Origin of the sequence: Candidimonas humi (genome assembly GCF_019166065.1) — a bacterium.
Lineage (GTDB): Bacteria > Pseudomonadota > Gammaproteobacteria > Burkholderiales > Burkholderiaceae_B > Candidimonas > Candidimonas humi.
In genome coordinates, this window is the sequence record NZ_JAHTBN010000001.1 from 568,972 (window position 1) to 626,642 (window position 57,671).

At 65.8% G+C, this 57,671-nt stretch carries 46 protein-coding genes (2 of these 46 only partly in view); 15 read left to right on the plus strand and 31 right to left on the minus strand.

Going from position 1 to position 57,671, the window contains the following annotated elements; all coding sequences use genetic code 11:
- Positions 1–237 carry the final stretch of an alpha/beta fold hydrolase gene (locus KVP10_RS02520; protein WP_217962867.1) on the plus strand. Its footprint begins 492 nt before the window's first position, so the window shows 237 of its 729 coding nt (coding positions 493–729); its start codon lies beyond the left edge, outside the window; it ends in the stop codon at positions 235–237.
- 53 nt (positions 238–290) lie between these two features.
- On the opposite strand, the gene guaB is transcribed toward KVP10_RS02520, so the two are convergent.
- The 19 genes from guaB to KVP10_RS02615 all read right to left on the minus strand — a co-directional run bounded on the left by guaB (position 291) and on the right by KVP10_RS02615 (position 26,539).
- Positions 291–1,751 carry an IMP dehydrogenase gene (gene guaB / locus KVP10_RS02525; RefSeq protein ID WP_217962868.1) on the minus strand — a complete coding sequence of 487 codons (1,461 nt, stop codon included), beginning with the start codon at positions 1,749–1,751 and terminating at the stop codon, positions 291–293.
- Positions 1,752–1,846: 95 nt separating this feature from the next.
- Positions 1,847–5,908 (minus strand): phosphoribosylformylglycinamidine synthase, encoded by a 4,062-nt coding sequence (gene purL / locus KVP10_RS02530; RefSeq protein WP_217962869.1) that lies wholly within the window; start codon positions 5,906–5,908, stop codon positions 1,847–1,849.
- 165 nt (positions 5,909–6,073) lie between these two features.
- Complete coding sequence (greB, locus tag KVP10_RS02535) at positions 6,074–6,628, minus strand: transcription elongation factor GreB (protein WP_217962870.1); 555 nt, start codon at positions 6,626–6,628, stop codon at positions 6,074–6,076.
- 83 nt (positions 6,629–6,711) lie between these two features.
- Positions 6,712–7,560 (minus strand): 3',5'-nucleoside bisphosphate phosphatase, encoded by an 849-nt coding sequence (locus tag KVP10_RS02540; protein ID WP_217962871.1) that lies wholly within the window; start codon positions 7,558–7,560, stop codon positions 6,712–6,714.
- Between the two features lie 76 nt (positions 7,561–7,636).
- The gene (locus KVP10_RS02545; RefSeq protein WP_246600249.1) at positions 7,637–8,560 is read right to left on the minus strand and encodes an alpha/beta fold hydrolase; all 924 of its coding nucleotides are present in this window, start codon (positions 8,558–8,560) and stop codon (positions 7,637–7,639) included.
- 37 nt (positions 8,561–8,597) lie between these two features.
- On the minus strand, positions 8,598–10,040 hold the full coding sequence (locus KVP10_RS02550; RefSeq protein WP_217962872.1) for a dihydrolipoamide acetyltransferase family protein: 1,443 nt from the start codon (positions 10,038–10,040) through the stop codon (positions 8,598–8,600).
- Positions 10,041–10,044: 4 nt separating this feature from the next.
- Positions 10,045–11,085: an alpha-ketoacid dehydrogenase subunit beta gene (locus tag KVP10_RS02555; RefSeq protein WP_217962873.1), complete on the minus strand. Its 1,041-nt coding sequence runs from the start codon at positions 11,083–11,085 to the stop codon at positions 10,045–10,047.
- A 2-nt stretch (positions 11,086–11,087) separates the two neighbouring features.
- Positions 11,088–12,323, minus strand: coding sequence for a 3-methyl-2-oxobutanoate dehydrogenase (2-methylpropanoyl-transferring) subunit alpha (locus KVP10_RS02560; protein WP_217962874.1), 1,236 nt, complete (start codon positions 12,321–12,323; stop codon positions 11,088–11,090).
- A gap of 163 nt (positions 12,324–12,486) precedes the next feature.
- Positions 12,487–12,864 (minus strand): helix-turn-helix domain-containing protein, encoded by a 378-nt coding sequence (locus tag KVP10_RS02565; protein ID WP_217962875.1) that lies wholly within the window; start codon positions 12,862–12,864, stop codon positions 12,487–12,489.
- The gene (locus KVP10_RS02570) at positions 12,861–13,163 is read right to left on the minus strand and encodes a type II toxin-antitoxin system HigB family toxin (protein ID WP_217962876.1); all 303 of its coding nucleotides are present in this window, start codon (positions 13,161–13,163) and stop codon (positions 12,861–12,863) included. Before KVP10_RS02570 ends, KVP10_RS02565 begins: the two co-directional genes overlap by 4 nt.
- Before the next feature lie 80 nt (positions 13,164–13,243).
- Positions 13,244–15,745, minus strand: coding sequence for a DNA internalization-related competence protein ComEC/Rec2 (locus KVP10_RS02575; RefSeq protein ID WP_343218677.1), 2,502 nt, complete (start codon positions 15,743–15,745; stop codon positions 13,244–13,246).
- A 139-nt stretch (positions 15,746–15,884) separates the two neighbouring features.
- Complete coding sequence (locus tag KVP10_RS02580) at positions 15,885–18,149, minus strand: xanthine dehydrogenase family protein molybdopterin-binding subunit (protein WP_217962877.1); 2,265 nt, start codon at positions 18,147–18,149, stop codon at positions 15,885–15,887.
- Positions 18,146–18,667 (minus strand): (2Fe-2S)-binding protein, encoded by a 522-nt coding sequence (locus tag KVP10_RS02585; protein ID WP_217962878.1) that lies wholly within the window; start codon positions 18,665–18,667, stop codon positions 18,146–18,148. Before KVP10_RS02585 ends, KVP10_RS02580 begins: the two co-directional genes overlap by 4 nt.
- Positions 18,667–19,959, minus strand: a complete 1,293-nt coding sequence (locus tag KVP10_RS02590; protein ID WP_217962879.1) for a c-type cytochrome — start codon at positions 19,957–19,959, stop codon at positions 18,667–18,669. The genes KVP10_RS02585 and KVP10_RS02590 overlap by 1 nt, the downstream gene beginning before the upstream one ends.
- A 248-nt stretch (positions 19,960–20,207) precedes the next feature.
- Positions 20,208–21,566 carry a four-carbon acid sugar kinase family protein gene (locus tag KVP10_RS02595; RefSeq protein WP_217962880.1) on the minus strand — a complete coding sequence of 453 codons (1,359 nt, stop codon included), beginning with the start codon at positions 21,564–21,566 and terminating at the stop codon, positions 20,208–20,210.
- 151 nt (positions 21,567–21,717) lie between these two features.
- Positions 21,718–23,031 (minus strand): ribulose-bisphosphate carboxylase large subunit family protein, encoded by a 1,314-nt coding sequence (locus KVP10_RS02600; protein WP_343218678.1) that lies wholly within the window; start codon positions 23,029–23,031, stop codon positions 21,718–21,720.
- Entirely contained in the window at positions 23,028–23,567 is a 540-nt protein-coding gene (locus tag KVP10_RS02605) for a VOC family protein (protein WP_217962881.1), read from the minus strand. Before KVP10_RS02605 ends, KVP10_RS02600 begins: the two co-directional genes overlap by 4 nt.
- A gap of 58 nt (positions 23,568–23,625) precedes the next feature.
- A complete protein-coding gene (locus KVP10_RS02610; RefSeq protein ID WP_217962882.1) occupies positions 23,626–25,512 on the minus strand; it encodes a TRAP transporter large permease in 1,887 nt (628 codons plus the stop codon).
- Positions 25,513–25,519: 7 nt separating this feature from the next.
- Entirely contained in the window at positions 25,520–26,539 is a 1,020-nt protein-coding gene (locus tag KVP10_RS02615; RefSeq protein ID WP_217962883.1) for a TRAP transporter substrate-binding protein, read from the minus strand.
- Positions 26,540–26,667: 128 nt separating this feature from the next.
- On the opposite strand from KVP10_RS02615, the gene KVP10_RS02620 reads away from it, so the two are divergent.
- The gene (locus tag KVP10_RS02620; protein WP_217962884.1) at positions 26,668–27,729 is read left to right on the plus strand and encodes a LacI family DNA-binding transcriptional regulator; all 1,062 of its coding nucleotides are present in this window, start codon (positions 26,668–26,670) and stop codon (positions 27,727–27,729) included.
- Positions 27,730–27,789: 60 nt separating this feature from the next.
- On the opposite strand, the gene KVP10_RS02625 is transcribed toward KVP10_RS02620, so the two are convergent.
- Positions 27,790–28,287, minus strand: coding sequence for a MarR family winged helix-turn-helix transcriptional regulator (locus KVP10_RS02625; RefSeq protein WP_217962885.1), 498 nt, complete (start codon positions 28,285–28,287; stop codon positions 27,790–27,792).
- A 188-nt stretch (positions 28,288–28,475) separates the two neighbouring features.
- Between KVP10_RS02625 and KVP10_RS02630 the strand changes: the two genes are divergently transcribed.
- The 4 genes from KVP10_RS02630 to KVP10_RS02645 all read left to right on the plus strand — a co-directional run bounded on the left by KVP10_RS02630 (position 28,476) and on the right by KVP10_RS02645 (position 32,019).
- On the plus strand, positions 28,476–29,753 hold the full coding sequence (locus tag KVP10_RS02630) for a flavin-dependent oxidoreductase (RefSeq protein WP_217962886.1): 1,278 nt from the start codon (positions 28,476–28,478) through the stop codon (positions 29,751–29,753).
- On the plus strand, positions 29,750–30,223 hold the full coding sequence (locus KVP10_RS02635) for a DUF3237 domain-containing protein (protein WP_217962887.1): 474 nt from the start codon (positions 29,750–29,752) through the stop codon (positions 30,221–30,223). The genes KVP10_RS02630 and KVP10_RS02635 overlap by 4 nt, the downstream gene beginning before the upstream one ends.
- A 22-nt stretch (positions 30,224–30,245) precedes the next feature.
- Positions 30,246–31,214, plus strand: coding sequence for a Bug family tripartite tricarboxylate transporter substrate binding protein (locus KVP10_RS02640; RefSeq protein WP_217962888.1), 969 nt, complete (start codon positions 30,246–30,248; stop codon positions 31,212–31,214).
- A gap of 235 nt (positions 31,215–31,449) precedes the next feature.
- Positions 31,450–32,019 (plus strand): copper chaperone PCu(A)C, encoded by a 570-nt coding sequence (locus KVP10_RS02645; protein WP_217962889.1) that lies wholly within the window; start codon positions 31,450–31,452, stop codon positions 32,017–32,019.
- A gap of 98 nt (positions 32,020–32,117) precedes the next feature.
- Here KVP10_RS02645 and KVP10_RS02650 read toward each other — a convergent pair whose 3' ends face one another.
- Genes KVP10_RS02650 through KVP10_RS02660 form a run of 3 tightly spaced genes read right to left on the minus strand, consistent with a single transcriptional unit; the run spans position 32,118 to position 34,915 of the window.
- A complete protein-coding gene (locus KVP10_RS02650) occupies positions 32,118–32,942 on the minus strand; it encodes a TatD family hydrolase (RefSeq protein ID WP_217962890.1) in 825 nt (274 codons plus the stop codon).
- A 43-nt stretch (positions 32,943–32,985) separates the two neighbouring features.
- The gene (locus KVP10_RS02655; RefSeq protein WP_217962891.1) at positions 32,986–33,690 is read right to left on the minus strand and encodes an ABC transporter ATP-binding protein; all 705 of its coding nucleotides are present in this window, start codon (positions 33,688–33,690) and stop codon (positions 32,986–32,988) included.
- A complete protein-coding gene (locus KVP10_RS02660; protein ID WP_246600295.1) occupies positions 33,683–34,915 on the minus strand; it encodes a lipoprotein-releasing ABC transporter permease subunit in 1,233 nt (410 codons plus the stop codon). The genes KVP10_RS02655 and KVP10_RS02660 overlap by 8 nt, the downstream gene beginning before the upstream one ends.
- Positions 34,916–34,997: 82 nt before the next feature.
- Between KVP10_RS02660 and KVP10_RS02665 the strand changes: the two genes are divergently transcribed.
- Both KVP10_RS02665 and recJ read left to right on the plus strand, forming a co-directional pair.
- Complete coding sequence (locus KVP10_RS02665) at positions 34,998–35,936, plus strand: hypothetical protein (protein ID WP_217962892.1); 939 nt, start codon at positions 34,998–35,000, stop codon at positions 35,934–35,936.
- A complete protein-coding gene (gene recJ / locus KVP10_RS02670) occupies positions 35,918–37,624 on the plus strand; it encodes a single-stranded-DNA-specific exonuclease RecJ (protein ID WP_217962893.1) in 1,707 nt (568 codons plus the stop codon). The genes KVP10_RS02665 and recJ overlap by 19 nt, the downstream gene beginning before the upstream one ends.
- A 67-nt stretch (positions 37,625–37,691) precedes the next feature.
- On the opposite strand, the gene KVP10_RS02675 is transcribed toward recJ, so the two are convergent.
- Complete coding sequence (locus KVP10_RS02675) at positions 37,692–38,336, minus strand: DsbA family oxidoreductase (protein ID WP_217962894.1); 645 nt, start codon at positions 38,334–38,336, stop codon at positions 37,692–37,694.
- 166 nt (positions 38,337–38,502) lie between these two features.
- Complete coding sequence (locus KVP10_RS02680; RefSeq protein ID WP_217962895.1) at positions 38,503–40,986, minus strand: DUF3772 domain-containing protein; 2,484 nt, start codon at positions 40,984–40,986, stop codon at positions 38,503–38,505.
- A gap of 364 nt (positions 40,987–41,350) precedes the next feature.
- Between KVP10_RS02680 and KVP10_RS02685 the strand changes: the two genes are divergently transcribed.
- Entirely contained in the window at positions 41,351–42,553 is a 1,203-nt protein-coding gene (locus KVP10_RS02685) for an ammonium transporter (RefSeq protein ID WP_217962896.1), read from the plus strand.
- Between the two features lie 67 nt (positions 42,554–42,620).
- Here KVP10_RS02685 and KVP10_RS02690 read toward each other — a convergent pair whose 3' ends face one another.
- From KVP10_RS02690 to KVP10_RS02700, 3 genes are all read right to left on the minus strand, one after another.
- Positions 42,621–43,073, minus strand: coding sequence for a MaoC family dehydratase (locus tag KVP10_RS02690; protein WP_217962897.1), 453 nt, complete (start codon positions 43,071–43,073; stop codon positions 42,621–42,623).
- Between the two features lie 147 nt (positions 43,074–43,220).
- Positions 43,221–44,480: a CaiB/BaiF CoA transferase family protein gene (locus tag KVP10_RS02695; protein WP_246600251.1), complete on the minus strand. Its 1,260-nt coding sequence runs from the start codon at positions 44,478–44,480 to the stop codon at positions 43,221–43,223.
- A 9-nt stretch (positions 44,481–44,489) separates the two neighbouring features.
- Entirely contained in the window at positions 44,490–45,479 is a 990-nt protein-coding gene (locus KVP10_RS02700) for a tripartite tricarboxylate transporter substrate binding protein (protein WP_217962898.1), read from the minus strand.
- A 162-nt stretch (positions 45,480–45,641) separates the two neighbouring features.
- On the opposite strand from KVP10_RS02700, the gene KVP10_RS02705 reads away from it, so the two are divergent.
- Positions 45,642–46,598, plus strand: a complete 957-nt coding sequence (locus tag KVP10_RS02705; protein ID WP_217962899.1) for a LysR family transcriptional regulator — start codon at positions 45,642–45,644, stop codon at positions 46,596–46,598.
- Between the two features lie 9 nt (positions 46,599–46,607).
- On the opposite strand, the gene KVP10_RS02710 is transcribed toward KVP10_RS02705, so the two are convergent.
- Both KVP10_RS02710 and KVP10_RS02715 read right to left on the minus strand, forming a co-directional pair.
- Positions 46,608–47,837 (minus strand): tellurite resistance/C4-dicarboxylate transporter family protein, encoded by a 1,230-nt coding sequence (locus tag KVP10_RS02710; RefSeq protein WP_217962900.1) that lies wholly within the window; start codon positions 47,835–47,837, stop codon positions 46,608–46,610.
- 115 nt (positions 47,838–47,952) lie between these two features.
- Positions 47,953–48,870 carry a LysR substrate-binding domain-containing protein gene (locus KVP10_RS02715; RefSeq protein ID WP_217962901.1) on the minus strand — a complete coding sequence of 306 codons (918 nt, stop codon included), beginning with the start codon at positions 48,868–48,870 and terminating at the stop codon, positions 47,953–47,955.
- A 255-nt stretch (positions 48,871–49,125) separates the two neighbouring features.
- Here KVP10_RS02715 and KVP10_RS02720 point away from each other — a divergent pair, with 255 nt between their 5' ends.
- The 5 genes from KVP10_RS02720 (at position 49,126) to KVP10_RS02740 (ending at position 55,798) form a co-directional block, all read left to right on the plus strand.
- Entirely contained in the window at positions 49,126–50,655 is a 1,530-nt protein-coding gene (locus KVP10_RS02720; protein ID WP_217962902.1) for an acyl-CoA carboxylase subunit beta, read from the plus strand.
- Between the two features lie 85 nt (positions 50,656–50,740).
- On the plus strand, positions 50,741–53,032 hold the full coding sequence (locus KVP10_RS02725) for an acetate--CoA ligase family protein (protein ID WP_217962903.1): 2,292 nt from the start codon (positions 50,741–50,743) through the stop codon (positions 53,030–53,032).
- 57 nt (positions 53,033–53,089) lie between these two features.
- Positions 53,090–54,064 (plus strand): Bug family tripartite tricarboxylate transporter substrate binding protein, encoded by a 975-nt coding sequence (locus KVP10_RS02730; protein ID WP_217962904.1) that lies wholly within the window; start codon positions 53,090–53,092, stop codon positions 54,062–54,064.
- Positions 54,065–54,149: 85 nt separating this feature from the next.
- Complete coding sequence (locus KVP10_RS02735; protein ID WP_217962905.1) at positions 54,150–55,487, plus strand: acetyl-CoA carboxylase biotin carboxylase subunit; 1,338 nt, start codon at positions 54,150–54,152, stop codon at positions 55,485–55,487.
- An 83-nt stretch (positions 55,488–55,570) separates the two neighbouring features.
- Positions 55,571–55,798, plus strand: a complete 228-nt coding sequence (locus tag KVP10_RS02740) for an acyl-CoA carboxylase biotin carboxyl carrier protein subunit (RefSeq protein WP_217962906.1) — start codon at positions 55,571–55,573, stop codon at positions 55,796–55,798.
- Between the two features lie 26 nt (positions 55,799–55,824).
- On the opposite strand, the gene KVP10_RS02745 is transcribed toward KVP10_RS02740, so the two are convergent.
- Positions 55,825–57,671 carry the 3' portion of an AsmA family protein gene (locus tag KVP10_RS02745; RefSeq protein ID WP_217962907.1) on the minus strand. The gene runs 238 nt beyond the window's last position, so 1,847 of the gene's 2,085 nt are visible here — the last part of the coding sequence; the start codon falls outside the window, past its right edge; its stop codon occupies positions 55,825–55,827.

A 57,671-nucleotide genomic window follows, 5' to 3' on the forward strand; every position in this document is an offset into this window, starting at 1 on the left:
CGGCTCACGCCGCAACCCCTGGGGGTGTATGAATCCTCGCTGCGGCTGGACAAGCCCATAGGCAATGGCCTGCCCTGCGCCTACTGGCATTGCACGGCCCCGTCTTTCGCCGCACTGGAGGGCGCGCGGCAATGGGCCCGCGCCCAGGCCGACTGGGAATGGCGCGAACTGGCCACCGGCCACGACGCAATGGTCAGCGCTCCGGAACTGGTGGTCAAGCATCTGCTGGATATGTAGACGGGGCGGCGGCCCGCGCCGCCGCCCCGTTTTTTGCCGGCACGGCAAGAGCCTCAATCGGCACGGTAATTCGGCGCTTCCTTGGTGATCTGCACATCGTGCACATGCGACTCGCGCACGCCGGCCGAGGTGATCTCGACGAATTCGGCGCGGGTGCGCATGTCTTCGATGGAAGCGCAGCCGCAATAGCCCATGGAGGCGCGTATGCCGCCGACCAGTTGGTAGATGATGGCGATGACGCTGCCTTTGTAGGGCACGCGGCCTTCGATGCCTTCCGGCACGAGCTTGTCGGCGTTGTTGGCGGGGTCCTGGAAGTAGCGATCGGCCGAACCGTCGCTCATGGCGCCCACGCTGCCCATGCCGCGATACGACTTGTAGGACCGGCCCTGGAACAGCACGACTTCGCCGGGTGCTTCTTCGGTGCCGGCGAACATACCGCCCATCATGGCGGTGAAGGCGCCGGCGGCCAGCGCCTTGGCGACGTCGCCCGAATAGCGGATGCCGCCGTCGGCAATCAGCGGCACGCCTGTGCCTTGCAGGGCCTGCGCCACGTCGGATATGGCGGTGATCTGGGGCACGCCCACGCCGGCGACGATGCGGGTAGTGCAGATGGAACCGGGGCCTATGCCGACCTTGACGGCGTCCGCGCCGGCCTCGACCAGCGCCAGCGCCGCAGAGGCGGTGGCGATGTTGCCGCCGATGACCTGGATCTTGGGGTAATTCTTCTTGACCCAGCTTACGCGCTCGAGCACGCCAGCCGAATGGCCGTGCGCGGTGTCGACCACGATGACGTCGACGCCGGCGCCGGCCAGCTTGTCGACGCGTTCTTCGGTGCCCTCGCCCACGCCCACGGCGGCGCCCACGCGCAACTGGCCCTGGGAATCCTTGCAGGCGTTGGGATGCTCGGTGTTCTTGATGATGTCCTTGACGGTGGCCAGGCCGCGCAACTGGAACTTGTCGTTGACGATCAGCACGCGCTCGAGCCGGTGGCGATGCATCAGCGCCTGGGCTTCGTCGAGCGTGGACCCTTCGTTCATGGTGATGAGCCGTTCCTGCGGCGTCATGATGTCGCGCAGCGGCACGTCGAGCCGGTCTTCGAAACGCAGATCGCGGTTGGTGACGATGCCCACCAGCTTGCCGGCCTCGACCACCGGCAGCCCGGAGATGCCATGCTGGCGCTGCAACGCGATGGCATCGCGCACCTTCATGGTGGGAGTCACGGTGACGGGATCGATGACGATGCCGAATTCATGGCGCTTGACGCGTGCCACCTCGCGCGCCTGCTCGTCGGCGCTGAGGTTCTTGTGGATGATGCCGATGCCGCCTTCCTGCGCCATGGCGATGGCCAGGCGCGACTCGGTCACCGTGTCCATGGCGGCCGAAACCAGGGGGATGTTCAGGGTGATGTTGCGGGTGAGCTGCGTGGCAAGCTGGGTATCGCGCGGCAGGACCTCGGAATAGGCGGGAACCAACAACACATCGTCGAAGGTGAGCGCTTTCTTGATGAGACGCATGGAATAGCTCCGAGCAAAGCAAGATTATACGATCTCGCGCCCCCGGATGAAAAACCAGGCTGGCGAGGCCTGCCGGGCCCCGCCACGCCGCCCGATCAGCCCAGCCACACCCGCGCGTTGCGGAACATGCGCATCCAGGGGGTGTAGCCGCCCCCCGGGGTGTCGGCGCCGACACTGTCGCGCTCGCCCCAGCGCGGCGGCGTCCAGGACATCATGACGTTGCGCGTGACGCGCTCGGGGTGCGGCATCAGCACTGTGTAGCGGCCGTCCGGCGTGGTGACACCGGTCAGGCCCTGCGAGCTGCCGTTGGGATTGTAGGGATAGGCTTCGGTGCGCTCGCCCTGGTTGTCGATGAAGTTCAAGGCGTTGAGCACTTGTCCAGCATCGCCCTGCCGTGAAAAATCGGCATAGCCCTCGCCGTGCGCCACGGCCACCGGCACGCGCGTGCCCGCCATGCCTTGCATGAAGATGGAGGGCGACTCGGCGATCTCGACCATGGAAAGACGCGCCTCGTATTTTTCCGACACGTTGCGCGTAAAGTGCGGCCAATGCTGCGCGCCCGGGATCATGGGCGCCAGCGCCGCCATCATCTGGCAGCCGTTGCACACGCCCAGGCCGAAGGTGTCGGTACGCGCGAAATAGGCGGCGAACTGGTCGGCCAGCTGCGCGTTGTAGCGGATGGTGCGCGCCCAGCCCTCGCCCGCGCCAAGCACGTCGCCGTAGCTGAAGCCGCCCACGGCCACCAGCCCTTGCACGTCGGCCAGGCGCACCCGCCCGGACAGCAGGTCGGTCATGTGCACGTCCCAGGCCTCGAAGCCCGCCTTGTCGAAGGCCCAGGCCATTTCGACCTGGCTGTTGCAGCCCTGTTCGCGCAGGATGGCCACGCGCGGACGGGCGCCAGTCGCGATATAGGGCGCGGCGACGTCTTCCTGCGGATCGAAGGCCACGCGCGGCGTGAAGCCCGGATCGGCGGCGTTCTGCCAGGTCTCGAATTCGGCCCTGGCGCATTCGGGATTGTCGCGGCGCGCCATGATCTGGCGGCTGACCTCGCTCCATTGCTGGCCCAGGTCGTAGCGGCTGTGGCGGTAGATGCACTTGCCGTCGCGGTAGAACTGGATCTCGTCTTGTTCGTTCAGGCCGCCCAGCACGTGCGAGCAGGCCGACAGGCCGGCTTCGCGCAGCTTCTGCATGACCAGGTCGCGCTGCGCCAAGGGCACCTGGATGACCGCGCCGGCCTCTTCGGAAAACAAGGCCTTGAGCGTCAGTTCGTCGCGCTGCACGGACACCTGTTCGGCGCGTATCTTGTAGTCGCCCCAGTCGGAGGCGTAAGGGTCTATGGTCAGCATGTCGAGGTTGACCGAGACCCCCACCCTGCCCGCGAAGGACATTTCGCAGACGCTCGCCAGCAGACCGCCGTCGGAGCGGTCGTGATAGGCCAGTACGTGGCCTTCGCGGTAGAGCTGGCGTATGGTGCGGAAGAACGCCAACAGCGATTCGGGCTCGTCCATGTCCGGCACGGCCTTGCCCACCTGGCCGAAGGCCTGCGCCAGGATAGAGCCGCCCAGGCGGTTGCGGCCGCGCCCCAGGTCTATCAGGATCAGCACGGTTTCGCCGGCATCGGTGCGCAGTTGCGGGGTGAGCGTGGCGCGCACGTCGGTCACCGGCGCGAAGGCGCTGACGACGAGAGAGACCGGCGCCACGACTTCGCGCGCCTGCCCCTCGTCTTCCCACTTGGTGCGCATGGACAGCGAGTCCTTGCCCACGGGTATCGACAGGCCCAGTTGTCGGCACCAGGCGCTGACCGCGAACACCGTGTCGTACAGTGCCGCGTCCTGGCCTTCGACGCCGCAGGCGGCCATCCAGTTGGCCGACAGCTTGATGTCTTCGATCTCGCGCACGTCGGCGGCGACCAGGTTGGTAAGCGCCTCGGCCACCGCCATGCGGCCCGAGGCCGCCGCGTCGATTACCGCCAGCGGGCTGCGTTCGCCCATGGCCATGGCCTCGCCGCGCACGCTCTCGAAGTCGGCCAGGGTGACGGCGCAATCGGCCACCGGCACCTGCCAGGGCCCTACCATCTGGTCGCGACTGCTCAAGCCTCCCACCGTGCGGTCGCCGATGGTGATAAGGAAGCTCTTGTTGGCCACGGTAGGATGGCGCAGCACGCGCTGTATGGCCTCGTCCAGGGTGATATCGGTGAGATCCAGCGGCGCGAAGGCGCCTGGAGCGCGCCGCACGTTGCGCGTCATGCGCGGCGGCTTGCCCAGGATGACATCGATGGGCACATCGACGGGGCGGAATTCGGGACGGTCTGCTTCGGACTCGGGCTGCGAGAACCCTGCCAGGCCTTCGCCGCAGGTGACGCACAGTTGGCGCTCGTCGGTGGCCACGCCGACCACGGCGTAGGGGCAGCGCTCGCGGCGCGCAATGGCATCCAGGCGCGGCAGGTCTTTTTCCAGCACGGCCAGCACGTAGCGTTCCTGGGCCTCGTTGCTCCAGATCTCGGCCGGCGACAGGCCCGATTCTTCTACATGCACCTGGCGCAATTCGAACACGGCGCCGCGGCCGGCATCGTTGACCAGTTCGGGGAAGGCATTGGACAGGCCGCCCGCACCTACGTCGTGTATGGCCAATATGGGGTTGTGCTCGCCTTGCTGCCAGCAACGGTCTATGACTTCCTGGGCGCGACGCTGGATCTCGGGATTGCCGCGCTGCACGGAATCGAAATCCAGGTCGGCGCTGTTGGCGCCCGCGCTCATGCTGGAGGCCGCGCCGCCGCCCATGCCGATGCGCATGCCCGGCCCGCCCAACTGGATCAGCAGCGCCCCGGGCGGAATCGGATCTTTATGCGTCAGGCCCGCGTCTATGGCGCCCAGCCCGCCGGCGATCATGATGGGCTTGTGATAGCCCCAGCGCCGCCCGCCCGCGGTTTGCTCGTAGCTGCGGAAATAGCCCAGCAGGTTCGGGCGGCCGAATTCATTATTGAAGGCGGCCCCGCCGATGGGGCCTTCGATCATGATGTCCAGCGCGCTGGCGATGCGGCCCGGCAAGCCGTAGTCCTCGTCTTCCCAGGGCTCGATGCCATCGTCGAAACGCAAGTTGGACACAGTGAAGCCCGTCAGGCCGGCCTTGGGCTTGGAGCCGCGGCCGGTGGCGCCCTCGTCGCGGATCTCGCCTCCGGCGCCGGTCGCGGCCCCCGGGAAAGGGGCGATGGCCGTGGGATGATTGTGGGTCTCGACCTTCATCAGCGTATGCACGGTGGCCGCAAGGCTTTGATAGCGTGCCGCCGCGCCGTCGCCCGGTAGCGCCGCGTAGAAACGCTGCGCCTTGCCGCCTTCCATGACCGCCGCATTGTCGGAATACGCCACCACCGTGCCCTGCGGCTGGGCCGCATGCGTGGCGCGGATCATGCCGAACAGCGTGTGCGGCTGCTGCATGCCGTCTATCACCCACTGGGCATTGAAAATCTTGTGGCGGCAATGTTCGCTGTTGGCCTGCGCGAACATCATCAGTTCCACGTCGGTGGCGTTGCGTCCCAGGCCGGTGAAGGCCTCGAGCAGGTAGTCGATCTCGTCCTCGGACAGCGCCAGGCCCAGCTGGCGATCGGCCTGCACCAATGCGTCGCGCCCGCCCCCCAGGATGTCGATGGCCTGCATGGGCTTGCCCGGCAGCGAGGCGAACAGCGCCGCGCCGTCGAAATCGGCGTCCACCACGGTTTCGGTCATGCGGTCGTGCAGGCAGGCGGCAATTTGCGCCAGTTGCTGCTCGTCGATATTGCGCGTGCCCAGCAGGCCGCGGGCCGGCTGCAAGGTGTAGCGTATGCCGCGTTCGACGCGGCGCACCGCCGCCAGACCGCAGTTGTGGGCGATGTCGGTCGCCTTGCTGGCCCAGGGCGACACGGTGCCCAGGCGCGGGACTACGCGCAGCACCAGGGCATGCTTGTCCGCCCGTTCTTGGGGCGCCGGGCGGCCATCGTCCAGCAGGGCGCGCAGCCGCCGGCCCTCGGCCTCGTCCAGCGCCGGCTCGCACCATGCATAGTGCTCGTACTGCCCCTGGATATCGGCCACCGGCAGGCCCAGCTGCGTAAAACGTTTGAGCAGGCGTTCACGACGGAAATCGGACAGGGCCGAAGAACCCGGAAAATACAGAATGGAATTCACGATGGGGATACAGGCAGGAGGGTTGGCCAAAACAGCATTTTAACGGCTTATGCCGTTTCCCACCGGCTTGCCCTGCCCCTCGAAAGGTATATGCGAGGCATGCCTGCGAGCCATGGGCGGAGCCGTTCGCCGGGCCGACCACGGAAGCGCCGCCAGGCCCCGGTTTCAAGCCTCGGGATAGCCGACTTCCAGGATCTCGAGTTCGTCCACGCCGGCTGGCGTGCGCAGTGTCACGGTATCGCCCTCGCGGGCCTTGATCAGCGCGCGCGCCACGGGCGATATCCAGCTGATACGGCCTTGCAAGGGCTCGGCTTCGTCCACCCCTACTATGGTGACGCGGTGCTCCTGGCCGGCCTTGTCCATGTACAGCACCTCGGCGCCGAAAAAGACCTGGTCCTTGTTGGGCTGGACGGCCGGATCGACCACCTCGGCGATCTCCAGGCGCTTGGTCAGGAAACGCATGCGCCGGTCGATCTCGCGCAGGCGCTTCTTGCCGTAGAGATAGTCGCCGTTCTCGGAGCGGTCGCCGTTGGACGCAGCCCAGGACACCACCTGCACCACTGCCGGCCGCTCTTCGTTCATGAGGCGCGCGAGTTCGGCGCGCAGGCGCTGGTAGCCCTGCACCGTCATGTAGTTCTTGACGCCCGCGGGCAGGCTGGGCGCCTCGGGCCCTGCGTCCTCGTCGTTCTGGTCGGATTCCTTGACAAATGCCTTGTTCATAAGCTGCAACCGTTATGCAGGACGTACTCTAACATCCCTCTTCCATCCCTCTTCCACCCCTCTTGCACCCGGCGGCCCCGGGCTCAGGCCCAGTCGTGCCATACCGGCGTCAGGCCGGGCGGCAGCGGCGGCATGGAACCCAGGTCGCGGCGGCTTTCGGTGGGGCTGTGGAAGTCAGAACCGCAAGAAGCCAGGAAGCCGTAATGGCGCGCCACCTCGGCATACTTGCCGTACTGGTCGGGGCGATGGCTGCCCGTGACGACTTCGATGGCCTCGCCGCCGAGCTGCTTGAATTCGTCGAACAAGGCGTCGAATTGCAGGCGGTCGTAATGGTAGCGCCCGGGATGGGCGATGACGGCGCGCCCGCCCGCCGCCCGGATCCAGCCCACCGCCTCGGACAGGCTGGCCCACTCGCCCGGCGCGTAGGCGGGCTTGCCTTCGCCCAGGTAGCGGTCGAATGCGGCCTGCATATGCGTGCAGCGCCCCTGCTCGACCAGGAAGCGCGCGAAATGGGTGCGGCTCACCAGGCGGGGATTGCCGGCATAGGCCAGCGCGCCTTCGTAGCTGCCGGGAATGCCCAGCGCCTGCAAGGCGTCGGCCATGCGCCGCGCACGTTCCAGGCGGCCCGTGCGTATGCCCTCCAGGCCCGCGTTCAGCGCGGCATTGTGCGGATCGATATGCAGGCCGACGATATGCACCGTCTGCTTCGCCCAGGTGACCGATATTTCTATGCCGTCGATGAACGGCAGGCCCAGCTTGCTCGCCGCGGCACGCGCCTCGGCCAGCCCCGCGACTTCGTCGTGGTCGGTCAGCGCCCAGAGCTGCACGCCGTGGGCATGCGCGCGCGCCGCCAGTTCGTCGGGACGCAGCACGCCGTCCGAGCACACGGAATGGCAATGCAGATCGGCGTTCAAGGGCGTGGAAGAATTCATGGACGGCTCCGCCTACCACAATACCACGCCTGGCCCCCGGGCTGCGCAGGGCGAAAGCGCGGCGAGCGCCCCGGCCTCAGGGCGCCAGCAGGAAGTCTGCGATGGGCTCGATCTGTCCGGGCGAGAGCAAGGTGGGCGCATGCCCCACGCCGGGCACCTCGAACAGGCGCGCCCGCGGATTGCGCGCCAGCATGTCGGCCGCGGTCTCGCGCAGCAGCAGATCGGACTGCGCGCCGCGCACGATCAAGACGGGCTCGGACAGGCTGGCATAGGACGCCCACAACAGCGCCTCGGCTTCCTGCATGGCCTGCGGAGTCTGCAGCGCGAAAGCCTTGGATATCGCCAGGTCGTAATGCTTTACCCAGCGCCCGTCCTTGTGATTGAAGACATGCCGCGTCAATTGTTCCCATTGCGCGCGGCTGCGCGGGCCGAAACCTTCCGACACCGACTGGACATAATCCACGGCCTGGTCGTAGGAATCGAACACGCCCGGCCGGCCTACGTACTCGCCTATGCGGGCCAGGCCGCCGAGATTGAGTTGCGGGCCTATATCGTTCAAGACCATCTTGCCCAGGCGCAAAGTGCGCTCGGGCGGCAGCCCGAATTCGGCCCGGGCGGCGCGCGCCGGGGCGGACATCGCCAGCGCCCCGGCCAGGGCCAGGCCTATCAGCCCGCCCATGGAGGTGCCCAGCCAGTCGATGCGTTCCACGCCCAGCCGGGCGATCAGCGTGACCATGTCGGCCACGTATTGCGGCACGACATAGCCTGTGGGGTCCGCTAGCCAGTCGGAACGCCCGCGCCCCACCACATCGGGGCACACCACCCGGTAATGCGGGCTGAGCCGGGCCGCCAGCGTATCGAAGTCGCGGCCACTGCGGGTCAGGCCATGCACGCATACCAGCACTTTGTCGTTGGCTGGGTCGCCCCATTCCCAATAGGCCATGCGATGCAAGCCGGAGCGGCTGGCGCAGACGACATATTCGAGACGAGGTTCGGTCATGGGAAAGACTGCCGGAAATTACCAGGAAGCAAGGATCTTACTCTACGAACATGGTGGCGGGCGACTCCAGGTAGGCGCGTATGGCCTGTATGAATTCCGCCGCGTTCAGGCCGTCGACCACGCGATGATCGAACGACGAGGACAGGTTCATCATCTTGCGGGCCACCACCGCGCCGCCCAGGATGACCGGGCGCTCGACGATGCGGTTGACGCCGACGATGGCCACTTCGGGATAGTTGATGACGGGCGTGGAAACGATGCCGCCCAATGGGCCCAGGCTGGTCAGGGTGATGGTCGAGCCTGAAAGCTCGTCGCGCGCCGCGCGGCCGCTGCGCGCGGCCTCGGCCAGGCGCGCGATTTCGGTCGCATTGGCCCAGAGGCCGCGCGACTCGGCATGGCGCAGCACCGGCACCATCAGGCCGTGTTCCGTCTGCGTGGCTACGCCCAGGTGCACGGCCTCGTAGCGGGTGATCAGTTCGGCCTCGTCGTCGTAGCGTGCGTTCATCTGCGGGAACTCGGCCACGGCCAGGACCATGGCCCGCACCAGGAAGGGCAGCAAGGTCAGGCGCGGCCGCCGATCGCCCCACTTGGCGTTGAGCCTGGCGCGCAGGGCCTCGATCTCGGTGACGTCGACTTCCTCGACATACGAGAAGTGGGGGATGTGCCGCTTGGATTCCTGCATCTTCTGCGCGATCTTGCGGCGCAGGCCTACCACCGGAATCTCGCTGCGGCCGTCGCGCACCGCGTAGGCCGATGCCGCGGCGGCCGGTGCCGGCGCATCGTGATGGGCCTGCACATCTTCGTGGCGGATGCGGCCGCCGGGGCCGCTGCCGTGGACAGCATGCAGGTCCACGCCCAGCTCGCGGGCATGGCGGCGCACCGAAGGCGAGGCCAGCGGCTTTTCGCCGGCGTGGCGCGCGGGGCTGGAATCCGCCGCGGACCGCGCCGTGGACGGCGGCAAGGATGCTTGCGAACGAGCCGCCCCGCTCGCGCCGGCGACAAGCGCCGGTGCCGGTGCCGGTGCCGGTGCCGCAGGCATGGTCGCGGCAGAGGAACTTGCTGCAGCGGCGGCGACCGCTTCCCGGCCGGCGCCATGGCCGGAGGCGTCGGCTTGCGAGGTTGACGGCGACTCATGCCTGAGAGCCGCCGGAGGCTGTGTCTGAACTGGATCTTTATCCTGGGCCTGAGCCTGGGCCGCCGCGGCGTGGCCATGCGCGGCGCCCTGCCCGCCCTCGACTTCCAGCCGGATGAGTTCGGCGCCCACGGCCAGCACGTCGCCGACCTTGCCGCCCAGGGACACCACCTTGCCGACCACCGGCGAAGGGATCTCGACCGTGGCCTTGTCGGTCATGACTTCGGCCAGGACCTGGTCTTCGGCCACGCTGTCGCCCGGCTGCACGTGCCATTCGGCCAGTTCGACCTCGGCGATGCCTTCGCCGATATCGGGCATCTTGATGACATGGATACTGGTGGAGGCCATGGCTTCAGTCCTCCAGCGCGCGCTTGAAGGCCGCGCCGACTCGCGCCGGGCCTGGGAAGTAGTTCCATTCCTGCGCGTGGGGATATGGCGTGTCCCAGCCCGTGACCCGCTCTATCGGGCTTTCCAGGTGATAGAAGCAGTGTTCCTGCACCAGCGCCACCAGCTCGGCGCCGAAGCCGCTGGTGCGGGTGGCTTCGTGCACCACCACGCAGCGCCCGGTCTTCTTGACCGATTCCACGATGGTGTGCAGATCCAGCGGCCAGATGCTGCGCAGGTCGATGATCTCGGCGTCTATGCCGGTTTCGCGGGCCGCGGCCTCGCACACGAACACCATGGTGCCGTAGGTAAGCACGGTCAGCGCCGAACCCGGACGGAAGACTGAGGCCGATTCCAGGGGAACCGTGTAATAGCCTTCCGGGACTTCGCCCAGCGGATGCTTGGACCACGGCACCACGGGGTTTTCGTGATGGCCGTCGAACGGCCCGTTGTACAGGCGCTTGGGTTCGAGGAAGATCACCGGATCGTCGTTTTCGATAGAGGCGATCAGCAGCCCCTTGGCATCGTAGGGGTTGGACGGCATGACTGTGCGCAGCCCGCTGACGTGCGTGAACAGCGCCTCGGGGCTCTGGCTGTGGGTCTGGCCGCCGTAGATGCCGCCGCCGCAGGGCATGCGTATGGTCAGCGGCGCGATGAACTCGCCCACCGAACGGTAGCGCAGGCGCGCCGCCTCGGACACGATCTGGTCGGAGGCCGGATAGAAGTAGTCGGCGAACTGGATCTCGACCACGGGCCGCAGGCCATATGCACCCATGCCCACCGCCGCGCCGACGATGCCGCCTTCGGAAATCGGCGCGTCGAATACGCGCGAGCTGCCGTACTTGGCCTGCAGGCCTTCGGTGCAACGGAACACGCCGCCGAAATAGCCTACGTCCTGGCCGAACACGACCACGTTGCTGTCGCGCTCCAGCATGACGTCCATCGCCGAGCGCAGCGCCTGGATCATGGTCATGGAGCGCGTCGGCATGTTCTTGCTGTGCTGTTTCATGGTCATTCCTCCAGCAGTTGGCGGCGCTGCATGCGCAGATGTTCAGGCACGTCTTTGTAGACGTCCTCGAACATCATGGCCGCGCTGAAGGTATGGCCTGTGGCGAGCGAGCCGTAGCGCTCGGCTTCTTTCTGCGCCGCAATCACCTCGGCCTCGAGCTCTTTGCGGGTCGCTTCGTCTTCCTCTTCGGACCAGGAGCCGATGGCAATGAGATGCCGTTTCAGGCGCGGGATCGGATCGCCCAGCGGGAATTTCTTCCAGTCGTCGGCGGGACGGTATTTGGACGGATCGTCCGAAGTGGAGTGCGGGCCGCCGCGGTAGGTGACCCATTCGATGAGCGTAGGCCCGAGATTGTTGCGGGCCCGTTCGGCGGCCCACTGCGAGGCCGCGTAGACCGCCAGGAAATCATTGCCGTCGACCCGCAGCGAGGCGATGCCGCAGCCCACGCCGCGCGCCGCGAAGGTGGTGCTTTCGCCGCCGGCCAATGCCTGGAAGGTGGAGATTGCCCACTGGTTGTTGACCACATTCAATATGACCGGGGCGCGGTACACGTGGGCGAAAGTCAGCGCGGTATGGAAATCGGACTCGGCCGTGGCGCCGTCGCCGATCCAGCCCGAGGCGATGCGCGTGTCGCCCTTGATGGCCGAGGCCATGCCCCAGCCCACGGCCTGTATGAACTGCGTGGCCAGGTTGCCCGACACCGAGAAGAAGCCCGCCTTGCGCACCGAATACAGCACCGGCAACTGGCGGCCCTTGAGCGGATCGCGCTCGTTGGACAGCAACTGGCAGATCAGGTCGACCAGCGGCACGTCGCGCACCATCAGCAGGCTTTGCTGGCGGTACGAGGGAAAACACATGTCGCCGTCGGACAGCGCTAGGCCATGGGCCGTGCCTATGGCTTCCTCGCCCAGGCACTGCATATAGAAGGACATCTTCTTCTGGCGCTGCGCGATCAGCATGCGCGCATCGAAGATGCGGGTCTTCATCATGACCCGCATGCCTTTGCGCAGCAGTTCGGGATCGAGCTTGGGCGCCCAGGGCCCCAGCGCCCTGCTCTCGTCGTCCAGCACCCGTATCAGGGAATAAGCCAGGTCGCTGGTGTCGACGGGCAGCACGTCGACCGGCGGGCGGCGTACTTCGCCCGCAGGGGATAGATGTAGGTAGGAAAAATCGGTTTCGCGCCCGGGACGCCCGCTGGGTTCCGGCACGTGCAAGTGCAGATGTGGTGTTTGTCTCATTTTTGTTTCGCCGTAGAAAGAATCTTATGGATGCTTCCCCCGCCGAGCCGATCTTGTGGATACGTATCAATCATCGCGCATCCGATTGAAATTCGCAAGGCGCCCCCGTGGCCGAAGACCGCAGGCCGACGCGGAACCGGCGAACGAGCCCCGGCTCGCCGAGTCAAGTATTCACGACAGGCCGGATCAAGCATTCCGCCGGAATGCCAAGCCCGGTATGCAGGCGCCAGATCATGGGCAGTGTCAATGCTCGCTTGCGGTTAAGGACTTCATAAACGCGGTTGCGCCTGCCTATCATCGGCTCCAGATCCTTGGGAGTGAGGCCGCCCTGCTCCATGCGGAATTTGATGGCCTCGATCGGGTCCGGCAGATCAATGGACCAATGCCTGGCTTCGTATGCCTGGACCAAGGTGGCCAACACATCCAGGCGATCGCCATCCGGCGTGCCCAGTTCCGGATCCGATTCCATCAGCCTGGAGATTTCCTTGAGTGCAGCCCTGTAGTCGGACTCGGTGCGTACGGGATGGATATCCATGCTCATTCCTTTTCGACGGTTTCGGCGTCAATCTTGTCGTACTGTGCGTGCGTACCCACGAATTTGACATAAACAATGCCGAGCCGGAAAGCAAGCGCTACGATCAGCCGATAATCATTGCCCTTGATATTGAACACCACTCGCCGATTCTTGAGAATGCTGGCACTTCGATATTGGGCCTTGATGTCCGCCGGATGCCTCCATTTGGCCTTGCCGGCCTCGTCCAGCCATGCTTTAAGCGGCTGCTCCGCGTCCGGGTATATATCCCAGAAGTTGCGCAGGGCACTGACGGCTATGACGCGCACAAGTAGATCATAGTCCCAATTTGGGACTACTGCTAAATTGCCGCTCGGCCGCAAGCACAGACATGATCGACACCATAGCCTTAACGCCCCTGCCAATAGCGTGGGTGCTGCTGCCGCTCGGCCTGGGCCGACAGGCCCGCGGGGCGCGAGCGCAGGGTGATGGCGCCGTGCAGGTCGGTGCGCCAGAATTCGGCGCCGCTGCGCCGCCAGCGCTGCTCGACGCCGCGCCCCGGATGGCCGTAGCGATTCCAGCGGCCCGCCTGGGCCACTACGTGCGCAGCCTGCGTCCGGGCGACGAAAGCAGGCGAGGAAGAGCCCGCCGAACCATGATGCGCCGCCATCACCACATCGGTGGGCGGCAGGCCGCCGCGCACCAGGGCGGCTTCCTGGGCGGCGGCAATATCTCCGGTAAGCAGCAGTGAGTGATGGCTGCCGCTGACGCGCAGCACGCAGCTTCGGGCATTGCGGTGCTTGCCGCCATTGCCGGCCGCGCTTCGGGGCTTGCCCGAACTGGCGGGATCTGCGGGCCAGAGGAACTCGAATTGAACGCCATCCACCGTCCAGGCCATGCCGCGCCCGCAGGCCGACAGCGCCAGGGGCCGGCGCACACTATCGCCGACCAGGCCGAGTAGTCTCGCCTCGCGCTTGAGATAAGCGTCGAGATCGAAGGAGCTGTATGACTGCTGCACGGGAATTTCCCGCAGCACGCTGCGCACCCCGCCGACATGATCGATGTCCGCGTGCGAGACCACCATGGCGTCCAGCCCGCGTATGCCGCGGGCCTGCAGGAACGGCACGATCGTGCGCGCGCCTTCGTCCGCGTCGGGGCCCATGCGCAGGCCCGTGTCGAACAGCAGCGCATGCCCGGCGGTGCGCAGCACGATGGCGCTGGACTGCCCGACATCCAGGGCATATAAATCCCAGCTTCCGGGCGGCGGCTTTTCGGGACGCGAAGCCAGGGCCGGCAGGACCAGCAGCCAGCCGCCATGCCTGGCGGGAAAGCCGCGCGGCAGCATGGCCGCCCCTATTCCCAGGCAGGCCAGGACGAGCGCCCACCACGGCGCCTGCGACACGCCCACGCTGGCGGCGGGCAGCGCGGCGAGCCATTGCGTGGGCAGCATCGCGGCATGCAGACAGGTGTGCGCCAGCCACGCCAGGCCACCGGCCACGGCGTCCAGGCCGGGCACGACGGAACAGGCCGCGGCCAGCAGCGACAAAGGGGTGATCACCATCTCGACCAGCGGAATCGCATAGGCATTGGCCAAAGGCGACACCAGCGAGACCTGGTGGAATATAAGGCCCAGCACGGGCATGAGAGCAACGTTGATCGCGAGCTGCAGCCCGGCGGCCGCGCACACGAAATGCCAGGCGCGCGAGGACCGGCCTTGCGCAAGTTCCGACGCGGCCAGGCCTTCCCATGACTGTGCCGCCATCAACACGCATACGGCGCCGAAGGACAGCCAGAAGCCGCTTGCCAGAAGCGCCCAGGGATCGAGCATCAGCACCGCGAAGACGGCGACGCACAGCAGGCGCGAAGCCCGCACCGGCAGCCGCAAGGCCTGGCCGCCTGCGGCCACGGCCAGCATCAGGAAGGTGCGCTGCGCCGGCACGCCCCAGCCCGCCAGCAGGCAATATAGCCAGGCCACCAGGACGGCAGTCAATGCGGCCGCGACCTGCGCCGGCATGCGCTCGGCCAGCGCCCGGCCGCGCCAGCGCATCCTGCGCCACAGCCACAACACGGCCAGCGCGCCCAGCGCCGCGATCATGGTAATGTGGGAGCCGCTAATGGACACCAGGTGCGTGATGCCGCTGCGATTGAACACCTGCCAATCGCCGGCCTCGACCCCGGCCTGGTCGCCGATGACCAGCGCCAGCAGCACGGGCCCGTAGCGCATGCCTTGCAAATGCCCGCTCATGGCCTCGCGTACATGGTGGCGCACACGGTTGGCAATAATGCCCAGCCCCGCCCAAGGCTCGTCGCGCAAGTAGCGCGGTGTGCCGCGCACACTGCCGCTGGCCCTCAGGCCGCGGGCGAAAGCATGGCCTTCATAGTCGAAGCCTCCCGGGTTGCGGGTGCCCTGCGGCCGCTTCAGGTTCAGCGACATGCGCCATACCTGGCCCGGAATCAATTCGGGAAAAGGTTCCGGCGGCAAGCCGCGGCGACCGTAAGGCCCTGCATAGCCGGGGGCGTTCCAGGACACCATAATGCGTGCAGGCACACCCGCCGGCTTGGATTCGATGACTTCGGCCTCGAAGCGGCGACTGTCCGGGCCGAGCCGTACCAGGTCCGCCACCCGCAGCACGACGCGCGAGACGCGGTTTTCGTTACCGGACACGAGCTCGTCGGCCAGGCGATGCTCGATGCGTGCGAGCGCCAACAGCAAGCCGGCCGCCGCGGCCCACAACGGCCAGACATAGCGCGGCAGGCCCCGCAAACGCCGCAGGATCAGCAAGACCGCAAGCAAAGACCACAAGGCGGCCCAGGCCGCGGCCATCCAGCCCGGCGGGACCGAACCCGCCGGCAAGCCGTGAGCCACCCAGGTCGCAAGCGCGACGGCCAGCAGGCAGCAACGTCCGGTCACGCCCGGCCCCCTCGACAAATAAGGACAGCTTAGGCGGCCATGCCGGAGCTGCCATCCGTGCAGGGACTATGGCAGCACTATCGGATACTACGAGTCTCCGAACGCGCCGCTTGCCGCGGACGATATTCCAGGCAGGAGATCAGGCCGGAGTAGTCAGGTGCCGCGCCAGCGGCAGGTCGCGCAATCGGCGGCCGGTGGCATTGGCGATGGCGTTGGCGATGGCGGCCGGGGTCGGGCCCTGCGAGGCTTCGCCGGTGCCCAGGAAAGGCGCTCCGGGCCGGTCGATCAGGTGCACGTCTATCTTCCTCGGCATGTCCGAGAAGCGCAGGATGGGATAGGTGCTCCAGTCGAAAGAACGGATACGGTGCTCGTCGTAGAGCACTTGCTCGTAGAGCGCCCAGCTTGCCGACTGGATGATGCCGCCCTCGATCTGGTTGCGCACGCCATCGGGGTTGACGATCTCGCCGGCGTCCACCGTGGCCACTACGCGCTCCATGCTGACCTGCCCGGTTTCCGGTACGACCGTCAGCTCGATAGCGATGGCCATGTAGCTCATCAGGTTCTTGTACTGGGCGAAAGCGAAACCCACGCCGCGGTTGGGCACGCGCTTGCGCTTGGGATCCCAGCCGAAGGCCTTGGCGGTGCTTTCGATCACGTCGCGTGCGCGCGGATCGTCGAGATGGCGCAGGCGGAATTCCACGGGGTCGGCGCCGGCCGCCTGCGCCAGGTCATCCATGAAGCTTTCAATGCTGAAAACATTCATGAATGCGCCCAGTCCGCGATGGGCGGACGTGCGTATGGGCGCGTCGGGCAGGAAGTGGAACCGGACGTTGTAGTTGGCGAAGTTGTAGAGAGGCAGGCTGTTGCGGTCGCCGCCGCCCTCGGGCATGGGTATGGGCTTGGGCGGGGCCGGCGTGAACGGTTTGGCCAGATAGGTCGCCGGCATCAATCGACCGGCGTTGTTGATGCGCATGTTGTGGCAGTTGCTCCAGATCTCGTGGTGCCACTCGACCACGCGGCCGGAAGCGTCGAGAGCGGCCTCGAGGCTGGTGACCATGGCCGGGCCATAGGGCTCGCAGCTCTGCTCCTGTTCGCGCATCCATTGCACCCGTACCGGGCGGCCCGGCACGGCGCGGGCGATCAGGGCGGCGTCGGCCGCCACATCGTCGGCGGAATTGTGCCCGTAGCAGCCCGCGCCCGGAACGTGTATACAGCGTATATCTTCAGGCTTCATGCCCATCAATTCGGCCAGGCCGCCGCGCAGCGGGAATACGCCTTGCGCGTGGGTCCAGACGGTGAGCTTGCCGCCGTCCAGGTGGGCGATGGCACAGGACGGTCCGATCGACGCGTGCGCCAGGTAGGGCTTGGTGAAACGCGCTCGCAACGACTTGGCGGCGGGCCCGGCATCGCCATGGCGCTCGCCCGCGACAATGTCCTGCGAGGGCAGCTTGAGCAGCGTGTCGTAGATGGTCTCGGGCGTGGGCAGCACCGCGGTTTCTTCCCATGCGGCGGAAGCCTCCAGGGCCCGCATGGCGCGTATGGCCTGCCATTCGTCCTCGGCCACCACGGCCAGATAGCTGCCGTCGCGCACTACCTTGACCACGCCGGGCATCTTCTGGACCGCCTCTATATCGACCTTGAGCAGCTTGGCGCCGTAGGAAGGCGCGCGCACCGCGCGGGCGTGGACCATGCCGGGCAGGCGCATGTCCTGCACATAACTGGCCCCGCCGGTGACCTTGGCGGGAATGTCGACTCGCTGGACCGGCTTGCCGATGACCTTGTGCCGCTTGGGGTCGAGCAGCGGCGAGACGGGTTCGGCGTTGCGATGCAGGTCCAGGCCGCTGACGGCCTGGCCGTAGCTCAGGGTACGTCCGTCCGGGGCCGCGATGAGGCCGTCGCCGCGGACTTGCAACACGCCGGCCTGCACGCCCAGTTTCCCGGCGGCCGATTGCAGCAGCAGCGCGCGCACCTGGGCGGCCGCGTTGAGGATGGCGGTGCCGCTGTCGGCGGTGGAGTGGCTGCCCGCGGTGTAGCCTTCGTTGGGCGTCAGAGCGGTATCGGCAGTAATGAGGGTAATGGCCTGCGGCCCCACCATCAGCTCTTCGGCGGCGATCTGGATGAAGGCCGTGCGGATGCCCGTCCCCAGTTCGGCCTTGCCGGTGTAGACCGTGATCTTGCCTTGCTCGTCGATGCGGATCCACGAGTCCAGCAGCGGCGTGCTGCGCAGATTGCCGGGCAGCTTGACGGAGCCGTGTGCGGCGACGGGCGCGGCGTCTTCGGTCTGGCGCTGGGCCAGCGCGTTCGCGCCGGGCACCAGCGCGAAACTGATGGTCAGCGAACCGGCGGCGAGAAAGCGGCGGCGGCCGGCATCGACGTCGGCGGCGGAATCGAGGATCTTGCTCATGCCAGTTCTCCCGGCTCGGCAGCCAGCGCCTGGGACGCCGAGCCCTTGTCCGGCCGGCGCCCGCCCAGGCTCTTCGCAGCCTCCACAATGGCGGCGACGATACGCATATGGGTACCGCAGCGGCACAGATTGGGCTGCATGTATTCGCGGATTTCGGCTTCGCCGGCGCCCGGATGCGCATCGAGCAAAGCCTGGGCGCGCATGATCATGCCCGCGATGCAGTAGCCGCACTGGGCGGCCTGCTTGTCGATAAACGCCTTCTGCAGCACGGAAGGCTGTTCCTGCGTGCCCAGGCCTTCGATGGTGCGCACCGGGCGGCTGCCGATTGCCGAAACCGGCATCAGGCAGGAAAACACCGGCTCGCCGCCGACGATGACGGTGCACGCGCCGCACTGCCCCAGGCCGCAGCCGTACTTGGCGCCATTGAGCCGCAACTGGTTGCGCAACGCATACAGCAGGGGCATGGAAGGATCGATGTCGAGGTCATGCTCGACCCCGTTGACAGTAAGCTTGACCATTATTGCGAATTCTCCTTGCGGATAGCGGCAACGCTGGCGGGCAAATCGGACCAGGCGGGGCGTTGGGCGTAAGTAAAGCGGACGTAGGACAGCACGTCGGCAATCTGCCTATCGGTCAGCACATCGGCGAACGGCGGCATGTAATGGGCAGCCGAAGAGCCGTTCCAGGGATTGCCCCTGAGCACCATCTGGATAGCATTGCGCGAACGGTCGGAATTGAGCGTGCTGCCCCATTCCAGGGCCGGCCGCTGGCCCAGGGTGCGCATGGGCGCGGCAGCGCCGTGGCAGCCTGCACAGGAGGCATTGAAGATCGCCGCGCCCGCGGCGAGCACCTGTGCGTCGGGCGGCGCGGGCGCCCGCTCGGCCTGCGCAGCGGGCCGGGCCGCAACGGGCGGCTGCAGCGACATCAGGTAGCTCGCGATGGCGCGGATGTCGGACTCCGGCACACGGCTCAAATGGTGCGTGACCGGCAGCATGGGGCCGGCCGAAGCGCTGTGCTCGCTGGCGATGCCGGTACGCAGGTATGAGACGAGTTGTTCCTCGGTCCAGGGCTTGCGGGCCGACGTCAGCGCATCGAGCGGCGGCACGTCCCAGCCGTCGACCAGGCCGCCGGCATAAGGCTGGCTGGATTTCTCGGCGCCCAGCGCGTTCATCGGCGTATGGCATGCAGCGCAGTGGCCGGCGCCTTCGACGAGGTAGCGGCCGCGCAGCCACGCGTCGGACTGCGGCTGGGCGGGCTGCGGCAGCGGTCCCTGGTCCAGGAACAACAGGTTCCACCCCGCCACCAGCGGCCGGAAATTCAGCGGGAAAGACAGCTCATTGACCCTGGCCGGAGCATCGACCGGCGTGCGCGCCATCAGGTAGGCGTACAAGGCGTCGATGTCTTCGTCCGACATGCGCGTGAAATGCGGGTAGGGAAAGGCCGGGTAAAGCAAGTGGCCGTCGCGCGAGACGCCCTTGCGCATGGCCCGGGCGAAGGCTTCCCGAGACCAGCCGCCTATGCCGGTCTTGACGTCGGGCGTGATATTGGTGGAATAAATCGTGCCGAAGGGCGTCGCCAGCGGCAGGCCCCCGGCATAAGGCTTGCCGTTTCGAGCCGTGTGGCACTGCATACAGTCGCCCAGTTCCGCCACTTGGGCGCCATGCATGACCAGGGTCAGGTTTGCTTCGGGAATCGGCGCCCGGGCCAGCGGGGCGATAGCGGGCTGCCACGCATAGCCGGCGGCAGCGACAAGGCCGACAACAATGACAGCGCCAAGCGCCCAAGCGGCTTTCGGCCTCTTGCTGTTCATAGCTTCTCCACGCAGGGTTTGTGTACATGCGTGAATGACATATTACAGCAGAGCGGTATACCAAAGTATTCCACGACTTTCGCGATTGGCTGCGACTCCTGCGACTGGCGACCTGCCTGCTGCCTGCTGCCTGCTGCCTGCTGCGTTGCGCCGCAGTCTGGCTTGCTCATCCGGGGGCTTGCCGATTCCGGCCCGTGTAGCTCGGTGGAAAGTACCCGGGGGGTTGCCGCCAAGCCAGGCTACGCCTGTCAATCCCCCAACAAGCGCTGGAAGATATCCGCAGGCCCCATCTGACCGCCCTTGAGCATGAGTTCCAGGCCGTCGAGCGCCGGGTCGTCGCTATGGGCGCGGCACAAGGCCACGCCGGGGCTGAGCGGGCGCAGGAAGGACAGGCCCCAGATGGGCAATGCCTTGACGGCAAGGCTGGAGGTATCGCCGCCGGCCACGCCTATGCGGCGCAAGCTCTTGCGTGCCGCGGCGGCGCGCAGCACCCTGCCGAGCAGTTCGGCGGTGCTTCGTGCCAGGTCCTGCGTGGCGACCCCGCGGTCGGGGCCGGCCCCGGACTGCTGCACATAGGCGAGTACATGCTGGCCGGCGGCCAGCGCCGCCGCGATGCTGCCCGCTTGCACCTGCAGATAGGCCGGATCGGCCACCAGGCTGGCGGCGGCCAGTGGCAAGCGGTGGAACGAGGCCGCCTGCTCGACCTGGCGGGCCGTCACCGGCGACATGCTGCCGGCCAGCGCAAATACGGGAGCCGCCATGGTCTGGCGTCCTGCGCGATCCGGCGCAGAATCGCTGGCTGCCGCTGCAGCTTCAGCAGGCTGCATGCCCGATGCTTTCCAGTGCGCGGCCAAGGCCTGCACCACGGTGCTGGGTCCGGCAACCAACGCCCGCCCATACCCGGCCGCGCGCCAGATTTGCCTGCCCACCGTCGCCAGGTCCGCGTTGTCAGCCACGTCGAACAGCACGGCGCCGCCCTGCCCTTGCAGCGACGCCCGCAGGCCGTCCACGCGAGCGTCCAGGCTGTCCGAGGGCTGAGCGTATTCGGGATAATGCACGCCGGCGACCCGCGCCAGGCCTTGCTCTTGCAGATGGCGCCGCAAGTCCGCCTCGCGCATGGGCGTGACCGGATGCCGGCTCATGGTCGGATGGCGGTCCAGCCTATAGACCTCGGCATCGGCGCCGGCCGCGGCGTACAGATTGCTGAAGCAGCAGTATCGGCCGATATCCGGCTGGCCGCCCACCACGTAGGCGATGTCCGCACCCACGAATCCGCGCAGGCAGGAAAGCGCCGCGCCTATGCTGCCCACCGTGGGCGAACTGTCGAACGTGGAGCAGCATTTGTAGTGCAGCACCGGCGCGCCCAGTTCGCGAAAGAAGCCGCCTACGCGCTCCAGTTCGGCCTGCAGGGCGGCCGGCGCCATGGTGCGTGCCGAGCCGGCGATGCCCAGCGCGTCCAGCGGTCCCGCCTGCGCGAGCCTGCGCGCGTCGGGCACGTCCAGGAACAGCATGCTGCGCAGCCCTGCGCGGGCGGCCACGGCCAGCGTGTCGCTGGCGCCGGTGAAATCGTCGCCGTACCAGGCGATTTTCAGTCTCTGCCCCGACATCCCGTTTTCCCGCTGCCGATCGATATGCTCTTCATGAAATACGCCGCGCCATGCGAACGGCTGCGGCGCCTGTAAAGCAGCGTGCCAGAAAGAACCGCGCCCCGGCCGCCCTGCGGCATTTCGGGAACGAGCCCGGCAGCTGCCACTCCCATCATGCCGCGGGCTTGCCGAAGCGTTGCAGCGCCGCGCGCAGTTCGGGCATGCCGCGGCTGTATTCCTCCAGCGATACGCCTTCGCGCTGGGCCTGCCAGGCCTGGCGGATGCTGGCCACGCCGGCGGCGGGGCCGTCCGGGTGCGCCAGGATGCCGCCACCGGACATGAACAGCAGGTCTTCGCTGCCTATCGCCTTCCAGGTGGCGGGCACCGTGCCCGCCCATTGGCCCGAGGAAAAGGCCGGCAGCACCCGGTCGTCGGCGCTATCCGACATGCGCGCGGCGCAATCGCGCGCCGCGTCCACGACCTCCTGGTCGGCCTGCGCGAACTTGCCCTGCAGCCCGTGCACGTGCATATGGTCCACGCCAGTCAGACGCCACAGCGTCTGCCAGGCCTGGTAGGAAATGCCCAGCATGGGGTGGCGCGAGAAGGCGCCGAAGCCGTTGCGGTGTCCGTGTATCGCCAGGGGCGTGCCGCGGCGCAGGCTCTGGATCGCGGAAAAACCGCACCAGTTCAGGCTGGCCATGACGCAACTGCCGCCCTCGCGCCGCACCAGTTCGGCATGACGCAACATCGCGTCGGTTTCGTCGCTGATATTGAAGGCCATCATGACGTGCCGGCCGCTGCGTTCGGCATGGGCGCGGATCACCTCCATCACGGCCGGCACCCGCTCGGCCAGCGGCGCGTGCACCGGGTCCGCGCAGACCTCGTCGTCCTTGATGAAGTCCACGCCGGCCTCGCACAGCTCCTTGACCAGCGCCGCAGTCTGCCGCGCCGACAAGCCGACGTTGGGCTTGATGATGGTGCCTACCAGGCAGCCCGATTGCGCGCCAATGCTCGCCCGGGTGCCGGCAACTCCCAGCGCGGGCAGATCGAAACGCATGCGATAGGCCGACGGCAGCCGCAGCGATTCCAGCCGCAGGCCCGTGAGTTCGCCCAAGTCATAGAGATTGCCCGCCACGGTAGCCGCCAGGGTCGGCAGGTTCGCGCCGATATTGCCCACCGGGAAAGACAGGCCCACCCGGGCGCGGCGCCACGGCCCCCCAGTGCCGCGCCTTTCCAGATAGGCATTGGGCAGGCTGGGCTCGCTCGCGGGCTCGAGCTCTTCGATGGATTCGACCGTCGCGCGGGCGCGGGCGCGCAGCTCGTCGGTTTCGTCCCTGACCCGGGCGAAGGTGCCGCAGGACTGCTCGCCGGCCATGGTCTCGGCCACCTGGCGCGGATCGAACGGCGTCTCGATCAAGTACCCGGCGTGTATGCGCTCTTCGCCGGAGCCGGCTCCGCCGGCGGTATTGCCGCCGGTCGCGCTCACAGCGTATCCAGGTCGGGGAAGCTGCGCACCGGATCCTTGCCGTCCCAGTCGCGCGCGGAATCGCGGATGAGATCGAACAGGCGTCCCTTGGGGCCGGCCACCTCGGACAGCTCGATCACCGTGCCGGGATGCAGGCCGGTATCGAAATAGACGAAGCGCCCCTGGCGCCCGACCTCGCCGCCCATCTTGGCCTTGAAGCCCTGAGCCTGCAGGCGCTGCAAGTCGGCGTCATAGTCCTCGGTCCAGTAGGCCACGTGCTGCAGTCCGGTGTGGCCGGCCTGCAGGAAGTCGCGGTACATCGAAGGCACGTCGTTGCGCACCTGGATCAGCTCGACCTGCACGAAACCCGAATTGGCCAGCGCGACCGAGTTGTGCGGCTCGTAGCTGCGGCCGTCGTATTGATAATTGACGATAGGCACCTTGGGGTTGTAGTACCAGGGGCCTACTCCCAGGGTTTCGCTCCAATATTGCATGGCCTGCTCGATGTCGCGCACGACATAGCCAAGCTGGCGGATCTCTCCGAAATAACGGCTCATATGCTTCCCTGTTGCAAGAGCGCCGCCGCGTCAGTTGCGGACGGACGCCCGGATTCGTTCATTTAAGAAAACCGACCGACAGCCACGGCACGGCGGCGACGATCACCAGCCCGATCAGCAGCGCGACGATGTAGCCCCAGATATGCCGCATGCCTTCGCTGGGCTCGACCCGGCTGATCGCGCAAGCACCGTAGTAGCCCACGCCAAAGGGCGGCGAAAACAGGCCTATGCCCATGGCGAAGATCACCACCATCGAGTACTGCACCTCGTGTATGCCCATCTCGCGGGCCACGGGGAACAGCAGCGGGCCGAACAGCACGATTGCCGGTATGCCTTCGAGCACGCTGCCCAGCACGATGAAGGTGACGATGGAAATCGCCATGAAGCCGTAGGCGCCGCCCGGCACGCCGGCCATGAAATGCGCCAGCTCGCTGGAGAACCCGGACTGCGTCAACGCCCAGGCCATGGCCGTGGCGCAGCCTATGATCAGCATGATGGCGCCGGACAGCGAGGCCGTCTCAACCAGCATGGGTATCACGCGCTTCCAGTCGAAATGGCGGTACACGAACAGGCCTATCAAGATCGTATAGACCACGCCTATGGTCGACACTTCGGTGGCGGTGGCCACGCCCTCCACCACCGAAGCGCGTATGACGAAGGGCAGGCACACCGCGGGCAAGGCCACCACCAGCATGCGCAATACCTGCTTGCGCCCGACGCGCTGTACCTGGCTCAGGTCTTCGTGGCGGCAGCGGCGCCACACCACGAAGCACAGGGCCAGGCCCAGCACCACCGCGGGCAGGATGCCGCCGCTGAACAAGGCGGCGATCGACACACCCGTCACCGAGCCTATGGTGATCAGCACGATCGAAGGCGGTATGGTTTCGGTCTGGGCGCCGGTGGCCGCCAGCAGGGCTATCAGTTCGCCCGGCCTGGCGCCGCGCTTCTGCATCTCGGGAAACAGCACCGGCGTGATGGCCGCCATATCGGCGATCTTCGAACCCGATATGCCGGACACCAGGTACATGGCGCCGATCAGCACGTACGACAGGCCGCCGCGCACATGGCCCAGCAGGCCCGCCAGGAACTGGATCATGGCCCGCGCCATGCCGGTCATCTCGATCAGCGCCCCCAGGAAAATGAACAGCGGCACCGCCAGCAGGATCAGGTGCGACATGCCTTCGTTCAGGCGGCCCATCATGACCACCATGGGCGTGTCGGTGGTCAGCGCCAGGTAGCCGAAGGTGGACAGCGCGAAAGAAAAGGCAATGGGCACGCCCGAAAAGACATTCAGCGCCACCAGGATCACGAAAAAGATCACCAGGTTGACATTGCCCAGGGTGGCGAGCCAGGGCTGCGCCAACCAAAAACCTAGCGCCAGCGCCGCCGTGCAGACGGCCGCCAGCGACACCGTGCGCAGTTCGTGCACGCGCGCCAGCCGCAGCAGCGACACCACGGCCATCAACCCCAGCCCCACCGGCAGCGCGATCGCGCGCCACAGGTCGTTGATCTGCAGCGCCGGCGTGATGATGAAGGATTCCTCTTGCGCGTAGTCGCAGGCCGAAACAATGACCAGCAGCAGGAAGGCGAGCGATGCCGTCTGCGCAAAGGTTTCCAGGAAGGCGCGCCAGCGCGGCCCCACCCTGTCGATCAAGGCCGTCATGCGCATGTGCTCGCCGCGCCGCAGGGCCGCGACCGCGCCCAGCATCGACAGCCACAGGAACAGCATCGACGCCAATTCGTCGGACCAGACCAGGGGCACGTGCAGCACATAGCGCGCCACCACGCCGCTGAACAGCACGACGATTTCCACCACCAGCAGCGCCGCGCACAAGAGCTCGACGACGCGGCCGATGCCGTTATCCAGCCGCAGCAGCCCGCGGCGCAAGGCCGAGGACTCATGGGACGCGGCGGCGGGCCGGTCCGTGGCGCTCGCGTAGATCATGGCGCCGTTACACCAGCTTGCCGACGGCTTGTTCCAGCACGCCCCATGCGGCATCGCCGAAGCGCCCCTTCCAGGTCTTGTAGAAGCCGGCGCTGCGCAACTTGGCGCGGAAGCTGTCGGACGACACCTGGTTGAACTGCAAACCCTTGGACTGCAGATCGGCCTGCACCGACTCATTCAGTTTCTTGATGTCCTCGCGCTGGCGCACGCCGGCGCCGTTGATGGCATCGGCCACGATGGTCTTCAGGTCGGCGGGCAGGCGGTTCCAGGCCCGGCCGTTGGCGATGAACCAGAAGCCGTCCCAGATGTGATTGGTCAGCGAGCAGTATTTCTGCACTTCGTAGAGCTTGGCCACCTGGATGATGGGCAGCGGATTTTCCTGGGCGTCGACGATTTTCGTCTGCAGCGAGGAATACACCTCGCTGAACTGCAGGCTGGCGGGCGCGGCGCCGAGCGCCTTGAACATGGCGATCGACAAGGGGCTGACCGGCACGCGGATCTTCAAATCGGCCATGTCGGCGGCAGTCTTGATGGGCGCCTTGCTGCTGGTCACCTGGCGAAAGCCGTTGTCCCACATTTTCTCGAACGCATACAAGCCCACCTTGTCGACCGCCGAACGGATGTAGGCCCCGACCTGGCCGTCCATCGCCTTCCATACCTGGCCATAGTCCGAGAAGGCGAAGCCGACCGCATTGATCGCGGCCACCGGAACCAGGGTGGCGATCACCAGCGAGGACGGAGTAAAGAACTGGATGCCGCCGGAACGCACCTGGGACAGCATGTCGGTGTCGCCGCCCAACTGGTTGTTGGGGAATATCTTGATGTCCACCCTGCCTTTGGACTTGTCGAGGATCTCTTTGGCGGCCTCGTGGGCGCGCACGTTCAGGGGGTGCGCCAGCGGCAGGTTGTTGCCGTACTTATAGGAAAACTCGGCCGCGCGCGCGGTGAACGGCAGGGCGCTGGCGATGCCGGCCAGCGGCAAGGCCGACATGGCCTTCAACATGCTGCGGCGGGTGGGGTTGTTCATATTGCCTCCTGATTGAATTTGATGTTATTCGATCAAAATAATGATTGATAAATGATGGTTTTTCGAAAGATAATCTCCCTGTTGCCATACGGTCAAACATGCCAGATGATGGTTTTTGATGTAATCCCATGACTGATTCTGAAGTCGATTCCCTGGCCGGCTCTGCCGGCCGCGCCCGGGTCGCGGACATCGCCGCCGCGGCGGGCGTCTCCACGGCGACGGTGGACCGGGTGCTGAACCGGCGGCCCGGGGTGCGGCCCGCCACGGCGCAACGCGTGCTCAAGGCGGCGGCCCGCCTGGACTACCTGCCCGAACGCGAGCTGCATGCCGCGCAAGCGCCGGCGCCCATGCGTATCGCCTTCCTGCTGCCCAAGGGCACCAATCGCTATCTCAAGATGCTGGGCGACACGATCCATTACTCGCAGGAAAACTGGGCGCCCTTCAACGTGCGCTGCCGCGTCGAATACATAGAAGGCTTCAATCCGCAATTGCTGGCCGCGGCGCTGCAGCGCCAGGCCGACCGCGCCGAAGGCGTGGCCTTCATGGCGATCGAGCACCCGCTGGTACGCGATGCCGTGGACCTGCTGGTGCAACGCGGCGTGCACGTGGTGACGCTGATTTCGGACATTTCCGGCTCGGGCCGCGCCGCCTATATCGGCCTGGAAAATCGCGCCGCGGGACGCACCGCCGCTTATCTCATAGGGCGCTTCATGGGCCCGCGCCCCGCCAAGGTCGCCATGATCGCGGGCAGCCTCAGCTACCGGGCCCATGAAGAACGCGAAATGGGCTTCCTGTATTTGTTCCGCGAACTGTTTCCGGGCATCGAGGTGGTGGGGCTGCGCGAAGGCCAGGACAATGCCGAACGCAACTACCGGCTCACGCGCCAACTACTGCAGCAATGCCCCGAACTGGCCGGCATCTACAACATCGGCGGGGCTTCCGACGGCGTGGCGCGCGCCCTGAAAGAGGCCGGCCTGGAACACAAGGTGGTGTTCATAGGCCACGGCCTGACGCCGGACACGCGCGCGCTGCTGATAGACGGCACCATGGACGCCGTCATCACCCAGAACCCGCAGTCGGCCACATCGAACTGCGTCAGGATCTTCGCCAACCTGCGCGACCATCGCGCTACGCTGAGCGGCGTCGATTCGGTGCAAAGCCAGATCATCTTCCGCGAGAACCTGCCCTGAGCCCGGCCGCGCGCTTGCCGCGGCATCGCGCTGCGGCAGCCGGCTGCGTCAGCCGCAGCATCAACCAAGCAGCGCCAGCAGGCGGCGCAATTCCCCGAGTTCGGCCGCGCTCAGCTTGGAACTGATGCGCGCATCGTGGCGCCGTATCGCCGCCGTGATGCCCTTCAGCGCCGCATGCCCCGGCTCGGTAAGTTCCAGGGCAAATGCGCGCTTGTCCGTCGGCGCGTCGACACGCCGAACGTAGTCGAGTTTTTCCAGCGCATTGACCACCTCGACGGCGCCCGAGCGCGCGATGCCCATGGCAGTAGCCAGGTGGGTCAGTTTCAGGCCAGGGTTGCGGTCGATGATGGTCATGGCCGAAAACCGCGGCGGTGTAATCGACCATTGCCCCAATGCGTCCAGGAAATCCTGGTAAATGCGTATCTGGGCGCGGCGGATCGCATAGCCGACCAGGTCTTCGAGCACGCCGTAGTCCACGCCGGGCACTTGTGCGCCGAACTGGTCTGCACGCTGCGCGGGCAGTCGGTTATTGGGGCGGGAACTCAATTTCGTAGCCAAGGAATCTTCCAGAAAAAGACGGCGCGACAACCCCGCGCAGGCGGCAAAAACACGGCGAAATGCGGCCGCGATTGACGCCCGGCCGCAGCGCGCACGGGGGCGTTGCGGGTAATCACCAATAGGCGCGAGGCCCCGTCGTTTTGTTATGATACATAACAAAATTGCAGGACCAGCGAGACGAGGCAAAGGTGAAAATAATTATAGTGGGCGCCGGCATAGGTGGACTGTCGCTGGCACTGATGCTGCGGCAACGCGGCATCGAATGCGACATCTACGAAAGCGTGCGCGCGCTCAAGCCGCTGGGCGTAGGCATCAACCTGCTGCCCCATGCCGTCGCCGAGCTTGCACAGATCGGGCTGCTCGACGGCCTGCGCGCCGGCGCCGTCGCCACATCGGCGCTGCATTACTACAATCTGCACGGCCAACCGATCTGGCAGGAACCGCGCGGCTTGGCCGCCGGATACAGCGTGCCGCAGCTGTCCATACACCGCGGAGAACTGCAACTGCACCTGGCCGCGGCCGTGCGCGACAGGCTGGGCCCCGATCGCCTGCATACCGGCATGGCATTCGAATCGCTGGAGCAGGACGGCGCCGGCGTGACGGCCCGCTTCAGGAACCGTGCCGATGGCAGTCTCTCTACGGTCCGCGCCGATGCGCTGGTCGGGGCCGACGGCATCCATTCGGCGGTGCGCCTATGCCTGCATCCGCACGCGGGCGCACCGCGTTTTTCGGGCCGGATGCTATGGCGCGCCATTACGCCTGCCCTGCCCTATCTGGACGGCAGGACCATGTTCATGGCCGGCCACCAGGACCAGAAATTCGTGGCCTATCCCATATCGGCGCCCGATGCCGACGGGCTGGTTCGCATCAACTGGATCGCCGAACTGAGCGTGCCGGACGGCAAGCCCCCCGCCTCGGACTGGAACCGCCAGGTCGACAAGGCCGCGTTCGCCGCGGCGTTCGATACATGGCGCTGGGACTGGATCGACATTCCCGCCCTCATCGACGCAGCCCCCACGATCTATGAATTCCCGCTGGTGGACAAAGATCCGCTGTCGTGCTGGACGCAAGGCCGGGCCACCCTGCTGGGCGACGCGGCGCACCCCATGTACCCCATAGGGTCGAACGGTTCCGCCCAGGCCATACTCGATGCGCGCTGCGCCGCCGACTGCCTGTCCGCGGCCATGGAAGGCCGCACGCCAAGCCTGGAACTGGCCCTGCGCGAATACGAAGCCGAGCGCATCCCGCCGACCACGGGCATTGTGCTTCGGAACCGGCTCAACGGTCCCGAGCAAGTCATGCAACTGGCACACCAGCGCGCCCCGCAAGGCTTCGCCCACGTGCACGACGTCATCTCGCGCGAGGAACTGGAAGCCACCGCCATGCGCTACAAGCGCCTGGCCGGCTTCGATCCGGAACGGCTGCACGCCGCAAGCGCAACGCAAACAGGAGCCACACAACCATGACCCGCCCATCGCCCACTGCTCCCCAGCTCGAACACCTGTGCACGCTGCTCGTGGATGTCGGCCCGCCACAGGAAATCGGCGACACCCCCTGGGGCCGGCGCAGAGTCATACCTATACTCGGGGGCAGTGTGAGCGGGGCCAGGCTGGCAGGCAGCATCCTGCCCGGCGGCGCCGACTTCCAGTCGATCCGGTCGGACACGTTTACGGATATCCATGCGCGCTACGTCATCCAGACCGAAGCCGGCGAGCAGATCTATGTAGAGAACAGCGGCATCCGCACCGGCACGCCCGAGGACATCGCGGCGTTGGCGCAAGGACGGGAAGTGGACCCTGCCCGCATCTATTTCCGCAGCTATCCGCGCTTCGAAACTGCGGCGCCCCGCCTGGACTGGCTGCACAGGCATTTGTTCATCGGCACCGGGACCAGATATCCCGATCGGGTGGAACTGAACTTTTTTCTAGTCGACTGACAAAAAAACCGAGGAGACCTGCATGAATAAGCACCTGTACCGGGCGCTGGCTGCGCTGTGCCTGTCCGTAACATCGTTGGCCGCCCTGGCGGCATATCCCGACCGCCCTATCCGCCTGGAAGTCGGCTTCCCGCCGGGGACCGGGCCGGACATCGTCGCCCGCGAAGTCGGCATGCAATTGGGCAAACAGATCGGCCATACCGTCGTGGTGGAGAACAAGTCGGGCGCCGGCGGCCAGATCGCCGCGTTTTCCGTGGCCCATGCCAAGCCGGATGGCTACACGATACTGCTGGGCGAAGTAGGCTCCATCAGCATCGCGCCCGAGACGACGTCCAAGTTGCCCTACAAGCCGCTGCAGGATTTCGTACCTATCACCGAGGCGGTGCTGGCCAACTTCGTGCTGGTGACGCCGGCCAATTCACCCTACAAAGACCTGCATGCGTTCGTAGAAGGCGCCAGGCGCAGCAAGACCAGCTTCAATATGGCCACCTTCGGCGCCGGAACCCCCGGGCACTTCGGCGCCGAAATGCTGGCCGAGGCCGGCGGCTTCAAGGTCGAGCCCGTGCACTATCGCTCCACCGGCGATGCCGTGCAGGCCATTATCGCCGGACAGGTGCAAGGCGCTTTTCTGACCACCGCCATGGCCCGACCGCAAATCATCGCAGGCAGGATGCGGGGCCTGGCCATCACGGGCGCGCAGCGCAGCGGCCTGCTGCCCGACATTCCGACCTTTGCCCAACAGGGGCTGTCCTCGGTTGATTTCGGCGCCTGGTTCGCTTTCCTGGCGCCTGCCGGTACGCCGACAGACCGCCTCGATACGCTGAACAAGCAGATCCGGCAAGCCCTGCGCCAGCAAGAGGTGAGCGACACGCTCAAGGGCGACGGCTTCGACATCATCGGATCCTCGCGCGCGGACATGGACAAGCTGATGCGCTCGGAACAGCGCAAGTGGGCGCAGCAAGTGCGCAAGACGGGCTTCCGCATCAATTAGGGCCTGTGCATATAAAAAGAGGTGCTGAGCTGGCGAGTAGCAGCACGCCAGGCGTGGGCAAGGCCGTGAGCCCGCTCACGCGAGCGCCGATGCCGCGCGGCGGCAAACACAGACGCGCCGGGCTGCAAGGAGGCGGCGGCAAAAGCGTACGTCCTATAATGAACCACCGGGCTCGAACACAGGGCCCGGCGCGGCTGCCGCGCGGCATCCGCGCGCTTTTTCTCGGGACGTTTTCATGCTGCTACGCAAACTCTATATCGTCGCCGCCCTGATCGCCTGCGGTCCGGCCACGGCCCTGGCCCAACAGGCCGGCGCACTGCAAATCGAGCACCCCTGGGTGCGCGCCACCGCTCCGTCGCAAACCACGGGCGCGGGCTATCTCTCCATTCACAATAGCGGTGCCGACGCCGACAAGCTGCTGTCCGTCAACTCCGATATTGCAGGCATGGCGGAAGTCCACAAGGTCACCAAGGCCGACGGCATGGTGAAAATGGGCCCGGTGCAGGGCGGCCTGGCAATACCCGGCGGCAAGACGGTCGATCTCTCGCCCGGCGGCAACTACCACATCATGTTCATGCAACTGAAGGGGCCGCTCAAGGCCGGCGACAAAGTCTCCGCCACGCTGGACTTCGCCAAGGCCGGCAAGGTGGACGTGACCTTCAAGGTGGAACCCCTGACCTACCAGCCCGCGTCGGGCCATGCGGGCAGCATGAACATGGACCACATGAGCATGGATCATGGCGATGCCAACGGCAGCATGAGCATGAAAATGATGAAGATGGCGCCGTCGGGACACGGCAACTGAAAGCCGCCGGGCCCGAAGCGGGAATGTTCCTGTAGCCTTCGGGCGTAGCGTTTCGTGCGCCCCGATGCGCGCCACAAAACCGGCAGTACCGCCGCGGATCAAGCCTGCGCGGATACGACGGAAGACAAGCGCGGCAACACGCGCAAGGCGGTAGCGGCCGTCGCCGCCGAGACTTCGGCAGCGTCCAGGCCGCGCAGCCGCGCCAGCTCGGCACCTATGCGCGCCACTTCGCCCGGCTCGTTGCGGGCACGAGGCAAGCCCGGGCCTCCCAGCCATGCCGGGGGAATGTCCGGCGCATCGGTTTCCAGCGCCAGCACATCCAGCGGCAGTTGCGCGGCCAGGCGGCGTATCTGCAGGGAGCGCTCGAAGGTCATGGCGCCGCCCAGGCCCAGCGCGAAACCCAGGTCGACGAAGCCCTGGGCCTGCTGGAAGCTGCCATTGAAGGCATGCGCCATTCCTCCGCTTACGCGGATGCGGCGCAAATGCTTGAGCAACTGGTCCTGCGAGCGCCGCACGTGCAGCAGCACCGACAGGCCGTGGCGGCGCGCCAGCTCGAGCTGGGCGACATAGAAGGCTTCCTGGCGCGCGCGCATCGCGTCGGTGCGCAGTTCGGGCACGAAGAAATCCAGCCCGATCTCGCCGATGGCGACAAAGCGCGGGTCTGCCAGGCAGGCCTGCACGCAGGCCTCGAGCGTGTCCAGGTCCGACTGCTGCGCGCGCGGCACGTACATCGGATGTATGCCCAAAGCGTAGGCGCCCCCGGCGAATTCCTGCGCCAATCCACGCACGGCATCGAAATTGGCGCGCCCTACCGACGGGATGACGATTGCCCGCACGCCCTGCCGCTCGGCGCGCCCGATCACCTCGCGCCGATCGGCGTCGAATTCGGAAGCATCCAGATGGCAGTGCGTATCGATCAGCAAGCTATGCTCCATGCCCGCGGCGTGGCGCCGTGGGCCGGCCGTCTCAGCCCGGCGTGTCCTCGTCCGCCAGGCGCCCTTTGTTCATGAACAACTGGCGATGCGCCAGCGCCGCCAGCGCCGGATCGTGAGTGACGATGGCCAGCGCCGTGCCCAGTTCCTGGTTGACCCGCACCAGCAGCTCGAACATGCTTTCGGCGGTGTAGCGGTCCAGATTGCCGGTGGGCTCGTCGGCCAGCACGCAGATCGGGTCGGTGACCAGTGCGCGCGCCAGCGCCACGCGCTGGCGTTCGCCGCCCGACAACTGCCCCGGAGAATGATGTATGCGCTCGGCCAGCCCCACCTGCTCCAGGGCGTGCGCGGCTTGCTCGCGGGCGGCGGCGCGCGGCATGCGGCGCACGATCAGCGGCATCGCCACATTATCCAGCGCCGAGAACTCGGACAGCAGGTGGTGGAACTGGTAGACGAAACCCAGGCTGCGGTTGCGCAGGCGGCTGCGCTGCGATTCGCTCATGCCGTGGGCTTCGACGCCGTCGACATAGACCGAGCCCGATGTGGGCTCGTCTAGCAGACCCAGCATGTGCAGCAGCGTGCTCTTGCCCGAGCCCGAGGCCCCCACAATGGCGACGAACTCGCGGCGCGCCACGTGCAGGCTGACGTCGCGCAATACTTCGATGCGGGTGGCGCCGTCCTCGTAGGACTTGACCAGATTGTGGGCCTGCAGGACGTGATGGGCGGATTGCTCAATCATGGCGCAGGACCTCCGCGGGCTGCAGGCGGGAAGCGCGCCAGCTTGGATACAAGGTGGCCAGCACGGACAGAACCAGGGAAGTCAGGGCGATCGTGACGATATCGGATATCTCCGGGGTAGACGGCAGTTCGCTCAGGAAATAGACCTGCTGCGGCAGGAAATGCACGCCGAACAGGCGCTCGAAGAAAGGCACGATGACGTCGATGTTGTAGGCGATCAGCGCGCCGAAGCCGACGCCCAGCAAGGTGCCGACCACGCCTATGAGCGTGCCCTGCACCAGGAATATCCGCCCTATCTCGCGCGGCGTCGCACCCACCGTGCGCAGGATGGCGATATCGGACTGCTTGTCCTTGACGGCCATCACCAGCGAAGACAAGAGATTGAACGCCGCCACGGCCACGATCAGCGCCAGGATCAGGAACATCATGCGCTTCTCGGTCTGCACCGCCGCGAACCAGGTGCGGTTGTTCTGCGTCCAGTCGGTGGCCTGCACGCCCTGGGGCAGGATTTGCATGAGCTGCTGCGCCACTTCCGGCGCCTTCTGCATGTCGGCGATGCGCAGCCTTACGCCGCTGGTACCGCTGTCGCGGAACACTTTGGCGGCGTCCTCGTAGTTGACGAAAGCGAGCGAGGCGTCGTACTCGTAATACCCCGAGGAGAAAATGCCGGTGACGGTGAACTGGCGCATGCGCGGCGCGAAGCCGGCGGGCGAGATCGAACCTTGCGGCGCCAGCACCAGCACGGTGTCGCCGGTGTGCACGCCCAGCGAGGCCGCGATCTGGTTGCCCAGCACGATGGCGTAGCTGCCGGGCTGCAGCGTATCGAGCTTGCCGTCCATCATCTGGCCGCGTATGTCCGAAACCGCCGATTCGAGCTTAGGATCGATGCCGCGGATTTGCACGCCGCTGAGCGACTCGCCGCGCACCAGCATCGCTTGCGCGGCGACAAAAGGCGCCGCGCCCTTGACCGAACGGTTCCGCCTGGCATCCTGCGCCAGTTGCTGCCAATGCTGCAGCACCAGTTCCGGCGCCATGTGCGGCACGTAGAGTTCGATGTGCGGCAGCACCGACAGCATGCGGTCGCGCACCTGGGTCTGGAAACCGTTCATCACCGACAACACCACGATCAAGGCGGCCACCCCCAGCGCGATGCCGGCCATGGACGTTGCGGCAATAAAAGAAACAAAGCGGTCCTTGCGCCCGTCCTTGCGGCGCGCGCGCGCCATTCCCGCGTAGCGCGCGCCGATCCAAAGTTCATATGAGCTCTTCAATATCCCACCATCTTTTCATTGCCACTACAATCCGGGAATGCAAATCGTACTACCGGGCGCGTTGCCCGACCCTCGCGAGGCCCGCGAACTCACACCCCACATGCTCAAGGCCGCGCCCACACTGGCGCGCTGGCTGGAACAGAGCCGCGCCACGGTCACGCAGGCCAATCCGGGCGTCTCCGGCTGCACCCCCTACGAGCGCTGGCAACTGGCCGCGCGCGGTTTCGTGCCGGGGCGCGGACAGAACTTCTGCGCCGGCCTCGGCCCGCTATGGGGCGCCGGCCCGGCTGCGCCGGACGCACCGGACACGCCGGTATGGCTGGCCGAGCTGGTACATGTCTCGCCTTCGCGCGAGGGTGCGCGCCTGCTGGCGGCCTGCCAGCTCGACATCGCGCCAGACGAGAGTGTAGCCTTGTTCGAAGCCGCGCACAGCGCATTCCAGGGCAGCGGCTTCCAGGCCCGGCCGCTGGACACGCAACACTGGCGCATCGCCATCGAGGGCGACTTCTCGCCGGTCTGCGCCAGCCCTCGGCTGGTCAGCCTGAGCTCGGTCAACGAATGGTGGCCGCAGGACACCGCCGCCCGTCCCTGGCGCAAGCTGGTCAACGAGCTGCAAATGACCTGGTTCGAGCATCCGGTCAACCAGGCGCGCCAGGAACGCGGGCTGCCGCCGATCAACAGTCTATGGCTGTTTGGCGGCGCCAGGCCCGAACAGTTCCCCACGGCGCACAAAACAGAGCCGTTCCAGGTCCATGAAGAATTGCTGGCGCCCATGCTGGCGCACGACTGGAGCGCCTGGCTGCAGGCCCTGGGCGAACTGGAAGCACGGGCATTGCGTCCCGCGGCTTCCTCGCGGCCAGGGCTGGTGCTGCTCGGCGGCGACAAATATGTAGAGCTGACAAGCCGCGGGCGCCTCGCCGCCCTGCTGCCGGGGGCTCGCTCATCCTGGAGAAGCTGGTGGTCACCCCGAGACTGAGCACACGCCCCGCCCAGCCCGAGGCCGCGCGCGCGCTCGAGGCCTGCGGCGTACATCCCCTGCTGGCGCGGCTATGGGCCGCGCGCGGCGTGCGGGAAATTTCCGAGACCCGGCCGGACTGGTCGGCCATGCTGCCGCCGGGGCGGCTTACGCACAGCGAGCACGCCGCCGCCCTGCTGGCCGACGCGATCGGCGCACGCAAGCGCCTGCTGGTCGTTGCCGACTACGACTGCGACGGCGCCACCGCCTGCGCGGTGGCCGTGCGCGGCCTGAGGGCCATGGGCGCGCAAGTGGATTTCCTGGTACCCAACCGTTTCGAGACCGGCTACGGCCTGTCGCCCGCCGTGGTCGAGCTCGCGCTGCGGCATCGCGCCGGTAAGCCGGACATACTCATTACCGTGGACAATGGCATCGCCAGCGTCGACGGCGTGGCCGCGGCCGCAGCGGCCGGCATGGAGGTCATCGTCACCGACCATCACCTGCCCGGCAGCACCCTGCCGCAGGCCCTGGCCATCGTCAACCCCAACCAGCCGGGCTGCGGTTTCCCGTCCAAGAACCTGGCGGGCGTGGGCGTGATCTTCTACCTGATGCTGGCCCTGCGCGCCGAACTGCGCCGGCGCGGCATCTATGCAGGCAATACCGGCCCGCGCCTGGACGCGCTGGCCGACCTGGTGGCCCTGGGCACGGTGGCCGACGTGGTCAAGCTCGACGCCAACAACCGCCTGCTGGTCACCCAAGGCCTGCAGAAGATCCGCGCGGGCCGCATGCAGCCGGGCTTGCGGGCCTTGTTCGCGGTGGCCGCGCGCGAACCGGCACAGGCCAGCGCCTTCGACCTGGGGTTCGCCATCGGCCCGCGCATCAACGCCGCCGGCCGCCTGGCCGACATGAGCCTGGGCATCGAATGCCTGCTGGCCGACGACGAAGCCCAGGCGCTGCGCCTGGCGCGCGAACTGGATTCCATCAACCATGATCGGCGCGCCATCGAGGCCGGCATGCGCGAGGAAGCCATGGCTGCAATGGAACTGCCCGAAACCGAGATCGGCGCCGGTGTGTGCGTCTATCACCCCGAATGGCACCAGGGCGTGGTCGGCCTGGTGGCATCGCGCATCAAGGAAACCTACTGGCGGCCCACGATCGCCTTCGCGCGCGCCGACAGTGGCGAACTGCGCGGCTCGGGCCGCTCGATTCCCGACGTGCACCTGCGCGACGTGCTCGATCTCGTGTCCAAGCGCCATCCCGGCATCATCGTCAAATTCGGCGGCCACGCCATGGCCGCGGGCCTGACCCTGCTGGAAAGCGGCTATCCGGATTTCACACGGGGCTTCGACCTGGCGGTGCGCGAACTCAGCGGCCGCGACAGCTTCGACCCGCTGATAGAAACCGACGGTTCGCTGGAAAGCGGCTATGCCAATGCCGACGTGGCCGGGCTGCTGCAGCAGCAGGTGTGGGGCTCGGGCTTTCCCGCCCCCGTGTTCCGCGACACCTTCCAGGTGCAGCAGCAGCGCCTGCTCAAGGACAAGCACCTCAAGCTGAGCCTCGCGCGCGGCAACCAGCGCTTCGATGCGATCTGGTTCGGCCATGCGGAAATGCTGCCCGAACATATCGAGGCCGCCTACCGCCTGGACAAGAACGTGTGGAACGGCATGGTCAGCGCGCAACTGATCATCGAGTACGCCGGCGCGGCCTAGCAGTTGGCCATGCCCGCGCGCCCAAGCATAGCGGTGCGAGCCGCCAGCCCCGCCGCCGGCACGTAGATCACTGCGCCGCGGAAGCGATGCGCCTCAATGCCTGCTCGAAAACATCCGGCGGCTGGCCGCCCTGGATCAGGTGGCGGTCGTTGACGATGATGGACGGCACAGAATCGATGCCGCTGTCCCGATAGTAGCGTTCGCGTTCGCGGACATCCTCGGCGTAGGCATCGGAGGCCAGGATCGCGCGAGCCTGCGCCGCATCCAGCCCGACCTTGCCCGCCAGATCTACCAACACATCGGCATCGCCCGGATTCTTGCCCTCGGTGAAATAGGCGCGGAACAAGGCGTGCTTGAGTTCCCGCTGGCGCCCTTGCAGGCCCGCCCAATGCAGCAGGCGGTGCGCATCGAAAGTGTTGTAGACGCGTTCGCGCTTGCCGAACTCGAATCCCACCTGGGCGCCGCGCTCGCGTATGGCTTCGGCGCTGCGCGCCACTTCCTGCGAGGTCCTGCCGTATTTCCGGCCGAGATAATCGACGAAATCCCGCCCCTCGGACGGCATGTCCGGATTCAGTTCGAAAGGCTGGAAGTGCAGATCGACGCCTACTTCGCCGTCCAGCCGCGACAGCGCCTGTTCCAGGGAACTGAGCCCGATGGCGCACCACGGGCAGGATACGTCGGAAACGAAATCTATCTTGAGCTTGCTTGCCATATCGGTGCCTTGCAGTCTGCGGCGCGCCGCCGCCATGGTCTCTTGCGCCGCGCCTTCGATAGACCAGTTTAATCCGTTCCCATCGCGACCGCTCGGATTCACCGCACCGCCACTACCGCTTTCTTGCGGCCGGTTTGGAAGGCAGCAACCCCGCCAGCCGCGCCGATCAGCCCGCGTCTCCCGTAGCGGGCGCGGCCGCGGCGCTGGTGGGGGGCAGCGCCGGGTTCGCGGCCTTGGCCTCGGCCAGCAGCATGGTGGTGGGCGTGGACAGCGGCAGGCCGGCTTCGCGCAGGCGGCGCAGCACGTCGAACAGCAGGTCGCTGCGCACCCCCGACGCGGCGCGCGGGGATGCGACATAGCCGATCATGTCGAAGATCAAGCCGCTGGCGTCCAGGCCTTCGAGCAGCACGTTCGGCGCCGGCTCATCGAGCACGCCGGCGTGCTCGCGCAACGCGTCCAGCATCAGGCCGCGCGCCTGGTCCGCGTCGGTCGACAGCGGCATGGGCAGCTTGATGAGCACACGCCCTATCGGATTCGCGTGGGTCACGTTGCGCACGATCTTGGTGATGAATTCGGAATTCGGGACGACTACTGTGGAGCGGTCGCTCATCTGGATTTCCGTGGCCCGCACATTGATGCGGCGGATGTCGCCCTCCACGCCGCCCAGCGTCACCCAGTCGCCCACCTTCACCGGACGCTCGGCCAGCAATATCAGGCCGGATACGAAATTCTGCACCACCGCCTGCAGGCCGAAGCCTATGCCCACCGACAAGGCGCTGGCTATCCAGGCCACCCGTTCCAGGCCTATGCCCGCGGCCGACAGCGCCAGGGCCACGATCAGCACATACCCGGCATAACCGAACAGGGTCGCGGCCGAGAACTGCATGCCCCGGTCGAGGCTGGTGGCCGGCAGGTAGCGCGACAGCAGCCAGCGCTGCAGCACGCGGACGCAAGCAATGCCCAGGATCAGGACCACCACCGCCAGGAACACGGAGGTCGGGCGTATCTGCGCCTCGCCTATGGAAATGCCGGTATACAACTGGTTGAAGCGATTGAGCCATTCCGAGGGCCCCTCGCCGAAGGGGATCAAGAGCAGCATCAGGGTGATCAGCAATATGGCCAGGCGCACCAGCCCCGAGGCCAGCACTATCGCCTGGCAACGGGCGCGCACCATGGGCCCGGGATCGCGGTCGTCGACCGCGCCGCGCTTGATGATCGCCAGCAGGCTGGCGCAGCCATCCTCCACCAGCACCGACAGCAGATAGGCCACGCCGAGCACGGTCAGGACCCACACTACCTGCCTGGCCAGGAAGCCGCCGAAGGCGACATAGCCGGTCACCAGGCATATAGCGCTGATCGCCAGGACCAGCCACGCGATCCCCACGAGCGCGGAAGCCCACAAGGGCAGCGCCGGCGCCGGCCCCTTTTCCGTGGCGGCGATCGCCGCTACGCGCAGGCGCCGGGCGCGCAGCAGTCCGGCCGACAGTATTGCCGTCGTCAACAGGCCGGTGACGCAATCCAGGAAAACGGTAGTGCTCAGGCTGGCATTGACTTGCGCGGCCAGGTGCTGCGCCGCCCAGCCCACCACGATCACTATCGACAGCAGCAGTGGGAACCCGCGCAGGCCGCGCGCAACGATGTCCGGCAGGTGCGGCAGTCGCCATGAGGGGCGGTCGGCCGCCAGCAACGCGCGCCCGAGACCGGCCACGAGGCCGCCGAAGCACACCAGGCCGACGAGCCAGCCCAGCAGCGCGTCCAGGCCGTCGGGCGGGGCCGAAGACGAGTTGATGCCGGCACGCAAGGCCGCCGCGATCAGGCCCGGCACCGCCACCGCCATCATGACCCGCACCGCCGCATACAAGGAACGGCGCAGGCGGCCCGAAGGCACATGCGTGGTCGAAAAGCGCATCAATACACGGCCGGCCAACACGCGCAGCACCAGCAGCAGCACAATGGCCAGCAGCACTAGCGCCCATACCCCGAGCGTAGCGGCGCCTATGTATCCGGCTACTTCGTTGCCCAGGGGCAATAAACGCCGATGGACGTCGCGGGGCCACTCCTGCACGAGCTCGGACCAGAAAGGCACGCCGAAGATGGAATCGGTGCGCGCTCCCAGGCGGGCCTGGAACTGCGAACGCCGCAGCGTCTGTATTTGCTCCACGGCCTGGTCCCCTTCCACCGTGATGAGGCGCGCCAGCTTGAGCTGGGAATCGAGTGCGCTGCTGCTTTTGGTGAGTTGCGCCCGCTGCGCCGCGACATCCGGCGCTTCCTGGCCGCCGGCGGGCACGGGGCCCAATTCGGCCAGCCTGGCCTTGACGCTGGTGAGCTGCGGATCGATCTGGGTGGCAGCCTGCTTGGCCTGGGCCTGGGCATCCTGCACCGTGGAACGCAACTGCACCAGTTGGGCATCGTCCAGGGGCTGCTTCAGGCTGTTTTGCACCGTGTCCATCTGGACGCGGGCCTTGTCCAGCGCCCTCGCTATGTCCGCCGGCGTGGGAGTACCCGAATTGGCGTCCCCCGACTGGGCCCGGGCCCCGGCCAAGGGCGCCAGCGCCAGGACGCAGGCCAGCAAGGCCGCAGAAAACCAGATCCACAAAGAGGATCGGCTGATACGCGCAGCGCCTGGTGCGCGCGAAAGCATCGCTTTCATGTTCATGCTAGAGCGTTGAGGTTGCTCATTTTATGACGTGCCGCGGCGCCGCGGCATACTGCTTACCGATAGATACCGCCAGTACACGCGCATACTTCTTATGTGTTCTTATGTGGCGGGGCGGCCGGGCCGCCTTGCGCCTCCGGCCGCGCTCTTGGGCCGGCCCGCGCCTCAAAACCGGGCATGGATCGTCTTGGTGCATGACGGACGCACCAAACAAGTGCGCAGATATCAATAATTTCGGCGAATATTCACCCAACTGCATTCAACCATTCGTCAATCTAGCGCTCGTAAAATTCAATGTTCGAAACCGGCGCACGACCATCGCCCCCAAATCACCCATTACAGACCGGAGCCACCCAGCATGAAGCACCAATTAGACGGCGCTGACGCCCTGTTCATCCTGCTGGGGGCCATCATGATCCTCGCCATGCACGCCGGCTTCGCGTTCCTGGAACTGGGCACGGTGCGCAAGAAGAACCAGGTCAACGCGCTGGTCAAGATCCTCGCCGACTTCGCCATTTCCACCATCGCCTACTTCTTCGTGGGCTACTACGTCGCCTACGGCGTGACGTTTTATGTGGGCGCGCCGATGCTGGAAGCGCACAGCGGCTTCGCCCTCGTGCGCTTCTTCTTCCTGCTGACGTTTGCCGCCGCCATCCCGGCGATCATCTCGGGCGGCATGGCCGAGCGCGCCAAGTTTTATCCGCAACTGTGCGCGACAGCGGTGCTGGTCGGGCTGGTGTATCCATTCTTCGAGGGCATCGCCTGGAACGGCCACCTGGGCATCCAGGCCTGGCTGCAATCCGTGTTCTCGGCGCCCTTCCACGACTTCGCCGGCTCGGTGGTGGTCCACGCCATGGGCGGCTGGATCGCGCTGCCGGCGGTATTGCTGCTGGGCGCGCGGCGTGGGCGCTACTCCAAGAGCGGGGCCATCGCAGCCCACCCGCCCTCGAATATTCCGTTCCTGGCCCTGGGCGCCTGGATACTGACGGTGGGCTGGTTCGGTTTCAACGTCATGAGCGCACAGACTCTGGACCGGATGAACGGGCTGGTGGCCATGAATTCCCTGATGGCCATGGCCGGCGGCACGCTGGCCGCGCTGGTCTGCGGCCGCAACGACCCGGGCTTCATTCACAACGGCCCCTTGGCCGGGCTGGTGGCGGTATGCGCGGGTTCGGACGTGATGCATCCCCTGGGCGCCCTGGTCACCGGCGCCGTGGCGGGCGCGATCTTCGTCTGGATGTTCACCCTGACGCAGAACAAGTGGAAGATCGACGACGTGCTGGGTGTCTGGCCGCTGCACGGCCTGTGCGGCACCTGGGGCGGCCTGGCCGCGGGCATCTTCGGCCAGCGCGCCCTGGGCGGCATGGGAGGCGTGTCCTTCATGTCGCAGTTGGCGGGCACCTTGCTGGGCATCGCCATCGCGCTGGTCGGTAGCGTCGCGATCTACAGTACCTTGAAGCGTTTCGTGGGCATACGCCTGGAACCCGAACAGGAATTCGAAGGCGCCGACCTGTCGATCCACAAGATCTCGTCTACCTCGGATCGCGAAACCAGTTGGTAGCCTGCCCGACCGTCATCAGGGCAAAATGAGCTGCCACGGATGGCATGGAGATGCCGCGGTTTCCGGCTCAAGCAGCCTCGCACAACGGCGTCACGACACGTATCAACGCGCGCATGGACAGGGCCTCTCGGCCATCCACCACAGTGCATCCTCCGTCGTAAGCGCCTTCAATGTAGCGCCGCGTGCGGCGCAGAGATGAGAGGTCCAGGCGCCAGGCCAGGCCGACTTCGTCTCCTGGCATCAGAGGCGCCAAGAACCTGGACTCGACCGACAGCAATAGAATGGGAAGAGTTGCAAAATGGCGTGTCAGCGAAGCCAGGGCCGCGCCCACCATTAGCACGCCCGGCAGCGGCGTGTCGCGGAAGCCGGCCCTGAGCGCCAGTTCGGGCGATGTATGGACCGGATGACCGCCTCCGACAGCAGCGAGGTAAGCGAGCAGCCGCGCCGAACCCAGGCATAAGCGCTCATTCAATTCCAAAATCGGAAAAGCTTCGCCACACACATCCATTCCGGTCTCCAACGGCCTGCTCAAATCCGGCCGGAACATACACTTGTCGGGACAACCTCGCGTATACGGCTCGGCCCCGACACCACACTATAACGAGCGCCCCCAACGGAATCCTACAACGCACGCGGCATCAAGCCACAGCAAAGACAGGGCCGGGCCTCATATCACCCCGTCGCGCTCCAGACTCTCGCGGGTTTGGAGATCAATCCCCAACTCATCGCCATATACCTGGTCGTTGTGTTCGCCCGGCTCGGGCCCGGCACGCCAGACCTCGCCGGGTGTCCTGGAAAACCGCGGCACCACCCCCTGCATGCGCAAGGGGCCGAGGGTGGCATCGACTACCGGAATGATCATATTGCGATCGGCAAAGTGGGGATCCGAAAAGATGTCGCGGATATCGTAGATCGGGCTGAAGCTCACCTCATGCCTGCGCAGCACCGACTCCACGTCTTGCATGCTGCGCGCTCCGAACCATTGCCGAGTTATCTGCTCGATGCGCTCGCGATTTCTTATCCGCGCCGCATTCGTATTGAAGTCCTCATCCTCGAGCAGATCGGTCCTGTCCATGGCCAGGGCCAGCCTCCGGAATACCGTCGGGGCGCTCACCGCCAATGCTACCCACTTCCCATCGAGGGTGACATACACGTCACTGGGGGCAGAATAAGCATTCAGATTACCCTGGCGGCCACGCACCACACCTAGTTGATCATATTCGATCGCCATGAAATCCAGCACGCGAAACATTGCCTCGGTCGCAGACAGATCGATTTCTTGCCCCTCGCCATTACGGTCGCGATGCAGCAAGGCCGCAGCAATCGCATACGCCCCGAACAATCCGGTCAGAGCATCGGACACCGGAAACCCCGGATACATTGGCGGCCCGTCGCGATCTCCGCAAAGATTCACGAATCCTGACATGGCTTCGAAGATCCGTGCAAATCCCGGCCGGTTCCGGTAGGGGCCGGTCTGGCCAAAACCCGTGACCCGCAACACGATCAGGTCGGGCCTAAGTTGCGTAAGACGCTGCATGCCCAGGCCCCAGGCGTCCAGAGTGCCGGGGCGGAAATTCTCCACCAGCACGTCGTAACGCGGTAGCAGGCGCTCGAAAAGACTGACTCCATCTGGACGGCGTAGGTCCAGGGTAATGCCGCGCTTGTTCCGGTTGGCGACCTTGGACCACAGCGATTTACCATCTTTATGCGGCGGCAATTGCCGCAGGTGGTCGCCCACGCCCGGTAACTCGACCTTCAGCACCTCGGCGCCCAGGTCCCCAAGCAAGGTCGAAGACAACGGCCCTGCGATTACCGTGGATATGTCCAGCACCTTCACGCCCGATAAAGGGCCCTTGGGGCCGGCCCCCGCACCGGGTGCATCGGAAGCTCGCGGCCTTGGTTCGTTGTTGTGCTCGGAATCCATCATCGTCCTGTCTCAATCCAAAGACACATGCGCTTGCTCGGCAACCGCACGCCAATTGCTCAATTCCGACTGCATGAACTGGCGGAACTCCTGGGGCGTGCCGCCCACCGGCACGGACCCTTGCTGGATCAGGCGCTGATGTATGTCAGGAGATGCCAGCGCGTCATCCACGGCCTTGTTGAGCTTGAGCACCACCGCGTACGGCGTTCCGGCGGGTGCAAACAAACCATTCCAGCCCACCGCGGTAAAACCCGGAACACCGGCTTCGATCATCGTCGGCACATCCGGCAAAGTCGGCGAACGCTGCTTGCTGGTGACCGCCAGGGCAATTAGCTTGCCGCTCTTGATGTAGGGCGCGGTCGTAAGCACCACATCGAACACCATCTTGACCTGTCCGCCCAGAAGATCTGCCATGGCCGGGCTGGCCCCCTTGTAGGGCACATGCAGCATATTGACATGTGCCTGCGCCATGAATTTTTCAAGAATCATGTGCGCGCCGGTTCCCTTGCCGGCGGACCCGGCGGGAATGGCCTCTGGCCTGGACTGCGCCAGAGCAATCAGCTCTTTAAGTGTGTGTACATTCAGGGAGGGATGAGCCACCAGCACATAGGGCTGGTCCACCGCATGCACGATCGGCGTGAAATCCTTGACTGGGTCATAAGGCAGATGCTTGTAGACGCTGGGCCCGATCGCGTGGGTCGCCACCGTACCCCACAGAAGGGTGTAGCCGTCCTTGGGCGCGTGGGCCACGTATTGCGTGCCGACGATGCCGCCCGCTCCGATCTTGTTTTCGACGATCACCGGCTGCCCCAGCGCGGCCGCGATTTTTGGTGCGAACATGCGCGCCATTACATCCGTGGCGCCCCCGGGCGGGAACGGGACGACAATCGTGATGCGCCTGTCGGGCCAGGCATGGGTCGCGCTTTGCGCGAGCATGGGCGCAAGGCTCGCTGCCAATAGCAATATCGCGCTGCGTATCATTGCGATTATGCGTAATTTCATTACGCCTCCTTTCCTTGTAAGACTTATGAGCGAGGGAATGTGCAACCTCTTTGCCAAGACTGGCAGCGGATTCAGAATATTCTCGATATAGTTAACTGAAAATTGAAATTTAATGATTAATATATAAATTTTGGTTAACCACAATTGCTGAGATCGACTGCCATGCCCGTGCCGCCACTACATCATTTAAGGTTCAAGCAACTTGAACTGCTTTGTGGCGTTGCCGAAGGCAACTCGTTTCGCATGCTGGCCGAGAAAATGTCCCTAACCCAGCCGGCGATCAGCAAAATGGCGCGAGAAATGGAAGCCGCGATCCAGGCACCGTTGTTCGTCCGCAACCGCGAAGGCGTGACCCTGACCCCGATGGGCCGCTCGCTGGTGCAGCAGGCGCGCATGATCCTGACCCAGCTCGAACGCATGAGCAGCAACGTCGAACAATATCGCGGAGGCAAGGAACACGTCCTGCGCCTGGGATCGCCCTCATATACCGCCGTCGCGTTGCTGGCCGCCCCGATCGCACAATTGGTCGCTACGCATTCTGCGGCAAGAGTGGAAATGGTGGACGCGGTCGCCGATACGCTGTTCGCGCAGTTAAAAAACGGCGAGTTGGATTTCGTCGTGGGGAGTCTGCCCGTGCGCCCCATGTCGGACGAGGACGCGGCTCTGCTGCATACTGAAATCCTGTATCCGGACCAGCTCAGCTTTATCACACAGAGTTCCCGCAAGCCACTGCCAGGCTTAATGACTCTGAAAGACCTACAGGAGTATTCCTGGGTACTACCCGCCCGCGATTCGCTCGTGCGCCATGCTTTGCGCAGCGCCATGAGAGACGCCGGCCTGCCCATACCTAGGGCTGCGATAGAAGTCGGATCTATCCCGACCATAGGCGCCTTGGTCGGCCAGCAGCCACGCCTGCTCGGCGTGGTGCGGGCCGACGCTGCGCACTATTTTTCGCGCGGCGCCGGAATTTCCATGATCAACATCCATCCGCGAATAGCGCTGCCTCCGGTTGCCATCGTGCGCCTCAAGGACAACGAGCCCACCGACCTCACGCGAGCACTATTCGAACTGATCCGGGCGCAGTCTCGGACCTTGCTGTCTCACGCGGCGAAGAAATAATACGCGCGCTCATTCGTGCCCCGCCCTGCCCACCTCGTGGTGTCGGGTGGGCAACTCATGGCGCGTATGCGGCGCCGCGGTGCGCAACCCATGCCGGATGCCATGCCGACGCGCGGTGGTACTGTTATGCCCCGCCTGGCCGCGCGAAAAAATGCGCCGCCCGACCCAGGCCAGCAGGCCTATGAAAGTCATCGCCCAGGCGACGATCGCCACATACAGAAAGCCTTCGGCAACCGGCATGAGAAAACCGAAGCCCATCATCAAGTCCATGCGGTAGGTGCTGGCCGAATACATGCCCAGGGGAAACACGGCGCCCCAATAAAGCGCGTCGTACTGCACCGGGAAGTGCCTGAAGCCATGACGCCATACCTCCAGGATCACCAGCAGCGGGATCCACCAGGTGCCGGTGGCCCAGTAGAAAATGGTGAAGCCCTTGACGAAAGGCAGCAAGGACTCCAGGTACGGCACATCCGCGGCTTGTTCGATCATCGAGGCGCCCGTCAGGGCCGAGATGGCCATGGCGCCCATATTGATCCAGTACGGGGGCACCATGTCCCCCGGCGAAAAGCGGAAGAAGGTGTCGCGATAGAAAATGAGCGACACCATCCAGATGTACAGCATGCCGCCCCACAGCCACAGCGACAGCGCGAGAAAAGCCATGAGCGTGCGGTATTCGAGCGGCACGTCGGCCACCAGAAACAGGCTCAGCGACGATATCGACTGGGTGGCGACCACCGCCAGCAGCCAGCCGCCATTGATGCCCTGCTTGAGCTCGGGCTTGTGCGTCTTGATGATCAAGGCCGTGAACACCACGTAATTCAGGCAGACCCAGAGCCCCAGGGCCAGGAACCACAGCGCCCAGGCCAGCTTTATATTGCCGGCCTGCTCGAGGAACTGGATGCCGAGAATGCTGGAAGCGGCCACCACCGTGAAAAAGCCCCAGCCCTGCAGATGATGGGTCAGGTCGTCCAGCACGCGCGCGGGATGGCGAAGGATGCGCAAGAACGTCAGTACCCAGAGCGAGCAATACAGCACTACATTCAAATGGAACAAGATCCGCGCGAACAAAGGCGCCAGCGCGAACGCCGCGGTGCCGAGCATGTGCGCGGCCAGCGACACGATGCCGGTGGCCATGGCCAGGCCGAAATAAGCCGGCGACATCGAGGCCAGCGAGGCCTTGCTGGCCCGGCGGCGCCGCAGACGGGCGGCAGAAGCGCGTGTGAAAAATGGCAGGCTCATCGGATCTCTGCGCGGGCATGGCCCCCACGCTTGGGCTGGCACGGGGAAATTCTACGCCTCGCCCGCGCGATCACGAAGCCCGGGCGGAATACGGCCGGCCGTCGCGCCCGGCGCCCTAGAGCTTCCTGCACACCTTTTGCAGGGCATGCATCTGTTGCTGCACGACGCCGATGAAGTCTTCGGCCAGCGCCGATACCGGGCGCTGAATGGGCAGCAACATCCCATAGTCGAAACGTATCGTGGGGCGAAATGAGCGCACTGCGAAAGGCCGGCTGTCGGGCCGGCCCACTGTCACCGGATCCACCACCGACACCCCCATGCCCGCCGCCACCAGAGAACATATGGAAGCGCCGGACTGGGTTTCGGTCATGAGGGAACGCTGGATCGACTGCCGATCGAATATGCGGTCGACCTTCATTCGAAGCACAGTATCGGGGATGATCGAGATGAAGCGCTGGCCGGAGAGATCCTTGGCCTGGATCGTGCGGGCCGCCGCCAAGGGATGATCCGCAGGAACGATGCACACCGCGTCCAGGCTCGGCAAGGTGCGGATATGCGCCTGGGGATAGTCCACGGGAAACGTAATGAGAGCCACGTCGAATTCCTGTTCTTCCAGCCATTTGGCGAGGTCACGCCTGACGACGATCTTCACCGACACCCGGATATCGGGATGGCGCTGCTGGAACTGCGCCAGCGCCTGCGGCATGAGCCATTGCCCGAAAGGGGTGGAGGCCACGATGTTCAAGTGCCCGCTTTCCAGGACGCGGATGCTGCGCATCATGTGGTCCAGATTGTCGAGCCTGCCGTAGACCTGCTCAATCTCGCGCAGCAGCACCTGGGCCTCTTGTGTCGGATACAGGCGGCCATTCTGCCGCAGGAACAGAGGAAAGTCGGTCTGGGCCTCGAAGTTCTTTATGAGGCGGCTGACCGCGGGCTGGGAAACGTTGAGCAGCTCCGCCGCTGCGCTGGTCGAGCCGGCGACCATCACGGCGCGAAACGCGCTGATTTGCTTGAGATTGACCCTGAGTCCCATGGATGTTCTCCGCGCCGCGGCCTGGCGGCCCGCCCTGCCCCGTGTCCGGCCCGACTGGGCGGGACGCACGCAAGCTATAAAGCAAACGCATAGCTTGATGTCAATTTTATATTTGACCACATAGGATGTCACGCTCGACACTGCCTCCCATAGCAACATCAGCAGGCCTTTGGACACTGCATCTGCGCAGCCTCGCGCGGCGCGTCACATGCGCGGCCGGCGGCACACCGGAAACCTCACAGCGGAATCGCATGCATGAAACACGCAGCACAGCTTGAAGAGCTCGCTCGATATACGGCCCATGCCGAGGCCATGGGTGGAGAAAAAAAACTAGCGGCCCGTCGCGAAGCGGGTGTGCTCAACGCCCGCGAACGCCTCGATGTCCTGCTGGATGCCGACAGCTTCCTCGAATCGGGCATGTTCGCGCGCGGCATCCGCCCGGAGGTCGCGGCGACCACCCCGGCCGACAGCAAGGTGGCGGGCTACGGACGCATCGACGGGCGCAACGTGGCTGTCGTGTCGAACGACTTCACTGTGCTGGGGGCCAGCAGCAGCGCCATCAACGGCAAGAAGATCCGCCACATGCGCGAGGTGGCGACCGAACGCGGCATGCCGCTGGTATTCCTTGGGGAATCCGCCGGGGCGCGCATGCCCGACCGCATGGGCGCATCGGGACGCGCCATGCTCGGACAAGATCTCGTCGAATACCTGCGCGACCGCAAGACCCCCTGGGTCTCGGCGCTGCTCGGCAATTGCTTCGGCTCGTCGACCTGGTACAGCTGCATGTCGGATTTCGCGGTGATGCGCAAAGGAGCGACCATGGCCGTGGCAAGCAGCCGGGTCACCTCGATAGCCATCAATCAGGAAGTCGACGCCGAAGAGCTCGGCGGCTGGAGACTGCATGCGGAGATCACGGGCCTGGTCGACATGGTGGTGGACACCGACGAACAGGCCTTGCAGGCCGTACGCCGGTTCCTGGACTACCTGCCCAGCAACAACGGCGAACCGGCGCCGCGCAGGTCCGTGCCGCCGGGCACTGACGAGACCGGCCAAGGCGTGCTCGAGGCATTGCCGGAAAGCCGCACTACCGTCTATGACGTGCGCCACATCATCAATTCCATCGTCGACCTCGACAGCTTCTTCGAAATCAAGGCCCGCTTCGGGAAATCCATAGCCACCGGACTGGCAAGAATAGACGGACGCACGGTCGGTATCCTGGCGAACAATCCGAAATTCAAGGGCGGCGCGATCGATATCGACGCCATGCGCAAGGCAACCAGCTTCCTGGTGCTGTGCGACTCCTACAACATTCCTATCGTCTTCCTGGTCGACCAGCCCGGCTTCCTGATCGGCACCGACAGCGAAAAACGCTGGGCGCCGGGCCGCATCATGAACTGGATGAACGCCATCAGCCTGGTCAGCGTGCCGAAAATCTCGATCATCATGCGCAAGAGCTACGGGCAGGCCTATCTGAACATGGGCGGCGGCAAGAACTCCCATGAGGTACTGGCCTGGCCCACGGCGGATCTGGGTTTCGTCGATCCCGCCCTGGGCGTGCACATACTGCACAAACTCAAGCGCGAGGACGATCCGGAACGCTTCGACGGCCTGCTGGCGGAAATCCGCAAGGACTCCTCGCCCTGGTCCCTGGCCGCCCTTTACGAAACGCATGCGGTGATCGATCCGCGCGATACGAGAAAGATGCTCAAGGGCCTGCTCGACGTGCATTGCGGCCGCGGCTTCGTGGGCAAGCATGCCCTGTCGAACTGGCCCACCAGCTATTGAGCCGGCGCAAGCGGCTACGCATAGCCGCCTGCCCCTACCCCCGGGCACGCCTGCCGCAACGCAAACTCACCCTTTCCCGGCGCCGATGACACAAGCCCAAATCGACAATACGACTGTGCTGCAAACCTTGGTGAGCGAGGCAAGATCTCGTGGCCTGGATAGCCTGGACGAGAAGTCCGGCAAAGATCTGGCCGCGGCATTCGGCCTGCCGGTCCCCCGCTCCCGCCGTGCCGCCGGCCCCGACGAAGCGGCGCAGACATGCGTCGGCCTGCGGCCGCCTTATGTGGTGAAGGCACTGAGCTCGCAATCCGTGCACAAGAGCGAAATGGGCGCCGTAAGAGTGAATCTGGCCACCCCGCAAGCCGTGCGCGAAGCTGCCGCCGGCATCCTTGCGGCCTGGCCGCTCGCGGCGGAAGGCCTGCTCGGCTTCCTGGTCGAAGAAATGGCGCCGGGCGACCACGAAATCGTGATCGGCGGCTACAGGGATCCCCAGTTCGGCCCGATGGTGATGGCGGGGCTGGGAGGAATATTCGTCGAGACCTTCTCGGATGTAGCATTCCGGGTCTGCCCGATAGACCGGCAAGAGGCCTTGCGCATGCTGAGCGAACTGCGCGCCTACCCGGTACTGACCGGCGCACGCGGCGGCGCCGCCGCGGACATCGAGGCGATCGTAGGCGCCATCCTGGCCGTAGGCGGCGCCGACGGCATGCTGCTGCAATCGGATGGCGCAATACAAGAACTGGACATCAATCCCCTGATTGTCGGAGCGAACTCGGCATGTGCCGTCGACGTGCGCATCGTGCTTGCTCCGCAGCATCGCTCCGCTTGCGGACAGCGCCGCGAGCCCATCGATTTCGCCCCTCTATTCTCCCCCCGGACCATCGCCGTGGCCGGGGTTTCGAGCACCGGACAGGGTGCGGGCAACCGCTTCATCCGCAACCTGGAAGCACTGGGCTATTCCGGGGAGATCTACCCCATACATCCGCAGGCCGAGGAAATCGGCGGCCGCAAGGCCTACCGCAGCTTTGCCGACGCGCCGCGGGAAATCGACTATGCCTATGTCGCCGCACCGCGCCCCGCAGTGCCGTCGTTGCTGGAAAGCGCCGCCGGCCGGGTCAGGTTCGCTCAGATCATGACCAGCGGCTTCGGCGAAGGCGGACGCAATCCCGCCGGCGTCGAGCAATTGCGCGCGGCGATGCGCAGCGGCGGCATGCGCGTACTGGGCCCGAACTGTCTGGGCGTGCACACCCCCCGCGCGGGCGTGAGCTTCACCCGCTCTCCGGCCGGAGCCGCGCTTGCGGGACACACTGGAGTCATATCGCAAAGCGGCGGTTTCGGCGTGGACTTGGTGCGCTACGGCCAGGCGCGGGGCCTGCACTACAGCTCGGTGGTGACCATAGGCAACAGCATCGACATCGGGCCCGCCGACCTGCTGGAATATTTCTGCAGGGACGCCGATACGCGGATCATCGGCCTGTACCTCGAGGACGTCGACGACGGCAGGCGGTTCTTCGACGTGCTGCGACGGGATGCGGGCTGCAAGCCGGTCGTGATCCTCAAGGGCGGCCGCACCGCCCAGGGCCAGAAAGCCGCTGCGTCGCACACCGGCTCCCTGGCCGGGAACAGCCGGGTCTGGCAAGCCGTGGCCGCGCAGACCGGCTGCATCCTGGTGGAAAGCATAGAAGAATTCATCGAGACCTTGTTGCTATTCCAGACCATCGACCTGCTTCCGGCACGGCCGGCGCACAAGGTGGTGCTGTTCGGCAACGGCGGCGGCGCCGGGGTCGTGGCGGCCGACTGCCTGGCCGAGCAGGGCTTGGCGCTCGCGGATTTCTCGGACGAGACGCGGCCGCGCCTGCAGGCCTTGAACCTGCCCGACGGTGCCAGCGACAGCAACCCCATCGATCTTCCGGCCAATGTCTTCGACCGCAGCGAAGGCGCGGTGGCCCGCGACATCCTCGACGCCTTGCGCGGCGACCCCGGCGCCGACCTGATCGTCTGCCACCTCAACCTGCCGGTCCTGCTCAGTTACGAGGGCCGGCGCACCGTCGAGAACATTGTGGACGCATGCCTGGACTACCAGCGTTCGCCCGGCCGGCATGCCAGGCTGACCCTGGTGTTGCGCTCGGACGGCACGCCTGCGGTCGATGCGGCCCGGCACGCCCAATCGGTCCGGGCGACGGCGGCATCCATACCCGTATTCGAGAATTTCGTCATGATGGCCAAGGCCCTGGGCGCCTTGGTCCGCTATGAAAATTTCCATCACAGGAAATCCTCGCAACACGCGCATGGGCCGCGGCGGGAAGATTCGCCAGCGCGACACGAGGCCGGCGGCACTGGCCCGGGGGACCGGGCCCATCCCATCGCATCGGCATGACCGTACCGGCCATCTATATACATCACATACATAGATACATATAAAAGGAGACCAGCCATGAGCTTTTTCACACGCACTCTGACTCTCGCCGCTGCGGCAGGCGCCGCCGCCCTGCTGACGACAAGCGGCGCCCAGGCCGCCGGCTACCCCGACCACCCCATCCATTTATATGTCCCTTACGGGGCAGGTGGCAGCACCGATTTCGTCGCTCGCCTCTACGCCAAGAAACTTGCGGAACAATTGCACCAGAATGTGATCGTCGAGAACCGGCCGGGGGCCGCTACCAATATCGGCAGCGACGCCGCCGCAAAGGCCAGTCCCGACGGCTATACGGTGCTGCTCAGCGACGGGGCCCACATCTGGAACTCGGTCTTCGGACCCGCGCCGTCTTTTTCCCCCCTGAAAGCGCTGGTTCCCATCGTAAGGGTCGCCAGTACGCCATTCGTAGTGGCAGCCAATCCCAAGGCGCCGTTCGCCACCGCCAAGGACTTGCTTGCCGCGGCCAAGGCACAGCCGGGCAAATACACGATATCCAGCGCATCGCTGCGCCTGTTCGTGGAATTGCTGAACTCGCGCGCGGGCATCAAGCTGTTGCACATACCCTATAAAGGCGGCGCACTGGCCACCAGCGATGCAATTGCCGGCCAGGTGAATATGGTTTATGCGGCGCTCCCGGTGCTGCTGCCGTTCATCCATAGCGGCAAGCTGAGGGCGCTCGCCGTGACGTCCCGGCACCGCAGCACCGCACTGCCCGATGTGCCGAGCTTTGCCGAACTGGGCATAGACTACGACATCAGCATCCACTACACGATCTACGCACCTGCCGGCGTGCCGGCGGCGGTGCGCCAGAAATTGATCCAAGCCACCCAGGCGATCTCGCAGGAAAAGGACTTCCGCGCCCGCCTGCTCGCCTCGGGTACGGAAGCCGATTCCAATCATCCAGAACAGCTCGAGGCCGAAGCACGCCGCGACTTGGCAATGTGGCAGCAGGTAGCGAAAGAACGGCCCGACCTGGTCGAACTCGGCAAATAGGCCATATGCCCAGGCACCAGCAGCGAACTCCGCCGGTTCCGTCGCAGCCGGCGCGCCGCAAGACCCTCATCACCCGGAATTCCATATGTTCAACAAAGTACTGGTAGCCAATCGCGGCGCCATCGCGGCACGCGTCATACGCGCCCTGCGCGCACTCGGCATCAAGAGTGCGGCGGTCTATTCCGAAGCGGATGCGCATCTCGGCTATCTTGCACAGGCCGACGAGGCATGGCCCATAGGTCCGGCCGACCCGAAAGCCAGCTACCTGAACCAGGACGCGCTGCTGGATGTCATGAAGAAATCGGGCGCCGACGGCCTGCATCCCGGCTATGGCTTTCTGTCGGAAAACGCGGAATTCGCAAGCCGCGTCCAGGCGTCGGGCGCCTGCTTCATCGGCCCCGACCCGAAATGGATAGCAGCCATGGGGCACAAGACCCGCGCGCGCGAACTCATGGCACGTCATGGAATGGTCATGGCTCCCAGTTCGGGGCTGCTCGGCGAAGACATCGATGCCGCTCTGCGGGCCGCGCAGATGCTGGGCTATCCGGTGCTGGTCAAGCCGGCTGCGGGCGGCGGCGGCATAGGCATGATGCGCGCACGCGACGCCGCCGAACTTGCCAAGGCCCTGGAGCAGGCACGTTCGCTGTCGCGGCGCAGCTTCGGCAGCGCCGAGATATACCTCGAGAATCTGCTCGAACGGCCGCGCCATATCGAATTCCAGGTGCTGGCCGACCGGCACGGCAACGTGCGCCATGTGTTCGAACGCGACTGTTCGATACAGCGCCGCTACCAGAAGGTACTGGAAGAATCGCCCGCGCCGCTGCTCGAGCGCGCGACCGTAGAACGTACCGCGGACCATATCGTCGAGGTGCTGCGCCGGCTGCCCTACGACGTGATCGGCACCGTCGAGACCCTGCACGAACAAGGCGACGACTTTCGCTTCCTGGAAATGAACACCCGCTTGCAGGTAGAGCATGCGGTCACGGAGGAAATCACCGGCGTGGACCTGGTTGCCGCTCAGGTCCGGCTGGCCGCCGGCGCCCGGCTCGACGAGGTACTGCCGCCCGAGCTGCAAACGCGCGGACACGCGATCGAGGCGCGCCTCTATGCCGAGGATCCGGTCAGGTTTTATCCATCGCCTGGGCCGCTGAAGACATACCGGATACCAACTGGCCCTGGGATCCGCGTGGAAACAGGCTACGCCGAATCGGACGTGGTGACACCCTGGTACGACCCTTTAGTAGCCAAGATCATTGCGCATGGCGACACCCGGGCGCAGGCAATCGAACGCCTGCGCCAGACGCTCGACGGCACCGTCATCGCAGGCATCAAGCACAACATCCCGTTCCTGCTGCGGGTGTTGAACAGCGAGGAGTTCCAGGCCGGCCGGGTGCATACCGGCCTGGCCACGCAGCTGGCCTGAGGCGCGGCGGCGCGCACACCCCGCCCGCGGCATGTCGACCGCCCATTCCCAACCTTCATCAAACCCATCGGAGCAGCAGCATCATGCGCAAGGAAATCAAATCGGACGTGACGGGCAAGATCTGGAAGGTGGAGCTCGGCCCGGGCTCTCCAGTCGCCGAAGACGATACAGTAATCATCATCGACTCCATGAAAATGGAAATCCCCGTCCTCAGCCCCGAGGCCGGTGTCATCGTGGAAATCCTGGTCAAGGAAGAGGACGCGGTTGCCGAAGGCCAGGTCGTGGCGATCCTGGAGACCGATCCGGGCTAGCGCGCCACGCGCCGTCGCGGCGCCTCTCAGTACTCGACCACCGGCGGCGCGGGACGGGCCGGCGCGGTTTTTTCGGGCTTCGCCTCGGGCTTGGGCTTGCGGCCCGGATGGGCCAGCATGGCCTGGCAGTCGCTGGCCTCGGTGGTACCCGGGTTCAGCAAGGGCAGCAGCGCGGCGAAAGGCGTGGCCACTACGCCCAGCACCACCGCCGCGCCGGCGCGCAATAGCAACGGCCCCTTGTAGACGCCGACATCGGGATGCGCGAAGGTGCCGTGCACATACAGCGGAGTGCGCAGCGTGAAGACCCGCGCGGACTTGTTCTTGGGTTTCACGTCCAGGTCCAGTACCTCGGTGGCCAGGTTGATCGTGCCCGTCACGTCCACGACCGCATCGGTCGTATCGAGCCTGAAGACGCGGGTGCTCATCAGGCCGTTGCGTACGCTGAAATCGCTGGCCATGCAGTTGAGCACCACCTGCCGATCACCGAACAATTTGTTGATCAGGATATTGGCCACGTTCAGGCCTGCCGTTTCCAGCAGCAGGCGGCTGATCGTGCCTCTGCTGATCAGCGCGCTCAATTGGCCGTTGGCATGGCCCAGCAGCGCGGCGATCGAATTACCGGCGCTCGCCAGCCTGGCGTCGCCGTGCAGTTCGCCGAAGCTGGCGTCCATGCTCTGCGCACCCGGAAACAGCCGCTTGAGCTGCAGGTGGCGCGCCGACAGCGTCATGTTTGCCTTGAGGGGCTTGCTGCGGCCGTCGGCATGGATCACCGTGGCCAGCGTGCCGCCGGCCACGCCGAAATCCAGCGGTTCCAGGCTCAGCACCCGGTCCTTGAGCACGATGTGGGTCTGGATATGGTCCAGCGGCAGCTCTTTGGAATGCACGATCTTCTGCCCAGAGAACTTGACGTCGGCGTCCATGGTGGCCCAGCTGTCGGTGGAAATTGGGTCGACCGGCAGCACCTTGCCCGCGGGCTGCCGCACCCCTGCGGCCGGTTTCACTTCCTCGCCCTCGGCATTATGGACCGCCTGCAGGCGCTTGGCCTTGCGCGCAGCGGTGTCCACGCCGACCAGCGGGCCCAGGTCCTTGAACCGCAGCAGCGAAGACCGCAGCTCGCCGCTCAGCAAGGGCCGCGGCTTGCGGATCTCGTACTTGAGCGTGCCTTCGATGTCGCTCGCGCCGACCTTGCCGCGGAAGCCGGAATACGTCCAGGTCTCGTGCCCGCGCTGCAACGTCCCGACCAGATGCCCGGAGGTGCTGTAAGTGGGCGTGTTGGGCAGCACCACCCCCAATATGGGATACAAGTCGGCCATGGTGGCGCCTTGCAGCTTGAACTGCACGTCCAGCGCCGCCAGGTCTTGCGGGCGCGTCACCGAGCCCTGGGCCTGGATCAGCGTCTCGCCGATTTTCACGCGGGCGTCGAAAGGAAAGGGCTCGCTGCCCTGCTGCAGCGACAAGATGCCGCCCGAACTGCCCTGCCCTTCGATGTGCGCGCGGTTGTAGCTGCCGCTGAGCTTCCAGCCCAGGCCATAGCCTTCGGGAGTCGTTTGCGGCAGGCTGTCCAGGCTTGCCTGCAGGTCGAGCCGGTTGGCGGCATCGCGCACCCGCACGCTGACGTCCTGAAGCTGCAGCCTGCGCAGGTCTACGGTCCAGTCCGAGGACGACTCCGGAGACGGGGTCTGCGTCAGGCTCCAGTTGACGGTGCCGTCCTGGGCACGCTGCAGCGAGGCCTTGGCCGAAGCTATCTGCAAGCTGTCGATGCGCGCCACGTGGCCGGGGAGCGCCCAGAGGTCGACCACGACCGAGACGTCGCCGGCCTGCAGCATATCGTCGTCGCCCGGACTCCATTGCGGATTGCCCACCGTCAGGCCCT

What these genes read in the sequence shown, in the direction of transcription:
- guaB (WP_217962868.1), bottom strand. Translation starts at nt 1,751, where the DNA reads ATGCGTCTCATCAAGAAAGCGCTCACCTTCGACGATGTGTTGTTGGTT.
- greB (WP_217962870.1), bottom strand. Translation starts at nt 6,628, where the DNA reads ATGAACAAGGCATTTGTCAAGGAATCCGACCAGAACGACGAGGACGCA.
- KVP10_RS02540 (WP_217962871.1), bottom strand. Translation starts at nt 7,560, where the DNA reads ATGAATTCTTCCACGCCCTTGAACGCCGATCTGCATTGCCATTCCGTG.
- KVP10_RS02545 (WP_246600249.1), bottom strand. Translation starts at nt 8,560, where the DNA reads ATGACCGAACCTCGTCTCGAATATGTCGTCTGCGCCAGCCGCTCCGGC.
- KVP10_RS02550 (WP_217962872.1), bottom strand. Translation starts at nt 10,040, where the DNA reads ATGGCCTCCACCAGTATCCATGTCATCAAGATGCCCGATATCGGCGAA.
- KVP10_RS02555 (WP_217962873.1), bottom strand. Translation starts at nt 11,085, where the DNA reads ATGAAACAGCACAGCAAGAACATGCCGACGCGCTCCATGACCATGATC.
- KVP10_RS02560 (WP_217962874.1), bottom strand. Translation starts at nt 12,323, where the DNA reads ATGAGACAAACACCACATCTGCACTTGCACGTGCCGGAACCCAGCGGG.
- KVP10_RS02565 (WP_217962875.1), bottom strand. Translation starts at nt 12,864, where the DNA reads ATGAGCATGGATATCCATCCCGTACGCACCGAGTCCGACTACAGGGCT.
- KVP10_RS02580 (WP_217962877.1), bottom strand. Translation starts at nt 18,149, where the DNA reads ATGAGCAAGATCCTCGATTCCGCCGCCGACGTCGATGCCGGCCGCCGC.
- KVP10_RS02585 (WP_217962878.1), bottom strand. Translation starts at nt 18,667, where the DNA reads ATGGTCAAGCTTACTGTCAACGGGGTCGAGCATGACCTCGACATCGAT.
- KVP10_RS02590 (WP_217962879.1), bottom strand. Translation starts at nt 19,959, where the DNA reads ATGAACAGCAAGAGGCCGAAAGCCGCTTGGGCGCTTGGCGCTGTCATT.
- KVP10_RS02595 (WP_217962880.1), bottom strand. Translation starts at nt 21,566, where the DNA reads ATGTCGGGGCAGAGACTGAAAATCGCCTGGTACGGCGACGATTTCACC.
- KVP10_RS02605 (WP_217962881.1), bottom strand. Translation starts at nt 23,567, where the DNA reads ATGAGCCGTTATTTCGGAGAGATCCGCCAGCTTGGCTATGTCGTGCGC.
- KVP10_RS02610 (WP_217962882.1), bottom strand. Translation starts at nt 25,512, where the DNA reads ATGATCTACGCGAGCGCCACGGACCGGCCCGCCGCCGCGTCCCATGAG.
- KVP10_RS02615 (WP_217962883.1), bottom strand. Translation starts at nt 26,539, where the DNA reads ATGAACAACCCCACCCGCCGCAGCATGTTGAAGGCCATGTCGGCCTTG.
- KVP10_RS02620 (WP_217962884.1), top strand. Translation starts at nt 26,668, where the DNA reads ATGACTGATTCTGAAGTCGATTCCCTGGCCGGCTCTGCCGGCCGCGCC.
- KVP10_RS02635 (WP_217962887.1), top strand. Translation starts at nt 29,750, where the DNA reads ATGACCCGCCCATCGCCCACTGCTCCCCAGCTCGAACACCTGTGCACG.
- KVP10_RS02640 (WP_217962888.1), top strand. Translation starts at nt 30,246, where the DNA reads ATGAATAAGCACCTGTACCGGGCGCTGGCTGCGCTGTGCCTGTCCGTA.
- KVP10_RS02645 (WP_217962889.1), top strand. Translation starts at nt 31,450, where the DNA reads ATGCTGCTACGCAAACTCTATATCGTCGCCGCCCTGATCGCCTGCGGT.
- KVP10_RS02655 (WP_217962891.1), bottom strand. Translation starts at nt 33,690, where the DNA reads ATGATTGAGCAATCCGCCCATCACGTCCTGCAGGCCCACAATCTGGTC.
- KVP10_RS02660 (WP_246600295.1), bottom strand. Translation starts at nt 34,915, where the DNA reads ATGGCGCGCGCGCGCCGCAAGGACGGGCGCAAGGACCGCTTTGTTTCT.
- KVP10_RS02665 (WP_217962892.1), top strand. Translation starts at nt 34,998, where the DNA reads ATGCAAATCGTACTACCGGGCGCGTTGCCCGACCCTCGCGAGGCCCGC.
- KVP10_RS02675 (WP_217962894.1), bottom strand. Translation starts at nt 38,336, where the DNA reads ATGGCAAGCAAGCTCAAGATAGATTTCGTTTCCGACGTATCCTGCCCG.
- KVP10_RS02680 (WP_217962895.1), bottom strand. Translation starts at nt 40,986, where the DNA reads ATGAAAGCGATGCTTTCGCGCGCACCAGGCGCTGCGCGTATCAGCCGA.
- KVP10_RS02685 (WP_217962896.1), top strand. Translation starts at nt 41,351, where the DNA reads ATGAAGCACCAATTAGACGGCGCTGACGCCCTGTTCATCCTGCTGGGG.
- KVP10_RS02695 (WP_246600251.1), bottom strand. Translation starts at nt 44,480, where the DNA reads ATGATGGATTCCGAGCACAACAACGAACCAAGGCCGCGAGCTTCCGAT.
- KVP10_RS02700 (WP_217962898.1), bottom strand. Translation starts at nt 45,479, where the DNA reads ATGAAATTACGCATAATCGCAATGATACGCAGCGCGATATTGCTATTG.
- KVP10_RS02705 (WP_217962899.1), top strand. Translation starts at nt 45,642, where the DNA reads ATGCCCGTGCCGCCACTACATCATTTAAGGTTCAAGCAACTTGAACTG.
- KVP10_RS02710 (WP_217962900.1), bottom strand. Translation starts at nt 47,837, where the DNA reads ATGAGCCTGCCATTTTTCACACGCGCTTCTGCCGCCCGTCTGCGGCGC.
- KVP10_RS02715 (WP_217962901.1), bottom strand. Translation starts at nt 48,870, where the DNA reads ATGGGACTCAGGGTCAATCTCAAGCAAATCAGCGCGTTTCGCGCCGTG.
- KVP10_RS02720 (WP_217962902.1), top strand. Translation starts at nt 49,126, where the DNA reads ATGAAACACGCAGCACAGCTTGAAGAGCTCGCTCGATATACGGCCCAT.
- KVP10_RS02725 (WP_217962903.1), top strand. Translation starts at nt 50,741, where the DNA reads ATGACACAAGCCCAAATCGACAATACGACTGTGCTGCAAACCTTGGTG.
- KVP10_RS02730 (WP_217962904.1), top strand. Translation starts at nt 53,090, where the DNA reads ATGAGCTTTTTCACACGCACTCTGACTCTCGCCGCTGCGGCAGGCGCC.
- KVP10_RS02735 (WP_217962905.1), top strand. Translation starts at nt 54,150, where the DNA reads ATGTTCAACAAAGTACTGGTAGCCAATCGCGGCGCCATCGCGGCACGC.
- KVP10_RS02740 (WP_217962906.1), top strand. Translation starts at nt 55,571, where the DNA reads ATGCGCAAGGAAATCAAATCGGACGTGACGGGCAAGATCTGGAAGGTG.